The organism is Roseovarius sp. THAF8, assembly GCF_009363735.1.
Taxonomy (GTDB): Bacteria; Pseudomonadota; Alphaproteobacteria; order Rhodobacterales; family Rhodobacteraceae; genus Roseovarius.
Genome location: NZ_CP045410.1, coordinates 732,658 through 788,213 on the forward strand (window position 1 = coordinate 732,658; position 55,556 = coordinate 788,213).

A 55,556-nucleotide genomic window follows, 5' to 3' on the forward strand; every position below is an offset into this window, starting at 1 on the left:
CCCCGCGCGGGCTGAACATGATGTTGTAGTTCAGATCCTGGCTCAGCGTCTCGTACAGGCTGCGCGATTTCTCGTACATCGCCGCCGACGCATCCTGCAGATAGTTCGACCGGATGATCGTCGTGTTCCGCCCGGTGTTGCCACCGCCCAGCCAGCCCTTTTCCAGGATCGCCACGTTCCTGATCCCGTGGTTCTTGCCCAGGTAATAGGCCGTCGCCAGGCCATGACCGCCCGCGCCGATGATGATCGCGTCGTATTTCTTCTTGGGCTCCGGCGAGGCCCAGGCCCGCTCCCATCCCATGTGATATTTCAGCGCTTCTTTCGCGACGGCAAAGGCGGAATAACGTTTCATCAGGCGGGTCTCGCTCATGGCTTGCACAGTGTCGGGCCCGGGGGGATTCGCCCCCGGCCCTCGTCATTGCTCCCGTATGTATCAGACAGGGCGTATCGCCGACACCTCATGCGGCACGAATGGCGTGATTTGCGACACGCCGCCGACGAGCCGCCCCTGCGACACCACGGGCGACCACTTGCCTCTTTCGGTTTGCCCGCCCAATCGTTAAATCACCCTCGAAGACAGGGAGATCACATGACATTCTGGGTGCTCGCCATCGCCTTGGGCCTCGCCTGCGCCGCCATCCTCGGGCTGGTGCTGATCCGTGGCCGCGTCGGCGACGCGCCGCCTGCCGCCTATGACCTGCAGGTCTATCGCGACCAGCTACGGGAGGTCGACCGCGACCTCGCCCGCGGCGTCATCACCCCCGAGGACGCCGAGCGCACCCGCTCGGAGGTCTCCCGCCGCATCCTCGCCGCCGATGCCCAGCTTCAGGCCACAGGCCAAACCGGCGCCCAGCCCGCGCTTGCGGGCAAAGCCTTTGCCGCCCTCGCCCTTCTCGGCCTCGTCGGCGGGGCCGGCTGGCTCTACACGCAGATGGGCGCGCCCGGCTACACCGACCTGCCCCGCACCGCCCGCCTGGCCGCCTCCGACGCGGCCCGCGCCAACCGCCTGCCCCAGGCCGAGGCCGAAGCGCGCTTCAACGCGTCCCAGCCCGTCACCCCGGACATGGGCGAGGCCGACCCGCAGTATCTCGAACTCATGGACCGCCTGCGCGAGGCCGTCGAGAGCCGCCCGGACGAGCTTCAGGGCTACATCCTGCTCGCCCGGAACGAGGCCGCGCTCGGCAATCTCTCCGCCGCCGCCAAGGCCAAGACCCGCGTGATCGAGCTCAAGGGCAATGCCGCCACCGCCGCCGACTATGCCGAGCTTTCCGACATGATGGTCTCCGCCGCCGGCGGCTATGTCTCGGACGAGGCCGCCGAGGCCATCCGAGCCGCCCTCGCCCGCGACCCCAAGGAGCCGCGCGCGCGCTACTACATGGGGCTCTACATGATCCAGGTCGACCGTCCCGACATCGCCTTCCGCACCTGGGACGGCCTCCTGCGCGAAAGCGCCCCCGACGCGCCCTGGACCGCCCTCATCCGCCCCCGGATCGAGGAACTGGCCTGGCGCGCCGGCGTCAACCGCTACGAGCCGCCCGCCCAGAACGCCGCCCCCGGCCCCTCGCAGGGTGACATCGACGCCGCCGGCGACATGAGCGCCGAGGACCGCGCCACCATGATCCGCGGCATGGTCGACCGCCTCGCCACCCGCATCGACGAGACCGGCGGCACCGCCGACGAATGGGTGCGGCTGTCGAACGCCTACGCCGTCCTGGGCGATTTCGACGCCGTGCGCGACCTCATCGCCCGCGCGCAGGAGCGCTTCGACGATCCCACCGTGATCGACACCATCACCAACGCCGCCAAGCAGGCCGGTTACTCCGAATGATCGTCGAGGACTTCGCCGAATTCGCCGCCGCCCTGCCCGGCTTCCGCGCGCTCCTGGGCCTCGATCTGGGCACCAAGACCATCGGCGTCGCGTCCTCCGACGCGCTGCTGTCCTCCGCCAACCCGGTCGAGACCGTCAAGCGCACCAAGTTCACCGCCGATGCCGACCGCCTTCTGGCCATCGCCGCCGACCGCACCGCCGCCGGGATCATCCTGGGCCTGCCCCGCAACATGGACGGCTCCGAGGGCCCGCGCTGTCAATCGACCCGCGCCTTCGCCCGCAACCTCGCCGCGCGCACCGATCTGCCCATCGGCTTCTGGGACGAGCGCCTCTCCACCGTTGCGGCAGAAAGAGCACTGATCGAGGCCGATTTGACCCGAAAGCGTCGCGCAGAGGTGATCGACGCCGTGGCCGCGGCGTATATCCTGCAAGGAGCGCTGGACCGAATCCGCCACCTGAAAGCCGAGCCATGAACGACAGCCCCGTCTGGAAACGCGACGAAATCGAAAGCCCCTGCGTGCGCATCTGCGTCGTCCACCCCGAGGCGCGGATCTGCACGGGCTGTTATCGCACCATCGACGAGATCGGCCGCTGGTCCAGGATGACGCCCCAGGAACGCCGCGCGGTCATGGCCGACCTTCCCGACCGCGCCGCCACCCTGACCAAGCGCCGCGGGGGACGCGCCGCCCGTCTGAAGCGCGGCTGAAACCGCCCGCGCGGACTGTCTCCCTCGGCGCACCGAAAAATTGCAATTTTTCGGCCCGGAATTTTTGCAAAATTCCGCTCGCTGAAGCGCTACGACACCCACGGCCTGTCTGGATAATGCGCCGACGATTGCACCGGGACAAACACTGCGCGCGGTCCTTTCATCCCGGAAAACGGCGATACGCGCACTGTCGCAATACCACTTGAATACCGACGCGATACCGACGTGCCGATTTCGCCGTCTCATCCCGAATTAACCTTTGAGTCGCGTCCCTTACGGCGCGGTCAGCCACTGATCCCCCAGGATCGTCCATTCGGGCCGGAAATAGACGATCATCCGCCCCTCCTCCGGCGCCTCCGCGCCGTCCTCCCACGGCGCCACGCCATGCAAGGCCAGCCGGTGCACGACATAAGCCTCCCCCGGTTTCGCCGGCAGCAGAACCCGCTCGCAAGTGTCGAAAACCTCGCGACGCGCGGCCTTGTAGATATCCGTCAGGTCGACCCTGTCCCAGGCCTCGGGCGACACGCCCTCCAGCGCCTCGGCAAAGGCCGCGCGCATCACTTTATGACTGCCTTCCCAGACACTTAACGGGCTGGCCCCGGCACCGCATTCGGTCAGCGGAAGCCCCAGGATATAGGCATGCCGCTCCTTCAGAAACCGCCGCCTGTCCGGCCCTTCCAACAGCAATCCATCCACATGCGCCGCATCCCGCCGCAGCCTGTAACCAAAGGCCGCGTCCCCCTCGCCATCCTTGGGCCGGGGATAGTCCGGATACATCACCGACACCTGCCCCCTATGCAGCGGCAAGCGGCCATAAAGCTCAGTAACAGCCTCCCATGCGTCCCCTGTCAGCGGCCCGGCCTCTCCCACGGCTCCGTCGGGCGCGTTCGGCAGCGTATCGACCCCCACGAACCACGTGCCTTCGCAATACATCCAGCGTTGCTCTTCGGGCGCCTTAACCCTTTCTTTCGCAACGGAAAACGCCGCCTCAGCCCACGCCACCAAAGACGGCTCAAACGCGAACCGAGCCCATCCCCTCTCAAGGAAATCCTTCACGCCGCAATTCCCGTCACCTGCGCCAGCGCTTCCTCGACCAGTGCCGTTCCGGCCCCCGGTTTCGTCGCGCCTTCCGACAACACCCGCCGCCACGCCCGCGCGCCCGGCTGACCGGCGAACAATCCCAGCATATGACGCGTCACCTGGTGCAGCTTACCGCCTGATATCAAATGATTTTCGATGTATGGCAGCATGGCATGCACCGCGTCCTCGCCCGTCCGGTCCGGTCCGGTCTCGCCGAACACTCGCCGATCCGCCGCACCCAGAATCTCCGCCGGCCGATGGTAAGCCGCCCGCCCCAGCATCACGCCCTCGAACCCGGCCTCCAGGTGACCCACCGCCTCGTCCAGCGTCTCCACCCCGCCGTTGAGCGAGATGTGCAGGTCCGGAAACCGATCCTTCATCCGGGCAACCAAGGCATAGTCCAGGGGCGGTATGTCCCTGTTTTCCTTGGGGCTCAGCCCTTGCAACCACGCCTTGCGTGCATGGATGGTGAACCGTCGGACGCCCACCGCGCTGACCCGCTCGAGGAAGTCCGGCAACACCGTCTCGACATCCTGGTCATCCACGCCGATCCGGCATTTCACCGTCACCTCGGTGTCCACCGCCCCGATCATCGCCGCGCAGGACTCCGCCACCAGACCTGGCTGCTTCATCAGCACCGCCCCGAAGGTCCCCGACTGCACCCGGTCGCTGGGGCATCCGACGTTGAGGTTGATCTCGTCATACCCCGCCCCGGCCCCCAGCGCCGCCGCCTGCGCCAGTTCGCCCGGTTCCGATCCGCCCAGTTGCAGCGCAACCGGATGCTCCTCCGCGGTATGGTCCAGCAGGTGCAGCGCCCCCCCTCGCACCAATGCCGGCGCGGTCACCATCTCGGTGTACAGCAAGGCGTTCCGCGACAATTGCCGATGCAGGAACCGGCAATGACGATCGGTCCAATCCATCATCGGTGCAACGGACAGACGGGAAGCATCAGTCATGCTGCGAATCCCTTGTTTCACTGGCTGGCCCTCCGTCGATGGCGGCTACGATTTGCGATCATTCGCGACTATTCGCGACGATTTGGACAGCTGGTGCTACAATTGTAGCACTCGGAGAACATCTTGTAGCACCGGTGCCAGCGGACGTCACGCACCCGCCTGCGGGAACGCTACAAGGATTTTTTGCTCCCCAATTTCCGGGCAAAATCACTCGAACCCATCGTCCTTCCCACAAGGAAAGGGCTGGAAATGGCAACTATCACGAAACGAAACAGAACGAACGGTAAACCGAGCTTCACCGCCCAGGTGCGCATCAAGAAGAGCGGGAAGGTGATCTTCTCGAAGTCAGAAACCTTTTCACAGCGCAAGTTGGCGGAGAAGTGGGCCGCCCGGACGGAGAAAGCTTGGCATGAGGGCACTTTCTCGCTCCCGACTCCAGACTGCACCTTCGCCGAGTTGATCAAGCGCTACCGGCTGGACATCGAAAAGGAAGTCGGAAAAACGATGATATAGTGCCTGCGGACCCTTGAGGGCATGGATGAGACTTATGTTGGCTGCCACGAGGTTGATCCAACATTTCTCATTGATCTTGCACGCGCTTTGAAAAAAGAGGGCCGGTCCGCCGCAACCGTCAACAATTACATGCAGCATTTATATGGCCTCTTCACCGTTGCAGAAACGGCCTACAAGATCCCTCTAAAATACGAGGATATGCAGAACGCGATGAGGACGCTTCGCAAACTCAAGATCGTCGGGAAGGCCAATAAGCGCGATAGACGGCCGACGCTCGGAGAATTGAACGTCCTGATGGAAGAGGCCATCGCTCGATCCTCGCGAAGTAATGCCGCTCCGCTACACAAGATCATTGCTTTCGCAATTGCGTCCTCGCGCCGGCTTTCGGAAATTACAAGAATTCGATGGGCCGATATTAACTACGAAGATAAGAAAATCCTTGTCCGTGATATGAAACATCCCGGTCAGAAGAAAGGCAATGACGTCTGGGTGCTGCTCAGCGACGAAGCGCTCCAAGTCATCAAGTCAATGCCGAAGGTCGACGAAAAAATCTTTCCGTATGCATCTGATAGTCTGTCAACCGCATTTACTCGTCTTGTTGGACTCTTCGAAGGTATTGAAGATCTACACTTTCATGATCTTCGACACGAAGCGATATCTCGAGCCTTCGAAATGGGCTGGTTGGACTTGCCCGGTTTTGGTGGAGAGCGTTTAGCTCACTTCGCGGGCCTTTCGCTCGAATGCTATCGGGCTTTGGAAGCCGAGCGATGAATGGCGTCTGACGGGATTGTAGAATCCGTCGATGTATCTGGCGATGGCGTTTTCGGCCTGTTGGCGGGATTTCCAGGCGACCGGCCAGATCAGCTCCGACTTGATGGTTTTGAAGAACGTTTCCACCATTGAGTTGTCATAGCAGTTCCCGCGCCCGCTCATCGAGATCAAGATGCCACGTTTGCGGAGCCGCGCCTGATAGTCCACCGAGCAGTATTGCGATCCGCGGTCGGAATGGTGAACCAGTCCTGGCTCAGGGTTGCGAGCGGCCAGAGCATGGCGCAGGGCTGCGATGGCGAGGTCACGCTTCAGACGATCACTCGTGGTCCAACCGACGACGCGGCGCGAGAAGAGGTCCAAGACAATGGCAAGGTAAAGCCAGCCCTCTGCCGTCCAGATGTAGGAGATGTCCGCCCCCCACTTCCTGTCCGGACAGTCCGCCGCGAAATCTTGTGCCACGAGGTTGGGCGCCACAGGCCAGGCATGTTCACTGTCCGTCGTCCGTTTAAAGCGCCGCTTTTGCCGCGCGATCAACTGGTTCTCGCGCATCAGTCGTGCCGTGCGGTGCCGCCCTATCTTGAGCCCCTCATCGACGAGGTCGCGGTGCATGCGGGGACTGCCGTAGGTCCCGTTCGACAGCTCAAAGGCCGTTCGAATGTGGGCAAGATGGATCATGTCCTGCTGCTGGCGATGACAGGCAGGGCGGTCCCGCCAAGCGAAGAACCCGCTCTGGCTGACACCGAGAACATGACACATTCGCCGGATCGGGAAGCTGGCCTTCTCCGCCTCTATGAAAGCGAAGCTCATCGACTTGCGTCTTTCGCGAAGAAGGCTGCGGCCTTTTTTAAGATGTCGCGCTCCTGCTTCAGAACCGCGTTCTCGCGTCGCAACCGCTTCAGCTCCGCGTGCAGATCGACCGATGCCTCGACCGGCCCACCAGCGTCCCGCTCGCGACTGAGCCATCGCGTCAGTGTCGAAAGCCCGATCCCCAGATCTTCCGCGATCTCCCGTCGCGTCCGGACGCTGGTCAGCGCCAGCCGCACCGCTTCACGCCGGAACTCCGGCGTCGGTCTGTTTCCGTTTCCCATAGAACACCTCCTGGTTCCTCAGTTGGTGCTCTCCACTTTTCCAGGGCAAGTCCATCCCCCCATGGCTATTCGCTGCGTCCCTCAGAGGCTGCGGCGCTCAATCGGGCAGATGCGGTCTTCTGGATCGGTGAGCCGCTTGAGCCCTGGCTGGAAGGCTCCATCGAGGCACTGGCGGGCGACGCTCAAGTCATCGAGCTGATGGAAACGGAGGGCACCACCGAACTGGAGTTCCGCGAAGGTGCGACATTCGAAGCGCACAGCCATGATCATGGCCAGCATGATCACGACGCTCACGACCATGACCATGAAGAAGCGAACGATCACGACAGCGAGGAACATGCCCACCAAAACCATGACCATGATCATGATCATGCCGAGCACGCACACGAGGGGCACCACCATCACGGCCATGACCCGCACGCCTAGCTCGACCCGGAAAACGCGCGCACTTGGCTTGACGTCATCGCGTCGGAACTGTCTGAGCTCGACCCCGAGAACGCCGACACCTACCGCGCCAATGCGGACGCCGGAAAGGCCGAACTCGAGACCCTGATCGGCGAGATCTCTGCCCAACTTGACCCGGTGCGGGGCCAGAACTTCATCGTGTTCCATGATGCCTACCAGTATTTCGAGAACCGATTCGACTTCCCGGCGAGCGGCTCAATTACCCTCGGCGACGCCTCGGATCCCAGCGCGGCGCGGATCGAAGAAATCCAGCAGAAGGTTGCCGAGCTGGGTGTCAACTGCGCTTTCACCGAACCGCAATTCAATCCCGACCTCGTCACCACGGTTTTCCGGGGCACCGACGCCCAGACAGGCGTGATGGATCCACTGGGCGCAGATCTCGAACCTGGCAAGGACCTCTACCCGCAGCTGCTGCGCAGCCTCGCGTCCAGCTTGACGGACTGCCTCGGCTGACCTCTCGGGCGCCGCGACATGCGGCGCCCTTCTGCCGACGCGGCGTTGCCAAACAGAAGACTCCGCGAGACCGGCACCGGATGCTGGTCACAAACTTTCTCATGGCGCCAATATCCACGGTGACCGGACTTTGATGCGCAAATCGCATGATGACCGCAGGTCCCCTTCCCCGGCACGTGCTCGTGCCAACGCTTTCTTGTTGGATAGCCCTGCTGGAAGACGGCGCCCCAGAGGATCAGGACATTGATCCCGGAATACTGCCTCCCTGTGCTGGCATTTCGTGGCATGGCGAGCAACGCTTGCGCCACCGCCGTCCCCCAGGGCTGAACCCAGGGCACAGGCCTCTCCTCCTGCCCTCAACCCGTCACGGAAAACCCGCCCGCACTTTCACTCTCAGGGGGCGTTGCGGGGTCTCCCGCTGATGGGGGTGTGTCGGTAACGCCAGTGCCGACCAGGGGGAAGCCGTTCCCCCAGACAAGCCTCGCATTCAGCCGAGTCAGGCGCAAAAAAATGCAAAAGCCAACACTCGCGAACCCCTATCCCCGACGTGTTGTAATCCCCAGGATATCTGCGCTTATCTGTGACGCAATCGCGGTGCCTACTTTCTAGCGCCGGACGCCTTCCTTCCCGAAAGCTCGGGATCAAAGCCAACGGGCAATAAAAGAGGACCAAATGACGGATATCGATCTTAACGCCTTGTCGCTCCCCGAGCTGAAGCAGTTGCAAGAGAATGTTGCGAAGGCCATCGCGAGTTTCGAGGCCCGTCGCAAGGCCGAAGCCCGCGCCAAGGTGGACGACTTGGCCCGCGAACTCGGTTTCAGTTTCGACGAGCTTGCGGAAGCCGCTCCCACCCGGAAACGCGCAGCATCTGCGCCGAAGTACCGCCATCTGGAAAACGCCGAAATCACCTGGTCTGGCCGCGGACGCAAACCGGCATGGATCGCGGAGGCCCTAGCTTCGGGAAAATCGCTAGACGATTTTGCGATCTGATCGGGGAGACCTGCCTTGTACAAGCCCGCGAATGCCGTCCGCCTGCATGTCTCTCTGGCGGAGATTGACCCGCCGATCTGGCGGCGACTTGTCGAGCCGTCGGACTGGACGCTCGACAGGCTGCATCTGGTGCTGCAGGCCGCGTTCAGCTGGACCGACAGCCATCTGCATGAGTTCCGGATCGGCGGGTTGCGCTATGGTGACCCCGATCAGCTCGAGGATGGATTCGGGGGCCCGCAGACCTTCGACTACACCGGGGTCAGGCTGGCGAATTTCACCGGCCAGGATCTGACCTTCACCTACCTCTACGACTTTGGGGATGACTGGACCCATGTGATCCGGATCGAGGAGTGGCTATCCCTCGATCCCCTGCCCCGCCACGCAGAATGCACCGAAGGTGCCCGTGCCCGGCCGCCCGAGGACGTCGGCGGCCCCTGGTCCTATGCCGATTTCCTCGACACCATCCGCGATCCGAACCATAAGGACCACAGTTCCAACCTTCGCTGTGCCGGCGGGCATTTCGATCCGGACTGGTTCGACATCGACCTCATCAACAAGGATCTGCGCAACACCTTCCGCAAGAACACCAGCCGACGCCTGCATCAGCCCAAGCCAAAGCCTTCTGGTCGGTGAGCACAGAGGGCTCGGCTGTCCGTCGTCAGATGATTTGGAACACGTTGGCCTGACGGTCAGCGGAGGCTCTGGCTCTTTCATGGTTTAGGCTACGCGGCGGAAGCCCTCGATCATTGGCGTCTCCACAGTGCCGGGGGCAATCGCATTCACCGTCACGCCCTTGCTCGCGAATTCCAGAGCGAGGCTGCGGGTCAGGCTGACCACCCCGCCCTTCGCCGCCGAATAGTTTGACTGGCCATAGCCGCCCAGCCAAGCGCGGGACGAGATATTGACAATCCATCCCGCCCCCTGCCGATCATCACTGGCGCGACGGCACGGCAGGTCAGGAATTGCGACTCGAGGTTGGTGTCGATGACGTCGTCCCAGTCCGCCTCGTTCACGGCGGTGATCTTCTTGTCGCGGACGATGCCCGCGTCATTCACCAGAACGTCGATGGAGCGGAGGGTCCGGTGAACTTCGACCACGGCAGCCGATACCTCGGCGACCGCGGTCACGTTCACTTTCATCGGCAGGATCCGCGCATTCGGAAAGTCGGCTTTGAGCCTGGCCTGCGCCTCCCCCAGAGCCTCCTGATTCAGGTCGAAGATGGCGACGGCGCACCCGGAGGCCGCCAGCGCCTCGGCGATGCCGAGGCCAATGCCCCGCGCGCCGCCTGTCACGATAGCTGTCCTCATCGGATAAGACTCCCAGCAGATGGACGGAGGATGCCGCGTGGTCCACGCCTGCAATGCCGCCGCCTGTGCACTGCTTCAGCCCGATCTTCGCGCCTTCGACCTGACGGTCGGCGGCACGACCCTGCAGCTGCCATGTGATCTCGACCATCTGCGCGACGCCTGTTGCCCCAAGCGGATGCCCCTTGGCTAGCAGTCCGCCGCTTGGGTTTGCCGGAACCCTGCCGCCAAGCGCCGTGTCACCACGGCGCAGCAGACCGGCGCCTTCGGCGGGCGGGGCCAGTTGCAGGGCTTCGTAGTAGAGTATTTCGGCGATGGTGAATGCGTCGTGCAGTTCCACGACATCAACGTCCGCAGGCGGAACGCTGGCCTCCTCATAGGCCTTGCGAGCAGTGCGGGCGGCGATTTCCGCATCGAGAATATCCTCGCAGCCCAGTTCCTGATGACCGGATTGGAAGGCGGAGCCGAGGATGCGAATAGCCTTCTGCCTGCCCTTCGGCTGCTTCGTCGTAAGCACCTCGGCGGCCGCACCATCGACCATCGACGGGCAGCATTGCAGCAGGGTCAGCGGTTTGGCCACGGGGGCGCGAGGTCAGGACCTCCTCCAACGTGACTTCCTTGCGCTGTTGCGCATAGGGGTTGCATATGAGGCGGATAGCAGGTTCACGAAACCGAAATACCCTGCTGCCGGAGTGAGCAAATGTAATTCTGCACCTGGACGCGCGAGCAGGCCTCGGTAAAAAGCGCTCGCTTGAAGCGGCTCCAGTACATGCAGTGTCCGATCATTGCCTGGGTTTCCAACTCCAAAGCGTTTTGTCAGGCCTCACCAGAGTGTCATCGACCGGGAAGTGATCGTTCGAAAGCACCGGCGCCATTTGCGATGCCCCGGAAATACGGCCAGGATCTTACCCGACATGTCCGTTGCAGGCAGCCGGTCGCGGTTTTTCGTTAACACCGTGGGAATGCGCAGTCTCAAGAGCCATTGGGACAACAGGTTCTGGTCTATCTTTGCCTTGAACGCCGGTCGGATCGGATCGAGTAGAAGATCTGCAGAAGGCTGGCCGGATCAGCCGTCACGGCGCGATGGAAGGGCGGCGTTTATTACCGCAGAGACGGTCGAACTCGTCATTCGGCGGGCCCAGAGCATCGTTGATAGACCGCCGACTTCTTCAGGTGTTGCATCGTTCAGACAAGCGCCGCCACGACCGCATCCCCCATTTGAGTTGTTCCAACGAGTTCGCCTTCCAGAGTGAATATGTCTTGTGTTCGCAATCCAGAGTCCAGCACTCTGTCGACAGCTTGCTCAATCCTTGTTGCTTCTTCTTCCAACCTGAAGGACATCCGCAACATCATCGCCGCCGAGAGGATTGCTGCAATAGGATTGGCGACATTTCGTCCCGCAATTTCAGGAGCGGTCCCGTGAACCGTTGCAGCTGCATCGGACAGGATGTCCCCGAAGAGGTTTTCAGTCACCATGACATCGAACTGTTTGGGGTCGCGCAACAATTCCATCGCCGCAGCGTCCACATAAAGTTGGGACAGTGCAACGTCCGGATACTCCCTGGAAACCTAGGAAACCACATCGCGCCAGAGCACCATGGTCTCAAGAACGTTTGCTTTGTCGACTGACGTCAACTTCCCGGTGCGCCGTCTCGCCAACTCGAAACCTGCCCGCGCGATCCGTTCGACCTTCGACTCGGAGTAAGTCAGCGTATTCGTTCCCGCCCGTTCGCCGCCTGGCAAAGCCGAAATTCCTCGCGGAAGCCCGAAATACAGGCCCGAACTGGTCTCGCGGACGACAACAAGATCAAGGTCACGGACAATCTCAGGTTTGAGAGTCAAAGCGCCGATCAGAGCCCATTCCGCTCGTCAAGTTGGGCGATTGTCGTTCTTGTATTGAGTAGCAGAACGCATCTTGGCCCCGACCGAGCTTTCTGCCGGGATAGAGCGAGGAAATGTATCGACTTGCGATCTGAGCACTGTGGGCCTACCCGGAAATGTCCCGGAAAATGGTGTAGGAACTGGCGACCACCTCGCGCCCGCGGGCATGGGCCTGGCGGGATCCGTGGGCATGAAACAGTCTCCTCGGGCCGGACGCCGGCATGGGCCAGCCCGTAGGATTTTTCATATTATTATCCGAGCCAAGCGCCACCTATCGCCCGGCGTGTCCACCTTCAGAACGTTCGGCTGAGCGACACTTTCAGGGTCCGGCCCGGCGCCTTGCGGTTGGGCGAAGACAGGTGCCCCACGTAATCCGCATCGAAGGCATTCTCGATCCCGAAACGCACTTCGCTGCCCTCCAGCCAACGCGTACCGGGTGTCCAGGTGGCGCGCAGGTTATGCACGGTCGTATCCCCCAGATCCGCGCCAAGCGCGTCAAAGCGGTCGGCGGCGTGAATGACCTCCCAGCTGAGATCGAGGTAATCGCCAACCCGTTGACCCACCGTCAGCTGCACCCGGTCTGCCGCAGAGTTGCGCCATGTCCGCGAGGTGCCGTCGGGATTGTACTCGTGCCCCTCGCCCAGATGCCCGGCGAAGTCGACGTAGAAACCCCGGGCGGTCCCGTAGGACGCCTCAAGCTCGACCCCCTCGGTCGTGACACCGTCCAGATCACCTCCCATGGCGCCGGCCACGGTATAGGTCGTGATGTCCCACAGCTTCGTCTGGTACAGGTTTCCGCGCAGCGTGAACGAGTCGCCTTCCCGGAAGATGTCGGTTCCGGTGTAGGCGGCCCCGATCTCGAACGTGTGCGATTTCTCGGTCGTGGCCAGGCGGCGCTGCGCGGTGGCGGTGTCACCCAGATCGTCGATCGGCGGCAGCCCCTCGGTATAGGCCGCGCTGCCGAAGACCGAAACGCCGTTGCCGAAATCATAGGCCACGGCCAAGCCGCCCATCAGCGCGTCACTTGAATAGCTGCGAGACGCGCTCCCGAGCGACCCCGAGCTTTTGATCCGCGATGTCTCGTACCGGATCGCGGGGGTCACGGTCGTCTGGCCGATGGTCATCTCGTTCACCACGAAGGCGGCGAAACGGTCGTCCGTCCCGCCCGGCGCGCTATTGGCATCAAGGCGCTTCTTGTGAATGCCCTCGATCCCTGCCAGCATGTCATGCTCGATCGTGCCGGTCGTGAACATCGCCCGGTTCGACAGGGTCAGCTTGGTCGTCTGGTAGCGGTTGTCTGCACAGATCACGCCAAAGAAAGGGTTGGCGCAGAACACGGCCACCGGCTGTCCGCCTTGAAGGGGCGAGCTTCCGTCGATGTAGGTATTGTCGATCTTCTGATCCGCATAGGACAGGTTCGCGCGCAGGTCGATCAGGTCGTTGGCGGGATTGAAACGGTACTCGACGGTCGTCTGTTTCGTGTCCGTCAGCCGGTCGACCCGGCCAAAACTGCCGGGCGTCGTCTGGAACTGGTCATAGGGCACATCCTTGTCGTCCGCCTCTGTCCGCGAATGGCTGAACATCAGCGAATGCGCATCATCCTGCCCGAATGTGAATCTGGCCTTGGCCAGGAACGACGGCGTCTCGAACGAACTGTTGCCGATCTTGGTGCCGTCCCCGGCCTCCAGCGTGCCTTGGTCGCGCCAGGTATAGTTCAGCAGGAACTCCGCTCCCTTCGCCGGCATCCACGCGAGGTTGGTCGAGCTCACGAACCCGTTGCCATTGGTGCTGAATTCCAGCGTCTGCGATCCGCCAAAACCCAATTCCCCGCCCGTAAAGTCGGAGGCGTCCTTGGTTTCCAGCCGGACGACGCCGCCGACGATCCCCGAGCCGTAGGCAAAGCTGCCGATCGTGCCGCGCAGCACTTCGGCCTCTTTGTACAGGAACGGATCGGTGAAGAGCTGCGTGCCGATGCGGTAAAGCTCTTCCGACCCGACCGACGCGCCGTCGATCTGCACCGCGATCTTCTGATCCGATCCGTAGGTCGTGTTCGCGCCGAAGCCCCGGATGTTTATCCCCGACCCCTGCGGCGTGGTGCCGTTGACCAGCGTGACGCCGGGTACGGAATCGATCAGCTGCGCGACCGTGCTCGCCTGCCGGTCCTTGATCTCCTCCTCGTCGATGACGGTCCGCGACAACGCCGTGCCAAAACTGAGATCCCGTTTTCCGGGTGTCAGGATCAGCGTTCCTAGGAACCCCGGCTCCTCCTGCGCGGTGGCCGTTCCGGCCAGTGACAGACAGATCAGCGCGGTCGTGCCGCGCAACATCATGGTGAGCATGCGCTCGCTCCTTTTGCAAAAGTAGAACCGTTGCTTGCAAAAGGCTGGCGCGGCGTTTTCGCGATTTTTGATGATCCCCATCGCGACGGGTTGCAGCGCTAAACCAATCCGACTAAAACAGTCAAGTAAATTCACGAGCCACGCACCGTTGGAAGACCGGGCGCAGCCATCGGACCTGCACGCTTACCGAAGGATGCCCCATGAGCAACCGCACCTCCCCAACCCCAGACGACATCCGCGCCCACCGGGCGGAAAACCCCAAGCTACGCGCCCGCGACGCGGCACAGGCGCTGACGATTTCCGAGGCAGAACTGGTGGCCGCCGAGGTGGGCCGGGGCGTGACACGGATCGCGGCGCATCCCGACCGGGTGATCCCTGCCGCCGAACAACTGGGCGAGGTCATGGCCCTGACCCGCGTCGAGGCCTGCGTGCACGAAAAGGTCGGTGAGTACGGCAATTATCATCCCGGCGATCATGCCGCGATGACCCTGACCGAGAATATCGACCTGCGGATCTTTCAATCGCACTGGGTACACGGATTCGCGGTCGAAACCGAGACAGAGACGGGACCACGCCGGTCGATCCAGATCTTCGATGCGGCGGGTGACGCCATCCACAAGATCCACCTGCGCGAGTCCTCGCGGCACGATGCCTGGGCCGGGCTGGTTGCGGACCTCGCCGTCGAGGATCAGTCCGACACGCAGGCGGTCGCAGCCCGCCAGCCCACCGAAGCGCCGAAGTCGCGCCTCGACAAGCGCGATATCCTGCGCGACGAGTGGGCCCGTCTGACCGACACGCACCAGTTTCTGCGCCTGTGTTCCAAGCTGAAGATGAATCGCCTCGGCGCTTACCGCATCGCTGGCGCACCCTTCGTGCGCCGGCTTGATCCCAAGGCGGTGGACGACATGCTGCACGCCGTGCGCGATGCCGGGATCGAGATCATGCTGTTCGTCGGCAACCGCGGCTGCATCCAGATCCATTCCGGGCCGATCGCCACGTTGCACCCGATGGGGCCGTGGCAGAACGTGATGGATCCCGGCTTCAACCTGCACCTGCGGCGTGACAAGGTGGCGGAACTCTGGGCTGTCGAAAAGCCCACGCAACGGGGTCCCGCCGTCTCGGTCGAAGCCTTCGATGCCGATGGCGGCCTGATCTTCCAGTGTTTCGGCGTCGGCAAGGAAGGGCGCGATTCCCGCCCGGCCTGGGGCGAAATCGTCTCGAAACTGAATTCGGCCGAAGAGGTGGCGGCATGACGTGCAAATCGGGTGCAAGGGCGGCATTCCTCGCGATCGGCATCTCGATGGTAGGTGCCGTCGCGGCCTTCTCCGTCAGCGGACAGCAGGCAAAGACCTCTGAAAACCCGCATGCCACGGTCCTGTCCATTGGCGGCTCCGTCACCGAAATCGTCGCGGCGCTTGGACAGGAACACAGGCTGAAGGCGCGCGATACGACGTCGACCTATCCGCCGTCCGTCGAAAGCCTACCGGACGTGGGCTATATGCGGGCGCTGTCGCCCGAGGGCATCCTGTCGGTCGGTCCATCGCTCATCCTGTCCGAGGAAGGGGCCGGGCCGCCAGAGGCCCTTGACGTGATCCGCGCGGCAGACGTGACATTCGTCGAGGTTCCCGACGCGCTGACCACCGAAGGCATCCTGCGCAAGATCTCGGTCGTGGGCGATGCGCTCGACGTACCGGACCGGGCGGGCGCCCTGGCCGCCAAGGTCAAGGCCGAGATGCAGGCTGCGATATCGGATGCCGCGCGTCCCGAGGGGGACAAGAAGCGCGTCCTCTTCGTCCTGTCCACCCAAGGCGGCAAGATCAACGCGTCCGGCACCGGCACCGCGGCGGACGCCATCATCCGCATGGCGGGCGGGCTGAACGCGATCTCCGCGTTCGAAGGCTACAAGCAGATCACGGACGAGGCCGTGGGCCAGGCCGCACCGGACGTGATCGTGATGATGAACCGGACCGGCGACCATGCCATCACCGATGACGCGCTCTTCGACATGCCCGCGATCCGCCTGACCCCGGCGGCCCGAGAGCGCGCGGTCGTGCGGATGGACGGGCTTTTGATGCTGGGGTTCGGCCCTCGCACCGCCGAGGGTATCCGCCACCTGAATGCCGCGCTTTACGAACAGGGCATCTAGGCGATGGCGGCGATCACAGATGTGCATAGCCGTCCGCGCGACCGGGTGGCACGCGCTTACAGGCTGCATTGGCTTCTGTTGGGGATGCTGCTGGTTGCCTGTCTTGCCGGCCTTCAGGTCGGCGCCACGGATGTGCGCCTGTCCGATGTCTCGGCCCGGATACTCCAAGGCCAGCCCCTCAGCCAGATGGAACGCGTGGTCCTGTGGGACATCCGTTTGCCGCGCCTTGTCATGGGCGTGCTGGTCGGCGCGGCGCTTGCCGTCTCGGGGGCGGTCATGCAGGGGCTGTTTCGCAATCCCCTGGCGGATCCGGGCATCGTGGGTGTCAGCGCCGGGGCCGGGCTGGGCGCGATCCTGGCGATCGTGCTGGGCGCTCAGGCACCGGCCTGGCTGGCAGGCGCGGTCGGCGCGCACGCGGTGCCGCTCGCAGCCTTTCTCGGCGGTTGGGGATCGACCCTTCTGCTTTATCGTGTCGCCACGCGTCGCGGACACACCTCCGTCGCCACGATGCTGCTGGCCGGCATCGCGCTCGGGGCCCTGGCCGCCGCGCTTTCGGGGGTGCTTGTCTACATGGCCGATGACCAGCAACTGCGCGACCTCACGTTCTGGGGGCTCGGATCGCTTGCCGGGGCCAACTGGGCCAAGGTGCTGGCAGCAGGTCCCATGATCCTTCTTGCGACAGGCGCGTCCCTGACTCTCGCCCGTGGTCTCAACGGCCTGGCCCTGGGTGAGGCCACAGCCGCGCATATCGGCATACAGGTGCAGCGCGTGAAATTCCTGGCCATCCTCGCGGTCGCCGCAGCGACAGGGGCCGCCGTATCGGTATCGGGCGGGATCGGCTTTGTAGGCATCGTCGTGCCGCACCTGCTACGCTTGGCGTCGGGACCGGATCACCGCGCGCTGCTTCTGAACGCGGCGCTGCTCGGCGCGATCCTGCTGGTCTTTGCCGACGTAATCGCGCGGGTCGTCATCGCTCCCGCGGAATTGCCCATCGGCATCGTCACCGCCGTCCTTGGCGCGCCCGTATTCCTGTGGATCCTTCTCAAGCGACGGGGGCTCGTGGACCTGTGAGTCTCGTGGCAACGGACATTCATGTCTCTTACGGACGCCGCCCCGCGGTGCGCGGTGTCACCCTCGACGCCGCTCCGGGCGAGGTCACGGCGATCGTCGGGCCCAACGGCTCGGGCAAATCAACGTTGCTCGGTGCGATGACGGCCGCGGCCGCCTATCGCGGCACCGTCAGCCTCAACGGTCGGGACATCGCGGGGATGAAACCGTGGGAATTGGCCGCGCAACGTGCCGTGCTTCCGCAAGCGTCACGGCTTGCCTTTCCCTTCACCGTGATCGAGGTGGTACGCCTCGGGCAGCAGGCCGGCACCGCCGGACAACACGCCGAGGTCGCCCTGGCGGCGCTGACGCGCGTCGGTCTGGCGGACTATGCCGACCGGACGTTCCAGGAACTCTCGGGCGGCGAAGCGCAGCGCGTGATGCTGGCCCGCGTACTGGCCCAGGTCTGGACCCCGGTCGAGAACGGCCAACCGCGCTGGCTCTTGCTGGACGAACCTGTCAGCAGCCTTGATATCGCGCACCAGTTGCAGGTCATGGAAATCGCCCGGGATTTTGCCAGGGCGGGCGGTGGCGTCATCGCGGTCATGCACGATCTGAACCTCACCGCGCTCTACGCCCACCGGGTTGCCGTGCTTTCCGAGGGGCGGCGGCTGGCCTTCGGCACGCCTGCCGGGGTCTTGACCGACAGCATCCTGTCGCAGGCCTATGGCTGCAGCTTGAGGGTTTCCGCTCCTCCCCCGTCGGGAGTGCCCTATATTCTGCCGCACGCGGCCTCTGCCTGAAAGGATCGTCCATGCGCCTCGCCACGCTTCTTCTGTGTTTCGCGGCACCCGCGCTGTCCCAGCCGGCCGCCGATATAGTCATCCTCGGCGAAGTCCACGACAACCCGGACGCGCATCTCGGCCAGGCCGCGGTGCTGGAAGAGCTGCAACCGACCGCCGTCGTGTTCGAGATGCTGACCGCCGAAGAGGCAGACAAGGCCGACGCGGACCGGACCCGGATCGAGGCCGCCTGGGAGGCCAGCGGATGGCCCGACTATCCGATCTACGCGCCGCTCTTCGATCCATTGGACGAGGCCCGGATCATCGGGGCGGCAGCGCCGCGTGACAGCGTCAAGACCGTCTATAGCGACGGCGCCGCCACCGTGTTCGGCCCTGACGCCACGCTTTACGGTCTGGACGCCCCGTTGGCGCAAGAGGAACAGGCGACGCGCGAAGCGATGCAGTTCGCGGCCCATTGCGAGGCCATGCCGCTGGACATGATGGGTGGCATGGTCGCCGTGCAACGCTACCGCGACGCAGTCTTCGCCCGCGCCGCGCTTGAGGCGCTGGAGGCATATGGTCCCCCTGTCGCCGTGATCGCCGGCAACGGTCACGCAAGAACCGACTGGGGCATTCCCGCGATGATCGCGCGCGCCGCGCCTCAGGTCACAACCCACGCCATCGGTTTCGTCGAGTCGCAAACCGATATACCGTTTGACGAGACCCGGATCGTTCCGCCAGCCGACCGGGACGATCCTTGCGCGACACTGAACATTCAATGAGGCTTTCGATGTACCTTGCCATGAACCGTTTCACCGTCCCCGAGGAAAACGCCGCCGCGTTCGAAGAGCTTTGGCTGACCCGCGAAAGCAGGCTGAAGGACATGGCCGGCTTCGTGTCGTTTCACATGCTCAGGGGGCCGCAGGAGGAGGGCCGCGTCCTCTATGCGTCGCACACCGTCTGGGAAAGCGAAGAGCATTTCCGCGCCTGGACCACCAGCGCCGAATTCCGTGCCTCCCACGCGCGCGCCGGCGAAAGCCGCAAGCTGCATGAGGGTACACCGAAATTCGAGGGCTTCAGCGCGATCCAGAAGATCGACGCCGACGCACCCGCATGACACCCCGCGTCACCCGCACCGCGCCGGTCTTCCGCAGCTTCGACGAAGGCAAGGCGCGGTCGTTCTACGTGGACTGGCTGGGATTCGAATGGACCGGCGAGGTGCGCATCTTCCCCGACGCGCCGCTCTATGCCTTCCTGCGCCTGGGGGATTTCCACCTTCATCTCAGCGAACATCACGGCGATGCCACGCCCGGCTCGACCGTGATGGTTCATGTCGACAACCTGCGCGACTGGCACGCCACCCTGCCGCCCTACCCCAACATGCGGCCCAAACCCCAGCTTTTGCCCTGGGGCCTCCAGATGGAGGTGATCGACCCCTTCGGCAACCGCCTGCGCTTTCTGGATCAGGCCGCCGGTCGCTGAATGTCCCAAGGCAAGCCCGCGGCGCAGCCCGAGATTTCTTGACTGAAACAATCGGAATATTGTACGCATGACACAAACCCGAGTCGAATAGTCGGGAAATTTCGCGCAGCGATCGTCACCCGTGGTCCGGCCACCGCGAATGGCAGCCCGCATGTCATTGGAAGGAAACATGAATGATGCTCCCCGACCTTGACGTTCACGCCACGGCCCGGGCCGCAGAACAGCTTGGCCGGCGCACAGCGTCAAGCCACGCGGTGAGGCCGTGATGAGTCGGACCAGCACCGTCCCCGAGCCGCGTCAGATCGTGGACCACGACGAAGGCGCCGTCTACGACGCCCGCGACCTGATCGTGAACGGGGTAAAGGCCAATATCGTCCTCGACGGCCAGACCTACACCTTGCGCATCACCCGCGCGGGCAATCTGATCCTGACGAAGTGAGACCCGCCGCCCCGACCACCTGAACCCCATGCCAGACAGTGCTTAAACCATCTTCCAGCGAGGCCCAATGTCAAAAGTCCCAAGTCCCTGTATCGACGTCTGCAAGTTCAAGCGTGACGGCCATTGCATCGGCTGCTCGATGACCAAGGCGCAGAAATCCGCCTTCAAGCAACTGAAGAAGGACAAGCAGCGCGAGGCTTTCGTGGAACTGGTCGTCGCGCAGCAGACCGTCATGGGCCGCTACAAACACTGGGATCAGGCCTACGCGAAGAAGTGCAAGAAAAAGAAAGTGTCCCTGACCGTTCTCGACGGCGGAAAAGCGGCCTGATGCGGCGCAGGTCACACCTGCGCCGATAGCAATTCGAACCCGAGAGACAAACCAAGAGGCTCTTGAATGACATCTGCCCTGCAATGCCGCCACGGATCCGAAAGCGGCTTTGAAACCCAAGCGCTGGCCGGGCCAGGCCCGCTGATCGACCACCTGCGGCACGTCGCTCGCGATGCGCGCTGCAAGAGCTACGTCGATCTTTTCGGGGCCTGCGCCACGCTGTCTGTCAATGGGCATGTGGCCAGATACGCGGCCTCGGAGATCCTCGTGCGCTGCTTGTCCCAGGCTCTGGGCCGGCGCCCGATCCTCTTTCGCGACGGCGAATGTGAAACCTCCTTCGACGAGGACTGGCTGATGTCGCTGGCCCGCAGTATCAAGTCGAACGACCAGGCAAGCACGACGTTCCTGCTGCATTCTCGCGTCCCCAAGCACGCCCACCGCAACCTCGTCTTTCTTCTAGGGACTGTCGCTGACAATTTCGCTCGGATTTAGAAAGATTCTAAACTGGCTTGCCGATCGGGTCATTGAGACCTAATTAGGTTGTGCAAGCCAGCCATTTGCCAGCCAGCACCTTTCCCGGACACCAAATCAGGAGGCACGAATGACCCAGACGGCCCAATCCCTTTCGACCGACGCCAACGCCCAGATCGCCGAGGCACTCAACCAGTGCGTCGCGGAAACCGCCGTCGCGACGATGCTGGCGCAGAATTTCCACTGGAACGTGACCGGCATGGCCTTTGGCCCTCTGCACCAGTTGTTCCAGACAATGTACGAAGACCACTTCGTCGCCCAGGACGACCTGGCCGAACGCATCAAGGCGTTGGACGGGCACGCCGAGGGGATGCTGGCCGGCATGTTGAAGCGCTCGAAAGTGCCCGAGGCCGAGGGGGTCCCCACCGCCGAAGAAATGATCCGCCTTTTGAAGGAAGCGCAGGAAACCCTGGCCGAAACCGTAGCCGGCGCCGGCGAACTTGCCGCCAAGCATGGCGACACGCTGACCGAGGACCTGTGCATCGCACGCGGGCAGACGCACGAGAAATTCGCCTGGATGCTTCGCGCGCACCTCAAGTAAGCGTCGATACCCGATGATCCGGGCGATCTGACCCCAGACACCATTTTGGATGGCGGGCTTGCGCCATCCAAGTCTTTCAGGGTCGACACAAGACCTCAGTTTGCACGCAATACAGTCTGTCTTGGCGTTTCGATCCGATGGTCCGGGCACATGTCCGAGCAGCCCCTCAATTTCCGAGTTTTTAAATCAGGAATTGAGGTATCCGACTATTTTTGTAAGAGTCCCGGCATCAACCGATTCTTACGGCTCAACGCCGCGATCGCTCATCTGACCGAATTGAGGGACTCCAATGCCACGTTTACTTCTCGCCGCAAGCGCGATCACACTGGGTTGTGCCGGCAATGCCCAGGCTCAAAGCGCACCCGAGGTGCTCGAAACCTACGCCGATATCGCACATGCCAACTACTCGGACAGCCTGACCACGGCAGAGGCGCTTGAAGCGGCCGTGGACGCGCTGATCGACACCCCGTCCGCCGACACGATGCACGCCGCCCGCCAGGCATGGCTCGAGGCGCGCGTGCCCTACCAACAGACAGAGGTCTTCCGGTTCGGCAATCCCATCGTCGATGACTGGGAAGGCAAGGTGAACGCCTGGCCGCTGGACGAGGGCCTGATCGACTATGTCGACGGTGCCTATGGCGGACCGACCGATGCCAACCAGTTGGCCGCGCTCAATGTCATCGCCAACCCGACCTTCACCCTGTCGGGCCAAGAGATCGACGCATCGGACATCACGCCCGCCCTGCTGCAAGACCAGTTGCACGAGGCCGACGGCATCGAAGCCAACGTGGCGACCGGATATCACGCCATCGAGTTCCTTCTCTGGGGCCAGGATCTGAACGGCCATGACGACGGCGCCGGCAACCGTCCCTGGACCGACTATGCCCAGGGCGATGACTGCACCAACGGAAATTGCGACCGCCGGGCCGACTATCTCACGGCCGCGACCGAACTTCTGGTGTCGGACCTAGAATGGATGGTGTCTCAATGGGCCGATGGCGGCGCCGCCCGCGAAAACCTGACGCAGGATCCCAAGGCAGGGCTTTCGGCGATCCTGACCGGCATGGGCAGCCTCAGCTATGGCGAGACCGCGGGCGAACGTATGCGTCTGGGCCTGATGCTGAACGATCCCGAAGAAGAGCATTCGTGCTTCTCGGACAACACCCACAATGACCATTTCTACGACGGCGTCGGCATCCGCAACGTCTATCTGGGCGAATACGTGCGCACCGATGGCACGCTGGTCTCCGGTCCTTCCCTGTCGGACCTCGTGGCGCAGGATCATCCCGAGCTTGACCGCGAAATGCGCACCCGCCTCTCCGACGCCGTCCTTGCCCTTGGCCGAATCAAGTCCGCGGCCGAGGCAGGGTTTGCCTATGACGAAATGCTGGCACGCGGCAACGCGGGCGGCGAGGCACTCATCATGGGCGGCGTCGAAGGTCTGATCGAACAGACCCGGTCAATCGAGCGCGTGGTCAGCGCGCTCGAGCTTGGCGGAATCGAGATCGAAGGCTCCGACAGCCTCGATGATCCGTCCGCTGTCTTTCAATAACGCCTGCGGGCGTCATGGGGGTGCGCCCGGCGGCGCGCCCCTTTCCCTTGATGAACGACCCCCGATGACATTCAAGCCTTCCCTGTTGCTGGCATTCGCAGCGGCATCTGTCCTTCCCGCCGTCCCCCTCGCCCAGGAAACGGCCCCGTCCGCATGGGCCAATTTGCAGGACATACATCTCGACGTCATTCCCCGCACCGAGGATGAACGCCGCCGGGTCGCCGCTGTCACCGCGCCTCCAAAGGACTTCTCCGCACCCTGGACCTTTGAGGAAAACTCCGGCGGGGCGCAGACCGTTCGCGCCCGGCAGACGCCCGACGCCTTTTCCCAGCCCGCCGACAACCTGACATTCGAACAGGAGCTCGATTTCCGCGTCGGCAACGGTCTCTTCCGGCGGCTCTGGGTGTCTCCCCCGGCATCGACGATCGCGTCGGACGGCCTCGGCCCGCTGTATAATGCCCGCTCCTGCCAGCGCTGCCATCTGAAAGACGGGCGCGGCCATCCTCCCGAAGGCCCCGGGGACAGCGCGGTTTCCATGTTCCTGCGCGTCTCGGTGCCCGCATCAGCCCCGCAGGACATCGAACGTTTCATAGCCGGGACCCACGCCACCAGCCCCGAGCCGACCTATGGCAGCCAGTTGCAGGATTTCAGCCTGCCCGGCCACGCCCCGGAATACCGACTTCAGGTCACCTACGAAGAGATCGAGATCCCGCTCTCGGGCGGCGAGACGGTCACCCTGCGACAGCCCAGCTATGACGCGGTTGATCTGGGCTACGGTCCGCTGGCCGAGGACGCCATGCTCAGCCCGCGGGTCGCACCGCAGATGATCGGCATGGGCCTGCTGGAGGCAATCCCCACCGCCGACATCCTCAGCCGCGCCGATCCGGACGACAGCGACGGGGACGGCATTTCAGGACGACCCCAGGTGGTCTGGTCCGACGTCCATGATCAACCCATGCTGGGCCGTTTCGGGCTCAAGGCCGGCAATCCTACCGTGCTCGAGCAGAGCGCCAGCGCCTTCGCCGGCGATATCGGCATTTCGAACCCGATCCATCGCGCTGGCGCGGGTGAGTGCACCGATGCGCAGACCGACTGTACCGCCGCCCGGCACGGCGGCGACCCCGAACAGGGCGGGCTCGAGATCGACCAGACCGGGCTCGACCTCGTTGCCTTCTACAGCCGGACGCTGGGCGTTCCGGCACGGCGCGACGTGGACGACCCAAAGGTTCTGCGCGGGCGCAAGGTCTTTTTCGATGCGGGATGCGCATCCTGCCACCAGCCCAATTTCGTCACGCATCGTCTGGACGGCGAAAACCCGGCCAGTTTTCAGTTGATCTGGCCCTACACGGACTTGCTTTTGCATGATATGGGTCCCGGGCTGGCCGATGATCGTCCCGAAGGCCGCGCCGACGGCCAGGAATGGCGCACCGCGCCGCTCTGGGGGATCGGCCTGACCGAGACTGTTTCCGGCCGCAGCACGTTCCTGCATGACGGGCGGGCACGGTCGCTGCTGGAAGCCGTTCTGTGGCATGACGGCGAGGCGCGCGCCGCCCGTGACAAGGTGGCGGAAATGCCGCCCCGGGATCGCGCGGCCCTGATCCGCTTTCTGGAGAGCCTATGAAATACCTGTCCGCCCTGATCCTCAGCTTCGGTCTTGTGGCCGCACCGGCCCATGCCGGGGTTGATGACGCCCTCGAACAGCACATCCTGCGGGGACTGGAACGATTTACCGAGGCGTCGGAGCAACTCGTCGAAACGGCCGAAAACGATTGCCGGGCGGATGCATTGCGTCCCGTTTTCCAGGACACGTTCGACGCGTGGATGCCGATTTCGGATCTCCGCATCGGGCCGTCCGAAACGGGCGCCCTGTCGGTCGGGTTCTGGCCCGATCCACGCGGCTTCACCCAGCGCGCCCTCAATGGTCTGATCACCGACGAGGATCCGGTCGCGCACGACCCGGACGCCTATGCCGATGTCTCGATCGCGGCACGCGGATTGTTCGCGCTGGACATGCTGCTCTACGATCCGGACTTCTCGGACTACGCCGCACAGAGCTACACATGCGCCCTCGTGACCACGATCTCCGCCGATCTCGGCAGGCAGGCCGAGGCGCTTCAGTCCGCCTGGGAAACGGAGTTTGCCCCGGTACTGCGCACGGCAGGAGAGGCCGGCAACACGACCTACATGACCGACGCCGAGGCGAAGCGGGCGATCTTCACCCAAGTCCTGTCATCGTTGGAGTTCACGTCCGGAAAACGACTGAGTCTGCCAATGGGCGATTTCGACCGGCCGCGCCCCGCGCAGGCTGAGGCGCGGCGCTCGGGGCGGTCCCTGCGCAACGTTCGGCTTGCGGTTGGCGGTGCCGTCGATCTTGCCCGCGCCCTGGCCGACCGGGATCTGCCCCGCACCGAAGACGCCCATGCGCATTTCAGAAAAATCGCGGATCGCATCGAAGACCCCGCCTTGGGCGATGTCGCGACACCGCAGGGCCGGCTGCGGGTCGAGGTGCTTCAGCAGGCCGTGAAAGCGCTGCACGACACCATTGCAAGCGAGGTCGGTGAACCGCTGGGCATCGCGCCCGGCTTCAATGCCCACGACGGAGACTGACCATGCCGACCACCCGCCGAGGTTTCCTTGCAAGCCTGCTGGCCGCCGGCAGCGTCCCCCATCTTGGCTGGGCCGCGGCCGGCAATCCGCATTTCCTGGCAGCAGCCCGGCAACCCGATGGCCAATTCGCGCTCTACGGATTGACCGATGACGCCGAAGTTGCGTTCCGCATCCCCCTGCCCGCCCGCGGACATGCCGGGGCCGGACATCCGCACCGGGCCGAGGCCGTCGCCTTCGCCCGCCGGCCCGGCAGCTTCGCCCTGGTGATCGACTGCGCGCGCGGCATTGTCGTCCACCGGCTGACCCCGCCCGAGAGGCGCCAGTTCAATGGCCACGGCGTTTTCGCCGAAGGCGGCGCGCTGCTCTTCACCAGTGAACAAGCCAGCGACACGAGCCAAGGCTACATCGGCATCTGGGACGCCAGCGCGGAATACCATCGCATCGGTGAATTTCCGACCGGCGGCACAGGCCCGCATGACCTGCGCCTCATGCCGGATGGCGCCACTCTGGTGATCGCCAATGGCGGGATCGCCACCGATCCCACCGACCGGACCAAGCTGAACCTCGACACGATGCGGCCCAATCTGAGCTACCTGTCACTCGATGGCGCGTTGCTCGAACAGGTCGCACTTTCAGACGACCTGCACCAGAATTCGATCCGTCACCTTGCCATTCGCGCCGACGGGCTGGTGGGCTTCGCGATGCAGTGGGAAGGCCTGCCCGACAGCGCCACGCCGCTTCTCGGCCTGCATCGGCGCGGCAGCACTCCGGTCCTCGCGTCCGCCCCGCTTGCGGATGAGTTGGCCATGCAAGGATACGCCGGCAGTATCGCGTTTCGCGGCGACGAAAAGGAAATTGCCATCACCTCGCCGCGGGGCGGCAGGCTGCATCGTTTCACCGACGACGGAGACTTCCGCGGCGCCCTGTCCCGCGCCGATATCTGCGGGCTCGCGACCCGTGGCGCGGGCTATCTCGCCAGCGACGGGCTGGGCGGTCTGATCGGCATCGGCGCGGACGGCCCGCGTGCGCTCGACCGGATCGACTGCGCCTGGGACAACCATATCGTGGCGCTCTGACGCGCGCCTCAGAACATCACTCTCGGCAGCCATGTCGCCAGTGACGGCCAAATCCAGACAACCGCCACACCCACGGCCTGCAATCCGATAAACGGCATCACCCCGCGATAGATATGGCCCGTCGTGATCTCCGGCGGCGCCGCGCCGCGCAGATAGAACAGCGAAAAGCCGAAAGGCGGGGTCAGGAACGAGGTCTGAAGGTTGATCGCCAGGATGATCCCCAGCCAGATCGGATCGTGCCCTAGCAGGATGAGCGACGGCGTCACCAGCGGCAGCACGATCACCGAGATTTCCACGAAATCCAGGAAGAAGCCCATGAAGAAGACGATGATCATCGTCACGATCAGCGCCCCCGTCGCCCCGCCAGGCAGGTTCGCCAGCCAGTAGGCCACCCGGTCCTCTCCGCCCAGCCCGATAAACACCAGTGAAAACATGCCCGCGGCCAGTATCGTGGCAAAGATCATCGCCGTCATGGTCATGGTCGAGGTGACGGCATCATGCGCCACCCGCTCCGCCAGCACGTTGCGCAGCGCGGCCAGCACGCCGATCAGCCCCAGCACCGCCAGCGCAATGTACATCCCGCCCGCCACATACGATCCTGCGCCCAGATCCCCCCGCTGCAACCGCACCGGAAAGACGCCCGCCGCGATCGCCAGCGCGATCAGCGCCACGGCCGAGATCAGGATCAGGCCGCGCATCCGGCCCAGCCGCGCACCGGACATCAAAAGCGCCCCCACGGCGCCCACCGCCGCGGCCTCGGTCGGCGTCGCCAATCCGCCCAGGATCGAGCCTAGAACGGCAAAGATCAGCAGCACGGGCGGCACGATGGCCTCCAGCACTTCGCGCCCGCTCGGCTTGGACATGGTCGCATCCGCCGGCGGCATGTCCTGCGGGCGCAGGGCGCCCCGGACCAGCACGTAGATCAGGTAGAGCGAAACCAGAACAAACCCGGGGATCAATGCGGCGGCAAAGAACTGTCCCACCGACAAGGCCTCGACCGAGAACTTGCCCTGCTCGTACTGCGCCTGCTGATAGGCGTTCGACATCACGTCGGCGAGGATGATCAGCAGGGTCGAGGGCGGAATGATCTGCCCCAAGGTTCCGGCGGTACACACGATCCCCGCCGACACGCTCGGATTGTATCCCGATCGCAGCATCGTCGGCAGCGCGATCATTCCCATCGCCACCACTGTCGCCCCCACGATCCCGGTCGACGCCGCCAAGAGCGCCCCCACCAGGATCACGGAGATGCCAAGCCCGCCGCGCAACGACCCGCAGGCGCGGCCCATCGTGTCCAGAAGTTCCTCGGCGATGCGGCTTTTCTCCAGCAATGCCCCCATCAGCACGAAAAGCGGTATGGCGATCAGCACCTGGTTCGAGATCAGCCCGAACACCCGTTGCCCGAACGCGCCCAGCAGCGAGATATCCATCGCGCCCAGGCCCCACCCCAGATAGGCGAACAGCACCGCGATCCCGGCGATGCTGAAGGCCACCGGAAAGCCCGACAGGATCGCCACCACCAAGGCCGCAAACATCAGAAGGTCGAGATACTCGGTCACGCCGGCTCCTCCCCGGCGACAAGCCGCAGCAGGATCGCGAGGGATTGCAGAGCGACCAGCACGCAGAACACGGGGATCAGCGATTTCAGCAGGAACACCGCCTCGATCCCGCCCACAGATATGGGCCCTTCAAGTATCTTCCACGAATTGCGCACCGATGGCCAGGTCCACCAGAGCAACGCCGCCATGGACGGCAGCAACAAAAACAGGTGCCCGGCCATGTCGATCCACCGCCGCGTGGCTGGGGCGGCCTTGGCATAAAAGATGTCGACCCGCACATGCTTGTCGACCAAGAGGGTGTATCCGGCGGCCAGCATGAACAGCGTCGCGTGCAGGTACAGCACGCTTTCCTGCACCCAGATCGAATTGACGCCGAAGACATAGCGCCCCACCACGATGCCGAACTGCACCAGCACCATCAACAGCGCGAACCACCGCAAAACGCTGGCGATACCGCGATTGATCGCGTCGATCATCCCTGCAAGTGCCAGCATGTCGCGGCCTTCCCTGCCCCTTGGGTCATGACGCGCGAGGGTGATCCCCGCGCGCCCGATGTCTCAGTAGCCCATCACCGCGGCACGGGCATTCATCTGACCGTTATCGGCATAGGTCATGTAGGCCCCGATGCTGTCGCGATAGGCGACGAAACTTTCGGTGATCCGCTTGACCAGTTCGTCGCTGTCCTCGCGCAGCTCGGCGATCACCTCCTTGGCGGCCTCGCCCATGGCGTCGATCACTTCCTGCGGGAACTTGCGGACCTGAACACCGTCTTCCTCGACCAGTTTCTTGAGCGAGGCCGCGTGCTTGGTGGTGTATTCCGTCCAGACCGGGTTGTAGAGGCTTTCGCAGGCCACCGACACCGCTTCTTTCAGGTCATCGGGTAGCGCGCCGAACACCTCGGCATTCACACCGCATTCCTCGGCCGAGGACGGCTCGCCCACGCCCGGCCAGTAATAGTTCTTGGCCACCTGTTGATAGCCCAGCGCGCTGTCGGTCCACGGCCCGATGAACTCGCCCGCGTCCAACGCGCCGGTCTGCAACGCCTGGAACATGTCCGGCCCGCCCATGGCCTCGGCCGCCATCCCCAGCTTGGCGCACATCTCGGACGCAAGGCCGGTGGTGCGGAACTTCAGCCCTTTCAGATCCTCGACCGAGTTGATCTCGTCGCGGAACCAACCGCCCCATTGCGGGCCGGAGTTGCCGCACAGGAACGGCTTGATGCCGAACTGGCCGTACATCTCATCGTACAGCTCTTGCCCGCCACCGTGGTACAGCCAGCCCACCTGCTCATCCGCGCGCAGCCCGAAAGGCTGCGAGCCGAACAAAAGGATGCCCTTGGATTTCGACCCCCAGTAGGCCGGAACCGCGTGGTACAATTCTGCCGTGCCTTCGCTGACCGCGTCGAACACGCCGCGCCCGGGCACCAGTTCGCCAGCGGCGAACAGTTTCACCTCGATCCGCCCGCCCGACAGCGTGGTGATCCGGTCGGCCAGCATCTGCGCCGCCACACCGGGGCCAGGCAGGTTCTTGGGCCATGCCGTGACCATCTTCCATTGCTGCACGTCCTGCGCGATGGCCGGAGTGGCCAGCGGCGCGGCGGCAGTGCCCACGGCGGCGGTCGTCAAAAATTTGCGTCTGTCCATTACGTCTCTCCTTGTTGGTCAGTGGGTTATCGTTTGTGTCGAAAGCCTAGGCCTTGCCTTCCAGCCCGTCCTCGGCCGCGTCCGACGCATTCGGAATGCGCATCTCGAAGACGTCCTTGATGCAAGTGTAGTCGTAGTACCCCATCCGCGCGATCGGCTGAATTTTCGCAATGTTCAGCTTGCCCTCGGGCGTCAGAACCGCGTCGTCGACATGAATTCGGGCAACCTGCCCAAAAACTACATCGACCCAGCCTGCGTTGCTGTCGCCGCGCAGGCGATGCGTCGAAAGATAGCGGCACTCGAAATGCGCCGGGCTTTCGGCCACGCGCATCCCCGGCGCGTCGATGCAGGCCGCGCGGGTGACACCCGCCGCATCGAACTCCTCCTCTTCCGGCGGCACGGCCATGGCCGAGATGTTGACCGCCTCGCGCAACTCAAATGTCGCCATGTTCCACACGAACCAGCCGGTCTCTTCCGCGTTGATCACCGTGTCCTTGCGCCGCCCGTCGGGGTACTGGTTGGCCGCGAACATCACCATCGGCGGATCGAAGGTCAGGTTCTGCCACTGGCTGTAGGGCGCCAGATTGTGCACGCCGTCCACGCTGACCGTCGATAGCCAGCCGATAGGCCGCGGCACCGTACAGCTTTTGAAAGGCGAAAACGGCAGCGGGCAGTCTTCCTGTCCGGGAGCGTAGTGCATTCCTCAATTCCCCAGAATACCCGGCAAGCGCAGCCCGTGATCCTTCGCGCAGTCGATCGCGGTCTCATATCCCGCATCCGCATGACGCCACACGCCCGAGGCCGGATCGTTCCACAGCACACGCTCCAGACGTTTCGCGGCCTCCGGCGTGCCGTCCGCCACGATCACGACACCCGCGTGCTGGCTGAAGCCCATGCCGACGCCGCCGCCGTGATGCAGGCTGACCCAGGTCGCGCCGCTCGCGGTATTCACCAGCGCGTTCAGCAGCGGCCAGTCGCTTACCGCGTCCGAGCCGTCCTTCATCGCTTCCGTCTCGCGGTTCGGGCTGGCCACCGAGCCACTATCGAGGTGGTCGCGCCCGATCACGATGGGTGCCTTCAACTCGCCGCTGGCCACCATCTCGTTGAACTTCAGCCCGGCGCGATGCCGGTCGCCCAACCCGATCCAGCAAATCCGCGCGGGCAACCCCTGAAAGGAAATCCGCTCACGCGCCATGTCCAGCCACGTGTGCAGCTTCTCGTTCTCGGGAAACAATTCCTTCATCGCCTGGTCGGTCTTGTAGATGTCCTCGGGATCGCCCGACAGCGCACACCAGCGGAACGGCCCAATCCCCTTGCAGAACAAGGGCCGGATGTAGGCGGGCACGAAACCCGGGAAGGCAAAGGCATTCTCCAGCCCCTCCTCCTGCGCGACCTGCCGGATGTTGTTGCCGTAATCCAGCGTCGGCACCCCGTCGTTCCAGAAATCCACCATCGCCTTCACATGCACCTTCATCGACGCGCGCGAGGCTTTTTCGACCGCCTTGGGATCGCTCTCGCGCTTCTCGCGCCACTCGGCCATGCCCCAGCCCCGCGGCAGGTAGCCGTTCACCGGGTCATGCGCGCTGGTCTGGTCGGTCACGATATCAGGCCGCACGCCGCGCTTGTGAATCTCGGGAAAGATATCCGCCGCATTGCCCAGCAGCGCCACCGACTTGGCCTCGCCCGCCTTGGTCCAGCGGTCTATCATCTCCAGCGCCTCGTCGAGGCTGTCCGTCTTCTCATCGACATACCGCGTGCGCAGGCGGAAATCTATGCTGTCCGGGTTGCACTCCACCGCCAGACAGCACGCACCCGCCATCACCGCGGCCAAGGGCTGTGCCCCACCCATGCCGCCCAAGCCGCCGGTCAGTATCCACTTGCCGGTCAGGTCTCCGTCGTAATGCTGACGCCCGGCTTCGGCAAAGGTCTCGTATGTGCCCTGCACGATACCTTGCGACCCGATATAGATCCACGACCCGGCCGTCATCTGGCCGTACATCATCAGGCCCTTCTTATCGAGTTCGTTGAAATGGTCCCAGTTGGCCCAATGCGGCACGATATTGGAATTGGCGATCAGAACGCGCGGCGCATCCGCATGGGTCTTGACGATAGCCACCGGCTTGCCCGACTGCACCACCAAGGTCTCGTCGGCTTCCAGATCCTTCAGCCCGGCAACGATCCGGTCGAAATCATCCCATGTCCGAGCGGCGCGCCCGATTCCGCCATAGACCACCAGTTCATGCGGGTTTTCTGCCACGTCCGGGTGGAGGTTGTTCATCAGCATCCGCATCGCCGCCTCGGCCTGCCAGCTTTTCGCGGTGATCTCGGTGCCGGTGGGCGGGTAGATGTCACGCAGGTTATGGCGGGGATTGGTCATTCGGGCCTCCAACGGATCAGGTCGTCTAGAATAGTTTTCAGATGCGGGCGCAGGCGGTCCGAGCGGTCGGGCGCATAGTCCCAGGGCGGGCTTTCCTGCATGTAGGTGGACTGGGCCAGCTCCATCTGGATGGCGTGCAGGCCCTCGCCGGGCCGCCCGTAATGCCGCGTCGTCCAGCCGCCCTTGAAGCGACCGTTCAGGATGGCGGTGTACCCTTGTGCCGCCTCGCACCTACGATACACGCTATCCTGGATCGACGTCGCGCAGGTCCGGCCCTCGTCGGTGCCCACGTTGAAATCGGGCAGAACACCCTCGAACAGAAACGGAATCTCCGACCGGATCGAGTGGCAGTCATAGAGCACCACAAACCCGTGAATATTCAGCACCCGCTCCAGCTCCGCCGCCAGCGCCGCGTGATAGGGCGCGTGATACGCCTCGCGCCGCCGCGCGATCTCGGCCTCGTCGGGCTCCGCGCCCTCGCGCCAAATGGGCTGCCCGTCGAAATCGGTTACAGGGCACAGCGACGTGGTGTTCTGGCCGGGATAAAGGCTCGCGCCCTCCGGGTCGCGGTTCACGTCGATGACATAGCGGTGGATGGTCGTGCGCACCGTGGTCACGTCGCCCATCAACCCGGCATAAAGCCGATGGATATGCCAGTCTGTGTCGGCCAACGCCTGCCCGGTCTCGTTCAATCCTTCGGCCACGTCTTGCGGCACATCCGTTCCCGTATGGGGCAGGCCCAGCACCAGCGGGCTCTGCCCGCGCGTCATCTCAAGAAAACTCACAGTGAGACCTCCACGCCCGTCTCGCGTGCCAGCGCGTCCTCGCGGACCAGCGCCGCCGCCCGCTCCATGTCCGGCGCCATCATCCGGTCTTCTTCCAGCCGCGGCACCTCCGCCCGGATCGTCGCAATCGCGCGCTGCAACGCGTCCGATGTCACCAGCGGCGCCCGCGCCTCGATCCCCTGCGCGGCGCACAGCGCCTCGACGCCCAAGATCATCGACAGGTTCGCGTTCATCCGGCGCAGACGCCGCGCCCCGTGGGCCGCCATGCTCACATGGTCCTCCTGATTGGCAGAGGTCGGCGTGCTGTCGGTCGAACACGGGTTCGCCAGGTGCTTGTTCTCGCTCATCAGCGCCGCCGTCGTCACCTCGGCGATCATGAAGCCCGAATTCAGACCCGGCGCGGGCGTCAGAAACGGCGGCAGGTCATGGCTCAATGCAGGGTCCACCATCAGCGCCACGCGCCGCTGCGCGATGGCTCCGATTTCCGACAGCGCCAGCGCGATCTGGTCGGCGGCAAAGGCCACCGGCTCGGCATGGAAATTCCCGCCCGAGACGATCCCGGCCTCGATCACCAGCGGATTGTCCGTGACGGCATTCGCCTCGATCTCCAGCGTTGTCGCGGCAAAGCGCAGCAGGTCCAGCGCCGCACCCGCCACCTGCGGCTGGCAGCGGATGCAATACGGGTCCTGCACCCGGCTGTCGCCTTCGCGGTGGCTTTCGCGGATCTCGCTGCCCGCCATCAGGGCCGACATCGCGGTGGCCACGTCGATCTGCCCTTTGTGGCCGCGCAAGCTGTGGATCTCGGGCTGCAATGGCTGGGTCGAGCCCATGATCGCATCCGTCGACAGCGCGGACGTCACGATCGACGCCCTCAGCGCGCGCACACCGTCGAACAGCGCCGCCAATGCGCAGGCGGTCGAGAACTGCGTGCCGTTGATCAGCGCCAGCCCTTCCTTCGGGCCCAGCACCACGGGTGTCAGCCCGGCCCGCTCCAACGCCTCGCCCGCCGGCATCCGCACGCCGTCCAGCAGCGCGTCGCCCTCGCCGATCATTGCAGCAGCCATATGCGCCAGCGGCGCCAGATCGCCCGATGCACCCACCGACCCCTGCGACGGGATCACCGGCACGACGCCCCGCGCCAGCATCCCCTCGATCAGCGCGCAGATCTCCCACCTCACGCCCGAGGCGCCCCGCCCCAGCGACAAGAGCTTCAGCGCCATCATCAGGCGCGTGGTCTCGGCCTCCAGCACTTCGCCCACGCCGCAGCAATGGCTGAGGATCAGGTTGCGCTGCAACGTCTCGACATCCTCGGGCGGAATGCGCACCGAGGCCAGCTTGCCAAAGCCCGTATTCACCCCGTAAACCGGCACGTCCCCACGCGCCGCCGCAGCGACCTGCCCAGCCGCAGCCTGGATCCCCGGACGCGCCTCCGGCGTCAGCACCGCCGCCATACCGTCGCGCCACAGCCGCTCCAGCGTCTCCAGCCGGGTCTCTCCCGGCACCAGCGTCAGGGTCATGCCCGCCCTCCGAAGATCCGTTTATGCAGCGGGTTCACCCCGATGCGATAGCTCAGCTCCGCCGGCTCCTCGACATCCCAGATGGCCAGGTCCGCCCGCATCCCCGGCGCGATCTCGCCCCGGTCATAAAGCCCGAGCGCCTGGGCCGCATGGTGCGTCGTGCCCGCCAGTGCCTCGGCCGGTGTCAGGCCAAAGAGCGTGCAAGCCATGTTCATCGCCAGCAGGACGGACCCCATCGGCGACGATCCGGGGTTCCAGTCCGTCGCCACCGCCATCGGCACGCCGTGCGCGCGGAACGCCGCGACCGGCGGCTTCTGCGTCTCGTGCAGCGTGTAGAACGCCCCGGGCAACAGCACCGCCACGCTGCCCGCTTCGGCCAACGCCTTGGCGTCGGCCTCATTCGCATATTCCACATGATCCGCCGACAGCGCGCCGCGCTCCGCCGCAAGCTTTGTCCCGCCGATATTGCTCAGCTGCTCGGCATGCAGCTTGACCGGCAGGCCCAGCGCCGCGGCCTTGTCGAATACCCGCGCGATCTGGGCAGCGTCGAACGCGATCCCCTCGCAAAAGCCGTCCACCGCATCGACCAGCCCCTCGGCATGGGCCGCCTCCAGCGCGGGCAGGCAGACCTCGTCGATATAGGTGTCCGCATCCGCGCCCTTGGGCACCGCGTGCGCACCCAAAAACGAGGTCACCACCCGTACCGGACGCGCCTCGCCCACCGCGCGCGCCACCCGCAACATCTTCAGTTCCGTTTCGATATCAAGGCCATAACCCGACTTGATCTCGATCGTCGTGACCCCTTCCGCGATCAGCGCATCCGCGCGGCGCAACGCCTGCGCAAGCAGCAGGCTTTCATCCGCTTCCCGCGTCGCCGTCACGGTTGAAACGATCCCGCCCCCGGCGCGCGCCACCTCTTCATAGCTCGCCCCTTCGAGGCGCATCTCGAACTCCAGCGCGCGATTGCCGCCATGCACAATGTGGGTGTGACAATCGATCAGACCAGGCGTCAGAAGCCGCCCTCCGGCGTCGATCACCTGCGCCTCCGCAGACGTGTCGCCCAGATCCGCCATCGGCCCGACCCAGTCGATCCGCTCGCCCTGCACCCGGAGCGCCGCATCCCGCATCAGGCCGTACCCGCCTTCGGAGCCGTCCATGCAGGCGATGGTGGCATTGGTGATCGTCAGATGATCGGTCATTCTTCCCTCCTTGCCACACGGCCTACGGAACGTTAATATGTAGGTACATATTTTGTCAATGGAGATCGCCCGTGCAGGAAATCCAGTCTCGTCAGACCCTTACTCCAGACGGCTGGGTCAGCGACCTTTGCCTGACCATCGACCAAGGGCGCATCACGCGAATCTCCCGCACGCCGTCGCCCGGCGCGCACACCGTCGACCTGTTGTTGCCCGCGCCGGTCAACCTGCACAGCCATGCATTCCAGCGCGCCATGGCCGGGCTGACCGAAACCCGAGGCCCCGATCCCAACGACAGTTTCTGGACCTGGCGCAAGCTGATGTACCGCTTTCTCGACCGGCTGACACCGGACCACGTGCAGGCCATCGCCGAACTGGTGTTCATGGAGATGCTCGAGGCCGGCTACGGCGCGGTGGCCGAGTTTCACTACCTGCACCACGATATCGGCGGCAAACCCTATGCCGAGTTGGCCGAAATGGCCGGGCGGATCACCACGGCCGCGACGAATACCGGCATCGGCCTCACCCTGCTGCCGGTGCACTACATGCAAGGCGGCTGCGACGGGCGCGCGCTGGAAGGCGGCCAGCGCCGGTTCGGCAGCGACCCGGAGCTGTTCGCCCGCCTGCACGTCGATAGCGCGAGGCTCATTGCCGAAGCCCCGGACGACTTTGCCATAGGCATCGCGCCCCATTCCCTTCGTGCCGTGCCACCTGACGCGCTGGACCAAGCCCGCCAAATCTGTCCCCGAGGCCCCATCCATATGCACCTCGCCGAGCAGGTCGCGGAGGTTCAGGAGGTCGAGGCCCACCTCGGCGCCCGCCCTGTCGAGTGGCTTCTGGACAATGCCGATGTGACGGCGGACTGGTGCCTGATCCACTGCACGCAAATGACGGACGCAGAGACCCGTGCGCTGGCCGGCACGGGCGCTGTCGCCGGCCTCTGCCCGATCACGGAATCGAGCCTGGGCGACGGTATTTTCAACGGGATCACCTACCGCGACGCCGGTGGACGGTTCGGCGTCGGCTCGGATTCCAATATCCACATCGCGCTCTGGGAAGAGCTTGCCACGCTCGACTACTCCCAGCGCCTGCGCGACCGCAGCCGCGCGGCGATGGCAACGGCGGACTGCTCAACGGGCCGGGTGCTCTTTGACGCCGCGGCGCAGGCCGGAGCACAGGCCGCGGGCCGAGCTTCGGGGAAGATTGCCGAAGGTCGGCTTGCCGATCTCATCGCCGTGTCCACCGACAACGAGTTCCTGTGCAATCGCTCCGGCGACACCGCGCTCGACAGTCTTGTCTTCACGGGCCGTGGCCGCAGTTGCGTCACCGATGTCTGGAGCGCGGGGCGCCACATGGTCCAAAACGGTCGCCACGTCGCGCGTGACCGGATCACCAACGCGTTCCTGGCTGTCACCGCGCAACTGGGACAGGCGATATGACCGCGCCGCCTCGCCTGTCGTGGAGAGATGTCCGCGACCGGATCCACGACCAGATCCTGACTGGGCAATACGGCCCCGGCGATCGCCTGCCGCGGGATGCCGACATTGCCGAAGACCTGAATTGCGCGCGCTCCACCGTACAGCGCGCCATGCAGGATCTTTCCGACAGCGGTCTGGTGGAGCGTCGGCGCAAGGGCGGAACACGGGTGCGGCCCGACCCGGTCACCCGCGCCACGCTCGACATCCCGATCACCCGCCGCGAGGTGGAACAGCGCGGCGGGCGCTATGGCTATCACCTGATCCGCCGCAGTGAAGCCAATGCGCCACGCGCGGTGCTCTCGGCCTTCGAACTCGACACGCCGCGCCCAATGGTGCGCGTCGAGGCCCTGCACCTCAGCGACAGCCGGCCCTACATCCTCGAAGACCGCTGGATCTGCCCCCGGACCTCGCCCGAAATTCGCGATCTCGATTTCACCGAGCAGAGCGCGAACGAGTGGCTTGTCCACAACAAGCCCTATACAAGGCTCGATCTGCGCTTTTATGCCATCTCGGCCGGCGAAGAGATCGCCGGCCTTCTCGAGACACCTGTCGGGGCCGCTCTTATGGTGATCGAACGCACGACCTGGATCGACGGCGCACCCATCACCTCGGTCAAGGCTATCACCCGGCCCGGCTATCAGATCCAGACCGGCAGTTGAGGCCTAAAGACACTCCGCCAAGGTAGTCGCAAGATTGCGCAGCAGCTGCGGATAAAGCGCGCGTCCCGGCTCCAGGTCCGAGCCAAGCGGATCCAGCACATCCGTTCGCGCTTGCGCATCCTCCATCACCGCGTCGACGATTCCGGGGGCGAACTGGGGTTCCGAAAGCACGCAGGTCACACCCTCATCACGCACCCGTGCCTGAATTTCGGCAATCCGCGCCGGGCTGGGGTCGGCCGCGTCCGAGACCGAGATCGCCCCGGCAGCAGGCATGTTCAAGGCATCCTCGAAATACTGGTAGGCATCGTGGAACACGATGAAATTGCCGCCGCGCACCGGCTCGAGGATCGCGTCGAGCTCGGATTTCAACGCGGCAATTTCGTCGGCACCGGCAGCGGCGTTTTCGCGATAGGCGTCGGCGTTCGCGGGGTCGGCTTCCGACAGCGTGGCAGCGATCGCGGTCAGCCACGTGGCGGCATTGTCGGGCGACAGCCACGCATGCGGGTCCAGCCCGCCATGGCCGTGATCGTGCGCGGCATGGCCCTCCTTGCTTTCGCCGTGCTCGGCGCCTGTCTCGTGGTCGTGCTCATGATCGTGGTCGTGCTCATGCTCCGACTCCGCGTGAGCATGTTTCTTCTCATCACCTTCGTGATCGGAATGGTCGTCGTCATGCGCATGGTCATCGTGCCCGCCCGATCCATGAGCATGGTCATGCGCTTCGAACAAGGCACTTTCACGGACCGGCAGGGTTACCGTGCCATCGACCTGCAACAACTCGACCACATCGGCCTGTCCTGCTAGCGTGTCCAGCGCATCCTCCAGCCAGGGCGTAAGGTCAGGCCCGAGCCAGAAAACCACGTCGGCCTCCTGCAACGCCCCCGCGTCGGAAGGTCGCAAGCTGTATTCGTGCGGGCTTGCCCCCGGCGCCACGATCAACGCGGGCTGGCCCACGCCGTCCATGACGCGGGCAACCAGCGAATGGATCGGCGCGATATCCACGGCGACTTGTGGCGTTTCGGCACCGGCAGTGCCTGCAACGAACGCCATCGTGGCGGACAGGGAAAGAAGGGTTCTGGACATCACGGCCTCTTGTAATTACATAACATTGCATGTCGCATATACAAAACGTTATAATATGACAAGTACCGACAAATCAGGGCCCGCTGGCCCGAGCGAACCGCTCGGTTTCGAGACGCACGATCACGCCAATTGCATCTCTGCCGCGATCTCCGAGGCCGAGGCGCATTGCGCCCGTGAAGGGCTGCGCTTTACGCCCGTGCGCCGCAAGGCACTGGAAATCCTGCTGCAGGAGCACCGTGCGCTTGGCGCCTATGACATGCTCGACCGCCTGCGCGAGGCCGGATTCGGCTCCCAGCCCCCGGTGGCCTATCGCGCGCTCGAATTCCTCGTCGCCAACGGGTTCGCGCACAAGATCGAACGGCTGAACGCGTTCGTGGCCTGCTCTCACCCCGGCGCCAACCACTCGCCCGCCTTCATGATCTGCCGCCAATGCGACTCGGTGGCAGAGGCGCAGGCGACACCCGCAAGCGGCGAATTGGGCGAGACGGCCCGCGCGGCCGGGTTCCGGATCGAAAGAACCGTGGTCGAGGCCGAGGGCCTGTGCCCCGCCTGTTCCGACAAGGCCGACACATGAGCCTCGTCTCCGTCGAGAATATCAGCGTCGGCTACGGCGCCGTCCGGGTGTTGCGCGAAGTCTCGCTTTCCGTCGAACCGGGCGAGATCATCACGATCGTGGGGCCGAACGGATCGGGCAAGACCACGCTTTTGCGCGCGCTCATCGGCGCCGTTGCGCCCCTGTCCGGTAAGATCGTGCGCAGCGCCGGCCTGCGTATCGGCTATGTGCCGCAGAAACTCCACATCGACCCAACGCTGCCGCTGACCGTGAAACGGTTTTTGCGGCTGCCTTCCGGCGCGTCCCGGGCCGCGATCGAGCAGGCACTGGACCGATCCGGGGTCCCGGATCTTTCGGACCGGCAGATGGCCGGCCTCTCCGGCGGCCAGATGCAGCGCGTCCTGCTGGCACGGGCGCTGATCGGACGTCCGAACCTTCTGCTGCTCGATGAAGCGACCCAAGGGCTCGACCAGCCCGGCTCTGCCGCGTTCTACCGCCAGATCGAGGACGTGCGCCGCGAGACCGGCTGTGCCATCGTGATGATCAGTCACGAACTGCATGTCGTCATGAGCGCCTCGGACCGCGTGATCTGCCTCAACGGGCACGTTTGCTGCCAGGGCACGCCCGAAACCGTCTCGGCCGCGCCCGAATACCAGGCCCTGTTCGGGTCGGGCACCGGCGGCGCGCTGGCGCTTTACCGGCACGATCATGACCACGCCCATGACGAGACCTGCGCGCACGACCACGTGCACGACCATCCGTCGAACAGCACCGAGACCGAGGCCGCCGAATAATGCTCGATGATTTCATGACCCGCGCCGCCCTGGCCGGTATCGGTGTCGCCTGCGCGGCAGCCCCGCTCGGCAGTTTCGTCGTGTGGCGGCGGATGGCCTATTTCGGTGACGCCACTGCCCACGCGGCAATCCTGGGCGTGGCGCTGTCTCTCGCGCTGCAGATCTCGGTCTTCGCGGGCGCCGTGGCCGTTTCGCTTGCCATGGCGTTGACCGTCAACGGGCTGTCGGGACGGGGCTATGCCATGGACACGCTTCTTGGTGTGCTGGCGCATTCTGCCTTGGCTTTCGGGCTGGTGGCGGTGTCGTTTCTGTCCGGGATACGTATCGACCTGATGGCCTATCTGTTCGGCGACATCCTAGCGGTGTCCCGTGGCGACCTGATCGTGATCTGGGGCGGCGCCGCGCTGGTGGTGGCGTTGATCGGCTGGCGCTGGTCCGCCCTTCTGGCCTCGACGCTCAGCGACGAACTGGCCTATGCCAGCGGCATCGACCCCCGGCGCGAACGGCTGATCCTCACGCTGGCGCTTGCCATCACCGTCGCCGTGGCGATCAAGGTCGTCGGCGCGCTTCTGATTGCGGCAATGCTGATCATTCCCGCAGCCGCCGCACGACCCCTGTCGCGCAGCCCCGAAGAGATGGCGGTTGCCGCTGCCGCCATCGGCGCGGTCTCGGCGGTCGCGGGCCTGCAATCTGCGTATCTGCTAGACACCCCGACGGGTCCTTCCATCGTCTGCGTCGCCGCTGTTCTCTTCGTGGTGACCAGCGCGCTGCGCGGTGTACGCGGCTGAACGTGCGAGGGGCCGACCGTCTAAAGCGCGGGGGCGTAACGGACGCGGTGGCACAACGTGGACGGGTCCTCGAGGATCGCGCCGTAATCCTGGGCAATCTGATCGAAAGGTGACTCGCCCGACACCAGGACATCCAGCGCCGGGTCCGCAAGAAGATCCAACGCCTTTTCCAGCCGCCTGCGATAACTCCACCTGACGCGCCTGTCCGCGGGCACCTGTCCGACCTGGCTACTGACGATCTGAAGACGGCGCTGATGGAACGCACCCCCCAGGGGCACCTCGGGCGTCTTGGTGCCGAACCAGCTTGCCTCGACAACCCGTGCCTCCATGCCCGCCAGCGCAATGGCCGTTGCCAGACCCTCCGCCGTCGCCGACGCGTGGATGACCACGTCCCTGTCGCCTGCCGCCTCTGCCGGCTGCGAGAAACCGCAGCCCATCGCGTCGGCCAGTGCCGCCTTGCGCGGATCGACATCCACCATCGTCACCTCGGTTCCCGGGATCCGCGCGCAGACATAACCCGTCAACAGACCCACCACGCCGGCACCGATCACGCTGACCCTGTCGCCCGGCGCCACACACGCGTCCCACGTGATGTTCAGCGCCGTTTCCATGTTGGCGGCAAGCACCGCGCGCGCCGCCGGCACCGTGTCGGGCACCGGGCACGCGGCCTCGGACGGCACGGCGAACTGCGTCTGGTGCGGATGCAGCACGAAAACGGTCTCGCCCGCCCGTTCGCCCCCCTGCACGGTGCCCACCGCGGCGTACCCGTATTTCACCGGAAAGCTGAACCCACCCTGCTGAAACGGGGCTCGCATGGTTTCGTGCTCGCTGGCCGGTACACCCCCGCTCCAGACAAGCCGCTCGGTGCCGCGGCTGATCCCGCTGAAGAGGGTCTCGATCACAACATCCTCCGGTCCCGCACGGACATCGACCGCCCGCAGCTCGACCGTCTGCCTGTCAACGATCCACAATGCCCGGGCGTCGTCAGTACTCAAAGTGCGTGCCCGGATTTCAGCGCTTTCACAGATAGATAGCCGCTGTTGTGAATGTTCTTTCCGACCCGCAGCGGCAGTTGCTCCACGACCTCGATCCCCTGTGCCCGGAAGGTCCGCACCTTGGCCGGATTGTTAGTCAAAAGACGCACCTTCCCGACGCCAAGCTGCCGCAGGATGACAGCGGCCACGCGGAAATCGCGCTCGTCGTCCTCAAACCCCAGCGTATGATTGGCATCCACGGTATCGAGGCCCTGCGCCTGCAAATCATAGACCCGCATCTTGTTGGCCAGCCCGATTCCGCGCCCTTCCTGATTGAGGTAGAGCAGAAGGCCGGCGCCTTCCTCGCCCATCCGCAGCATCGCGGCGCGCAGCTGCGGGCCGCAATCGCATTTCAGACTGCCCAGCACGTCCCCCGTAAAGCAGGCCGAGTGCAGTCGGGCCAGCACCGGCCCCGCCGGATCCGGCGTTCCGATTTCGAACGCGTAATGCTCGGTCCGCCCGTCCGGGTCGCGAAAAACGTGCAACCGGCCTGCGTCATGCGCCTCGACCGGCAGGCCGGCCGCCGCGACGTGCGACAGCACCGGCGCCTTTTCCAGATGTCCGAGCGTCTCTGCCACGTCCACGTGCGTCATGGCCAGCTCCACGGGCAAATCGGCGGTCCGCGCCACGTCGAACACCAACGCCGCCGGCAGCAGCTCTGCCGATTTCACCAGGCTCAGCGCCACGCCATGCAGGCGCGACTCCTCAGATCGCACGCGATGCAGCGGTGCGACAGGCCCCGCCGCCGCATCTTGTCCGGCATCCGCCAGGCGCATGAACCAGCCGATATCGGCCTGTTTCGGCGGGTGGATACGCACCGGGCCATCGGTCACATCGGCGCTTTGCACAGGTGCCATGGCCGCGCGCGCCCGGTTCCCGGTCAGGACAAGCTCGGGCACGCCGAACATCTCGCGCAGCGCATCCAGACGCTCCTGGGTCAGCGGTTCGATCGCCACCACGACCGCCCGCGCCCCCGCGTCGGCCACAAGGCATGGCAGACCAAGGCGCAGATCGGCGCTCGCCCGGCTCAGGCGTTCCGCGATACTGGGTCGAAGACTTTCAGGTACTGGCGACATGGAACACACTCTCAGATTATCAGGGGCGGATAGGGACATTCGAAAAGCAATTTCAGTGCCGCAAAGCCGGGCGGTCGCTCAGGCGATGCGGCCACAGCATTTCGGCAGGCGGCTCGGGCGCCAGCGCACAGTCGAAAAGAACGTCGGAGCCAAGGCTGTAGACCTCGGTCTTGGGACGCAACGCCTCGGCCAGGCAGGGCACCGGCGAGGTCTTGAGGCCCGCGGGCCCCGCCCCGATCAGCAGCGGTGCCACGGCCACGTGCAGCCGGGTCAGCAGACCGGCCTCGAGGAACTGCGCGATCGTGATCCCCCCGCCCTCGACCAGAACATGGTAAAGGCCTAGGCCGCGCAGGGCCGCCAGGATCTGCGCCGGCGATATCCAGGCGCCGCGCGGCAGACGGATCACCTCGACGTCGGCGGGACGCGGCGTGTCCACCGCCTGGATGACGATGCGCCGCGCGCTCGTATCCGTCAGCAAGCCGGCGTCATTGGGCAGCCGTCCGTTCGGGTCGATCACCACGCGGGCCGGATTGCGCCCCTTGGCCAGCCTGACGGTCAGGCGCGGATTGTCGTGCAGCGCGGTCTTCACGCCGATCACCACCGCATCCGCCAGCGCCCGAAGGCGATGCAGATGCGCCAGCCCGTCCTTGCCGGAAATATCCTGCGCATCACCCGACTCGGTCGCGACGCGCCCGTCCAGCGACTGGCCGATCTGTGCCACCACGCTTTGGCCGCTCAATGTCCGCGTCAGCCCCCCGTAAAGCGTCAATGCGGCGCGCTCGCCGGAACTCCAGTCGCCGCAGCACAAGCACGCTTCGTCGTTCCGCGCGGCGAGGATACGGGCCCAGACCCTTGGTGTGACATCCAGTGCGTCCATGCTCATCTCCGGGGTTCCCGCAATGTCTCCGCAGGCGGTCCATCCGGGATCGCCAACAGGTCGCGGTGCCCTACCACGAGGGCTGTGTGATTGACTGTTCTGCGTCTCGCTTCGGCCCAGCTTTCGGCCTGCGTTTCCCCGGCCTCGGCGGCCGCAACCGCGACGCCGGCCACGAACTCTGCCTGCAAGGCCGCATCGTCCGGGCCAAGATGCCACGCGCTGTCCGCAAGCCTGACTTCGAAACCGTTTGCCTCAAAGGCCTGCGCCGTCTGCACGGCGGCGTCCGGCCCCATCGCGACCTGCCCCCCCTTGGCGCCGCGCTGATGCCGGTTGAACGCTTGCACGATGTCGGAATCCGCCGGCAAGCCCGGGTCCCACTCCATTCGGCCATCGAAGCTGAGTGCCGCGTAAAACGGGATGGATGCCGCCGCCAACCGTTTCGCCAACGCGTCCGCCCAAGCGGCGCTCATCAGGTCCAGAAGCGCGGACGTGGTGACAAACCCCGCATCCTCGAGCGGAAGCGCCTGCACATCCTCCACGCTGCACATCGCGCAGTCGGCCGCCGGATGCCGCGCCTTGGCCACCTGCAAGTGGCTTTCATCCGTGTCCAGAAAGCGCCAACTCATCGTCTCGAACCCTGCGGCGGCAAACGCGCGTGCCGTCGATCCGGTGCCGCTGCCAAGATCCACGACCCGCGTTCCGGGCGCCATCAATGACACGGCCTCGCGCAGCAATTCGGGGGCCCGCGCCGCGTGGTCCGCCGGTTCGCGCAGGCTCAGCCAGTCGGGCTGGAATTGCGTGTCAGATATCCGATTCATACCACCCACGCGCCACGTGACTTTCATGAAGCTGGACCCGGATGCGCCTGACACGTCCGTCATCGCCCAGGCCCTTCGATTTGACCGTATCCCGAAGCTGCGTCCATATGTGGTGGCACAGGAACTCGGTCGTGGTGATCTTGCCGTCGAATTCCGGCTTGTCGTCGAGATTGCCGTATTTCAGCGGCTCCAGCGCCGCGTTCAGGGCTTCGGTCGCAAGGCCGATGTCGACCACCAGGCCATTCGGGTCCAGGTCCTCTGTATAGAACGCTGCGTCGACGACGAAGGTCGCGCCGTGCAGGCCTTGGGCCGGGCCGAAGACGGGGGATGGCAAGGAATGTGCGATCATGATGTGATCGCGGACTTCAACTGCAAACATGGAACTTCCATTTTTCGGGGTGATGCGGAACGAGCGCCGCGCATTTTCGAAAGAGTAACAGGCTCATGACCCAATCCGTTCCAGAACGTCCGCGAAAACACGCGCCGTATGTGTCCAGTCGGGCAGCGACGCCGCCCGGTCTCGCGCGGCGCAGGCATAGCTTCGGGCGGTTTCCGGCGATGTCAGCAAGGTTCTGATTGCCTCAGCCAGCGCCAGGGGCTCGTCCGGCTCCACCAGCAGCGCCGCCTCGCCTACGGTTTCGGGAACCGCGCCCACACGGGTCGAGACGACCGGCAAACCGTTCTGCATCGCCTCGCTCAACACCATGCCGTAGCCCTCGTAGCGGGTCGCAAGGGCAAACACGCTTGCGCGGCCATAGGCGCGTCGCAACGCGTCTTCGCTCACCTCCCCGGCGAACCGCACGCGATCCGAAAGCCCCAGCGCCGCCGCTTCGGCGCGCAGCTTCTCGGCGGTCTCGGCCTCATGCGCCTTGCCGACGATTTCTGCATGCCAGTCCAGGTCGGTCAGTTGGGCGAGCGCTTTGAGAAGAACATCATGCCCCTTCCTCGGCGTCAAAAGACCCACCGAAAGGATCAACGGTGGCATCGCCTTGGCAGGCTCCGTCCGGGTGTCCTCGTCCAGTTGCTCGAACCCCGGCGGCGCCACGGTCAAGCGGTCCCGCGCGACCCCAAGCTCCCGCTCCACGGTGTCCGCGATGTGCTGGCTCGGCACGATCACATGTGCCACGTGACGCAGCACCTCCGCCTCGTTGTCCAGAAGGCGTCGGGCGCGGTCTGCGGGCAGACCGCTTTCCAGACCCAGCGGGTGATGCACCATCCCGACGATCGGCGCGGCGACACGGCACAGTCCTGCCGGATCCAACGCGCCCAGCGCCAGCCCGTCCACGATGGTAGGACAAGAGCGCGGGATCGCCGCCAGGGCATCGAACGTCTTCTGCATGTCCATGGAAGATGGGTCAGGAAAGCTGTCCGGCAACTGCACATGCGCGGTATCATACCCCAAAGCGTTCAACCGACGTAGCACGGTCGCGTCATAGATGTACCCTCCGGTGCGCTGCTCCTTGTCTCCGGGAATGGCGAAAACGGCGCGGGTCATTGCGATGCGGCCTCCCCTGCCGCGGATGCGCTCGCACTCGGCGCCCAAAGAAGTACCAGCGCCGGCAAGGTCGCGATCAGCATCATCGCGCCATAGCAGATGCCCATGGCCACACCCGCATCGGACGTGAGGCCGATCAGCGGGAACAGCGCCGCTGCTGCCCCTTCGCGCCATCCCCAGCCGGCAATCGAAAGCGGCACAAGCATCGCGCAGAAGACCAGCGGCAGAACCGTCAACAGGCCGGCGGCCGGTATGACCGACCCGGTGGCCAGCGCGCAGGCGTAGAGTGCAAAAACCAACAGCCCCGCGCCGAAAAATGCATGCAGAACGATCCTGCGGTGCCCGAGCAGCCGCCGGATCAGCCCCGGAAACGACCTGGTTGCGGGAAATTGCCGTGCCACCCACAGGGCCACGCCGCACAAAAGAGGCATGATCAGCAAAAGGGTCCAGACACCGCCCGGCCACACCGTGCCGCCCGGCACGATCACGGCACCGACCAGACCAAGGCTCAGCAGGGTGAACATTGCCACCTGCCCCATCAGTCGCTCGGCGGCAACCGACTGTCCGGCACGCGCCCAATCGGCTTGACGGCGTACCCGCACAGCACGGCCCACATCTCCCAGAACGCCGCCGGGCAGGACCGAATTGATCAACTGCGCCAGGTAATACTCCCGCAACGCGACGCCAAATCCGATCCGGATATCCAGCGCGCGCGCGGTCAGTTGCCAGCGGCGGGCCATGGAAACGGTCGCAAGCGTCAAGGCCCCGAGACTTGCCGCCAGCCATGTCCAATCCGCCTTGGCCAGGCGTCCGGCCACTTCTTCCGTGTCCGTCCACCATAGCATCGCCGCCATCAATCCCGCCGACGCCAGCAGTTTCAGTGCCCAGGCTCTCATTCCCTGACACCTGCAATCTGTTCCATCGACGTGAACGCCCGGATGAAATCGTCGCGAAAGCTGTCCATCCGGCGCACCGGCGCGGCGGCGGACGGGATCAGGCCATCGCTCCAGCCCCACGCCTCGACGAACCCCAAGACCTCCGGCGGCGCGATCATGTGTACCGGCACGTCCTTGTTGTCGCTGCCCGCCACGAACCCCGCCGCTTGATGGTCGCCGGCGACAATGACCAGCGGTGCGGCCTCCCCCAGACGCGCCACGTGGGAAAAGACCGCCTGCAGCGCGTAATCCACCGATCTTCGATACGCATCGCGCACCGCGTCGCGATCCTTCCACAGCTCTCGCGGGGACGGACCCTGCCCCGCCATGTCGCTGAACTCGGACCCGTCGCCGATGGCCTCCCAGGGCAGCATCCGCGGCACCGGCGTCCACGGCGCATGAGACGAAATCAACGCGATCTGCACGAAATCGGGGCGCGGGTCTTCGGCCAGAAGGTCGCCATAGGCGGCCAGCGTGAACTGGTCGGGCATCGTGACCCAGTTGAACGGCGCGCCCTCGTAGGGGATGTCCTCGGCCTCGAAGACAAGGTCGAACCCCATGGCCGCGCTTTCCGGCCAGGCCATCGTGATCGCGGGCATGACCGCGGCGGTGCGATATCCCGCCGCCTGCGCGAAGTGAAACAGCCATTTCTGCCCGCTGGCGATCATCGCGCTGTACCGCGCATTGTCCGACGTCCACAATCCGCTGTGCAGCGCGCCATGGGCAAGCCAGCTCTGACCACCCGCCGTGGGCGAGGTAAGCCAGCCGCTCTTCATCGCCAGACCTGCCTCGCGCAGGTCCGCTTCAGCGGCGCGCAGCGTCGCGCTGTGCGTGCCTGCGTACTCCGGATTGTCGAAACTCGCGCGCCCATAGCTCTCGATCCAGATCAACAACACGTCCCGCCCCTGCAGCTGATCGAAAACGCCCGCGATGTCGCGCATCGGATCGTCCTGCGCCGCCCGTTTGAACCGCGCCAGTTCCGCCACGGTTTCCCGCGCATCGCCGATCCGCGCAACGGCAACCCGGGTCGTCCGGGCCGACCCCGGCGGACTTTGAGCGAACGACCAGTAGCCCAGGTGGTGCCCGGTATCGGCGACCGCCCAACCGCTCGTCGCCAGGACTCCAACCAATGCCAGCGCTCTCGCCGGCGCCGGAAGCGCCAGCCGTTGCCACGCCTTCAGACCGCCACGCAACAGCGTGAACAGGATCGCCGTCGCCATGAAGGCGCCCAGAACAAGCAGCAAGGTGCGCATCGGCCCTATGCTGTCCCTCAGCAGGCTCAATCCGGCCTCCACCAGAAAGAGGTCCGACACCGGATTGAAGCCGCGGTTGTAGGCCGCAAAACTCGCCATATCCGCCAGCTTCAGCGCCGTCACCGCGACCAGCGCCAAGGCTGTCGCCGTGGCCAGGCCACGCACCTGACCCGCCGCCAGCATGGCGAACAGCAGAACCGACAACTCGATCGGCCAATAGGCCACGCCCGACAATGACATCTGCCCGGGATGGTTGGGCAACGCCAGCACGCACAGCATCAGCCCCGCCGAGGAGATCAGGATCAGCGCCCGCCTCATTTGCGGTGTCGCACCAACCAGATCGTGTCCACCGCGAATGACATCGCCAGCACGGCCGCTGCCGCCACCGCGATCGGTGTCACGAGGCCCGCCGGCAGCAGGGGAAACACCAACGCAATCAGAGCCGCGATCTGCACCACGCAGATGGTCTTGCGGCGCATCGATTCCGGCAAGTCCGCGCGCAGCGCGGGCCAGAACATACCTGCCAGCACGAAGCCATAGCGCATGAATCCCAGGACCAGGATCTCGGCTCCGGTCTTGCCTGAAATCAGCAACCATAGCGCAAGCAAGGCCCCCAGCGCCGCGTCCGTTTCCATGTCGAACCGGGCTCCGAAGGCAGACTTCAACCGCGAGCGGCGCGCCAGCCAGCCATCGACACCGTCGAGCGCGAGGATCACCAGTGCCAGCCAGAAGACCACCCAGGCCGACACCGCATTCACCTCGAACAACGCGCCGAACAGCACGGAAAGAAGCGCGGCCCGGCCCAGCGTCACGGTATTGCACAGGCCGAAAACCGTGTGGGGATATCCGCCGCGCAAGCCCACCGAGACCAGTCCGACGCAAATCCCGAAGGCCATGATGGACCACAGCGGCGTCGACAACACCGTGCTGGAGAGCACCAGCAGCCCCAGCCCCATCAGCGCCACTGTCGCGGCAAACTCCGCCATCGGCGGACGAACACTTATCCCGGGACCATTCTGTTGTGGGGTTACGTCGACCATGCTTTATCCTTGCCACTGGTGGGTTTACATAGAACGTGCAACACTCGCGGCCAGATCACATTTTGGTCACCACCGACCGATCATTTCGGCGCGTCCAGGTGCACGATACCCCGGATCGGCAAATGATCCGAGGCAAGCCGAAGTTGCGGCGTACGCACCGTTTCGACCTCCCTCACAGCGCCGGCCCGGTCCGTCAGGATCCGGTCGAGCGGCAACACCGGGCGTCCCGACGGAAAGCTGCGCCTTGCAGGTCCGCGAAACCCGCGTCCAAGCAGCCGGGAATTGAACATCAGCCCGCCCCAGGGGCGCCATTCATTGAAATCGCCCAGCAGGATGGTCTGCATCTCGGGGCGGCGATACAGGTATTGCCCAAGGATCCGCATCTGCACGACCCGCAGGGGCTGAAACAACGAAAGATGCATCGACATCACTCGAAATGCCGTTCCGTCGGCCTCGGCCTCGACAACGACCGCACCGCGATGACAATGCCCGGGCAGGTCGACGACGTCTCTATACAAGACGTCGAAGCGTGGATGCAGGAACATGATCGTCCCCAGGAACCCGTCGCTGGACGGTCCCCAGCGCAGTGCCGCGCTGTCGTGCTGGTACTCCAGCCCGGTATCCGCCGCGATCCCCGCCACATCGAGGATCCGGCCATGCGGACGGCATTCTTCGTCTGCCTCCTGCAACGCCAGCATGTCTGGCGTCCACGGCGCCAAGTCCGTCCGTATTGCTTCGCACACACGCGCCGGGTCGACCCGTCCATCCGTGCCTTTCGCACGGTGCACGTTCCAACTCACACAGCGCAGACTGGTACCAGGCCTATCCGTTTTCACCGTTGCAGGAGCCACGTGCCGCTCTACCTTTCCATTAACCGTCATTCCCCGGATGCCACAGATAGGAGACAACATGCGAATTCAAATGCTGGCCGCAGCCTTGGCCGCCCTGCCCGCCGCCGCCCAGGCCGAGATGGCCCGGTACGAACTCGACCCCAGTCACACCTCGGTCTATTTCACAATTGACCATGTCGGCTATGCCAAGACCCTCGGCATCTTCCCCGGGATCGAAGGCAGTTTTCAATACGACAGCGAAACGCAGGAACTGGGCGAGGTCACCGTGACCATTGACGCCACAAGCGTCGACACGTTTCACGATGCCCGCAACGAACATGTGCGCAAGGCGGATTTCCTCGACGTGTCCAATCATCCTGAAATCACCTTTACTGCGAATGGCGGCGCACCAACGTCCGACACCGAAGGCACGGTCGAGGGTGAACTGACCATCCTCGGCCAGACACAGCCGGTCACATTGAATGTCACGTTGAACAAGGCGGAGGCATACCCTTTTGGTCACGAACGCTTCGTGCTCGGGCTGTCGATGGATGCCAGCATCCAGCGTAGCGATTTCGGCATGACCTACGGCGTCGAGAACGGATTGGTGGGAGACACGGTCGACATCAACATCGAGACCGAAGCAATGCGCATGGACTAGCCGGCACATGAGCCTCCCGGCTCGGCAAATGCAGTTGATCGCACCTTGGCCATTCGTCCTCGGTATGGCAGTTACGCGCACAGGAGTCATGTTCAATTCGAAAAAGAAACCGTGATCAATGTCTGACGTCTCTGGCAAACCCTGCATCCTGTGCTGCGCGATCACCGGCTCCGTGCCCCGCACGTCCGACAATCCGGCGGTGCCGATCACCGTCACCCAACAGGTCGAAAGCAGCCACGCGGCGGTCGAAGCCGGCGCCACGATCATCCACGCCCATGTGCGCAACGACGACGAGTCGCCCTCCTCCGACCCCGAGAGGTTCGCGGCTCTCAAGGAGGGGCTGGAAAAGCACTGCCCCGGCGTCGTGATCCAGTTCTCGACCGGCGGGCGCTCGGGCGCGGGCAAGGCACGGGGCGGGATGCTGTCCTTGCGGCCCGACATGGTCTCGCTCTCGGTCGGCTCCAACAATTTTCCCAGCCGCGTCTACGAAAACCCGCCCGATCTCGTGGACTGGCTCGCGGTCGAGATGACGACATACGGCATCACCCCCGAGGTCGAGGCCTTCGACCTCTCGCATATCCTGCAGGCGATTGCCAAGCACGACGCGGGTGTCCTGCCCGGCCAGCTCTATGTCCAGTTCGTCATGGGCGTGAAGAACGCCATGCCCGCCGACAAGGCGGTGTTCGACTTCTACGTGAACACAATGCAGGAGCGTGTGCCAAACGCCAATTGGTGCGCCGCGGGGATCGGCGCAAATCAGATCGTCGTCAACGAATGGGCCATAGCCGCGGGCGGCCACACTCGTGCAGGGCTGGAAGACAACATACGCCTCGACCGCGACACGCTGGCACCGTCGAACGCGGCGCTGATCGCGCGTGCCGCCGACCTCTGTGCGAAATACGACCGGCCCGTCGCCACAATCGCCCAGACGCGCGAAACCCTCGGCCTGCGTCCGGCGTAAAATTCCTGTAATTCAGAATGTTGTGGCAATTCCTTAAGGCGTTGCCTCAGGCGGATCTGGCGAATTCGGCGGTCTCATCCAGCATCTCGGGATACCACCGTTCCAGCACCGGCGCGAATTCTTCGCGGATCCGCCCCACCTGCGCCGGCGTCAGATCGTCCTTCCACCCGCCTGCTTTGCCCTTGGCGAAAAAGCTTTTCATCCCCGCGGGCCGTTCGGTGAACCCGTGTTTTTCTTCCTGCTTCTTCATCGCCGCGAAACTGGTGGCCTTGATCGCTTTGGCCAGTTTCGGTCGGTCGGGCTTGATGCTCAGAAAGTCCAGCAACCGCTCCATCGTCTTGGCCGGCCGGTCAAGCATGTCCTCATACCGGATCAGGTGTCGCGGCATTCCAGGCACCGTAGCCCACCGGGTGACATGGTCGTCCCACCGCCCCAGAGCATCCAGAATACCCGTTTGCGTACCCATCACGTTTTCCGGGTCGCACATCTTGGTGATCGCGGCATCCATCGGGACAGATGTATGTCTCGCAAAGGACGGCGCGACATCGAAGGGATTGCGCATGATGTAAAGCGCCCCCGCCGTGACCTCTGGCGGAATCAGGTCCACCGGGCCCACCCGGACGGGCGTGCAATGCGTCTTGACGAAATGCTTGCCCGGCTTGGATCCCGCGATCATGTGCAGCGCCTTGGTGCGCACCTTCAGCCAGTCTTCCACGCTTTTGCCCCGGAACGGCGCGCCATTGGCGGCGTCAAAGAAATCCTGCCGGATATCGGCGGTGGTGAACTGGCGCAAGTTATTGATATCTGGCGCTATTCCGGGCGGCATGAAGTAATGCGCCAGAAGGCTGCGCAGCCAAGTGTTGCCCGATTTCGGAAACGAAGCCAGCCAGATGATACGCCGCAGGTCAGACACTGTAATATCCGTGTTTCTTCATCATGCGTTTATGCTCCCGCCGCACCTTCGTCACCAGCGCGGGGTCGAGGTCGTCCTTCCACTGGCCCGCCTGTCCCTTGGCGAAGAACCGCTCCGAATTCGGGGATTTTTCCTGGAAGCCCGATTGCTCTTCCTGCTTCTTCAGTTCATCGAAGCTTGCAAAGCGGATGGCCCGCTCGAGGCGATCAGGCACGACCGGCACACCCAGGAACTCGAGCGTCTTGGCGAAATGGGTCTGGGGCTCATCCAGCAGGTCCTCATAGCGCAGCGATAAGACCGGGAACGCACCGCCTTGCGTCCAATCCTTGACGTGATCGCTCCAACTGCCCAGGAACTGCCAGGTGGTTGTGGCGTCTGCCTGATTGGCACTGTCTGTCCGGCCGATAAATTCAACGGTCTGCTCATGTGTCATGCCGTAATGCCGGGCGTATGACAAAACCATATCCAGAGGATTGCGCAGGATGTAGATCGCCTGTCTGGTATATCGCGCCGGAATAAGTTCATGACCGAATGCCTGATTCCGACAATTGTGCGTTTTTACGAAGTTCACGTCCGCGTTGTTTGCCACGATACCCTGCAACACCCGGTCACGCACCTGAAGCGTTGCTTCAGGATCGTTTATGTCGATCCTTCTGCCGGCCGCAGCCATGTAACGATCTGGTTTCGAGTCTCCAAACCCAAATCGCTGGATCTGGTTGATATTAAGAGGTTCTTTCGAATCGGACAGGTAATTGGCCAGAAAAATCCGCATCCATGTATTGCCGGATTTCGGGTAAGAGGCCAACCAAACAATACTTCGTTTCATGTCCATCCTTTGTGGCACATCAAAAAGGGAACGGTTGCCCGTTCCCTAAAAGAAAACGGCGGGAGAGTACACTCCCCCGCCGTTCAATCTCGTTCAAGCTAAGCTTAGAAGCTCAGGTTGATCGCGGTACCGATTGCGGTGCCGTCGATGTCGCCGTTCACGACCGAGTCGTTACGGGTCTCACCGTACAGCAGGTAGGTCGTCCAGCTGACGCCCGGTCCCAGGTCACGGTTTGCAGCGAGTTTGTAGTACTCGTAGTGGTCGTCGAGACCGCCGCCATCATTGATTTCACCGATGTAGGCTTCGAGGCCAAAGGTCCAGGGACCAGCCGCGTCGTAAGCCACACCAACGCTGTAACCTTCTTGGTCGGTTGCGCCACCGGCAAGGCCGTTGTCGTTCTCAGCATATGCTGCACCGAAGGTGAAGCCGCTGAAGCCGACTTGGAAGCCAACGCCCCAGGTTTCCGGATCGGAAACACCAGCTGCCTGTGCGTCACCGGTGCCCCAACGAGCGGCCAGGGTGATGTCGGTGGTGCCGAAGGACTGGCTGTAGTTCACACCGAGGTCGAAGATGTCGACCAGGCCGGCGTTGCGGTTGACCGGTGCGGCGTTTGCAGCGTTACCAGCAGCCGACGGCGCGTAGGAGATACCAGCCGTGAAGCCCGAGAAGCTCGGCGTGTAGTATGTGATACGCGCGACGTCGTTGTTGCCTGCGACCTCAGTGTAGGACGACAGACCGGCTTGACGGAACTGACCACCTGCGAACCCGGTGAACGGGATGAAGGCCGAGGCGGACGGCGAGTTGATCGCCATGGAGCCGACTTGCGGTGCGCCAACCATCATCTTGTAACCGGCCGAGTTTTCGTAACCGGCGTCGATGCGGCCGAACGTGTCGCTCGAGATCGACATGTACGCTTCGTCGATACCGTCTGCACCACCACCGCTGTTCAGAGCTTCCATCTGAACGTTGATGCCGAAGGTCATGCCGTTGTCCAGCGTGATGTTCGGGGTGAAGATGATTTCGGCGTTCGTGAACATCTGGATGCCGTCGAAGTCAGGCGCGCCGACACCACCGGGGACGCTCACATCGGCATACGCGATGTGCTGTTGGAAGAAACCACCCCAATCCAGGTTCCAGTCCTGGGCCGAGGCAGGGGCAGCAGCGACGCCGAGGGCGATTGCGCTGGTGCAGAGAAGTTGCTTTTTCAAGGTTATCCCTCCTTAAAGCAGGAAAGTTTCAAGTTCCACCGCCCCCGATCCAGGACACGGCTTGGGAGGATGAATGCTGTAAATGCCCCCTCGCTGTCAACGAACCGCCCCCGGTGCGCCGTGTTGTTGGACGCTCTGTGACGTATTTCACACACAGATCTTTGCGGCACTTCGCAAAACCCGCTGAAAACTTCGATTTGCTACGTTTTTTAAGGGTTTCCCGCAACCTTCGGCTGCACCAGGCGGGGTGCGGGTTCGGCTTTCCGGGGCCGCGCGGCGACTCGCCGGACCGGGT

Annotated in this window: 57 protein-coding genes and 5 pseudogenes (1 of these 62 running past the window's edge); 31 read left to right on the forward strand and 31 right to left on the reverse strand. The window is 64.3% G+C overall.

Annotated elements, in window-relative coordinates; genetic code table 11:
• Positions 1–352 carry the start of a sarcosine oxidase subunit beta family protein gene (locus tag FIU85_RS03540; RefSeq protein ID WP_152495872.1) on the reverse strand. The gene continues 893 nt to the left of window position 1, outside the view, so 352 of the gene's 1,245 nt are visible here — the first part of the coding sequence; its start codon is at positions 350–352; its stop codon lies off the left edge, out of view.
• A gap of 237 nt (positions 353–589) precedes the next feature.
• Here FIU85_RS03540 and ccmI point away from each other — a divergent pair, with 237 nt between their 5' ends.
• From ccmI to FIU85_RS03555, 3 genes are read left to right on the forward strand one after another with little or no spacing between them, the layout of a single operon-like run.
• Entirely contained in the window at positions 590–1,828 is a 1,239-nt protein-coding gene (ccmI, locus tag FIU85_RS03545) for a c-type cytochrome biogenesis protein CcmI (protein WP_152495873.1), read from the forward strand.
• Positions 1,825–2,301, forward strand: coding sequence for a Holliday junction resolvase RuvX (gene ruvX, locus FIU85_RS03550; RefSeq protein WP_152495874.1), 477 nt, complete (start codon positions 1,825–1,827; stop codon positions 2,299–2,301). Before ccmI ends, ruvX begins: the two co-directional genes overlap by 4 nt.
• Positions 2,298–2,534 (forward strand): DUF1289 domain-containing protein, encoded by a 237-nt coding sequence (locus FIU85_RS03555; protein WP_152495875.1) that lies wholly within the window; start codon positions 2,298–2,300, stop codon positions 2,532–2,534. The genes ruvX and FIU85_RS03555 overlap by 4 nt, the downstream gene beginning before the upstream one ends.
• Before the next feature lie 273 nt (positions 2,535–2,807).
• On the opposite strand, the gene FIU85_RS03560 is transcribed toward FIU85_RS03555, so the two are convergent.
• Both FIU85_RS03560 and dusA read right to left on the reverse strand, forming a co-directional pair.
• Positions 2,808–3,467, reverse strand: coding sequence for a hypothetical protein (locus FIU85_RS03560; protein ID WP_254702996.1), 660 nt, complete (start codon positions 3,465–3,467; stop codon positions 2,808–2,810).
• A 119-nt stretch (positions 3,468–3,586) separates the two neighbouring features.
• A complete protein-coding gene (gene dusA / locus FIU85_RS03565; protein ID WP_152495877.1) occupies positions 3,587–4,570 on the reverse strand; it encodes a tRNA dihydrouridine(20/20a) synthase DusA in 984 nt (327 codons plus the stop codon).
• Between the two features lie 249 nt (positions 4,571–4,819).
• On the opposite strand from dusA, the gene FIU85_RS03570 reads away from it, so the two are divergent.
• Positions 4,820–5,083 carry a hypothetical protein gene (locus tag FIU85_RS03570; protein WP_152495878.1) on the forward strand — a complete coding sequence of 88 codons (264 nt, stop codon included), beginning with the start codon at positions 4,820–4,822 and terminating at the stop codon, positions 5,081–5,083.
• 21 nt (positions 5,084–5,104) lie between these two features.
• Positions 5,105–5,854: a tyrosine-type recombinase/integrase gene (locus tag FIU85_RS03575; protein ID WP_152495879.1), complete on the forward strand. Its 750-nt coding sequence runs from the start codon at positions 5,105–5,107 to the stop codon at positions 5,852–5,854.
• Here FIU85_RS03575 and FIU85_RS03580 read toward each other — a convergent pair.
• A protein-coding gene (locus FIU85_RS03580) for an IS3 family transposase (RefSeq protein ID WP_152495880.1) occupies positions 5,795–6,942 on the reverse strand; the annotation gives its coding sequence in 2 pieces (ribosomal slippage) (positions 5,795–6,669 and positions 6,669–6,942; 1,149 coding nt in all). The two genes, FIU85_RS03575 and FIU85_RS03580, sit on opposite strands and share 60 nt — an antisense overlap.
• Before the next feature lie 72 nt (positions 6,943–7,014).
• On the opposite strand from FIU85_RS03580, the pseudogene FIU85_RS03585 reads away from it, so the two are divergent.
• Positions 7,015–7,860: pseudogene (locus FIU85_RS03585) on the forward strand (zinc ABC transporter substrate-binding protein).
• 200 nt (positions 7,861–8,060) lie between these two features.
• Here the strand turns inward: FIU85_RS03585 and FIU85_RS03590 are convergent.
• Positions 8,061–8,198: pseudogene (locus tag FIU85_RS03590) on the reverse strand (ArdC-like ssDNA-binding domain-containing protein); the annotation flags it as partial.
• 334 nt (positions 8,199–8,532) lie between these two features.
• Between FIU85_RS03590 and FIU85_RS03595 the strand changes: the two are divergent.
• Positions 8,533–8,850 carry an H-NS family nucleoid-associated regulatory protein gene (locus tag FIU85_RS03595; protein ID WP_152495881.1) on the forward strand — a complete coding sequence of 106 codons (318 nt, stop codon included), beginning with the start codon at positions 8,533–8,535 and terminating at the stop codon, positions 8,848–8,850.
• 15 nt (positions 8,851–8,865) lie between these two features.
• Positions 8,866–9,483: a plasmid pRiA4b ORF-3 family protein gene (locus FIU85_RS03600; protein WP_152495882.1), complete on the forward strand. Its 618-nt coding sequence runs from the start codon at positions 8,866–8,868 to the stop codon at positions 9,481–9,483.
• Positions 9,484–9,567: 84 nt separating this feature from the next.
• On the opposite strand, the pseudogene FIU85_RS22195 reads toward FIU85_RS03600, so the two are convergent.
• Positions 9,568–10,157, reverse strand: a pseudogene (locus FIU85_RS22195) (SDR family oxidoreductase).
• 19 nt (positions 10,158–10,176) lie between these two features.
• On the opposite strand from FIU85_RS22195, the gene FIU85_RS22200 reads away from it, so the two are divergent.
• Positions 10,177–10,347 (forward strand): hypothetical protein, encoded by a 171-nt coding sequence (locus tag FIU85_RS22200; protein ID WP_216647097.1) that lies wholly within the window; start codon positions 10,177–10,179, stop codon positions 10,345–10,347.
• Here FIU85_RS22200 and FIU85_RS22585 read toward each other — a convergent pair.
• From FIU85_RS22585 to FIU85_RS03625, 3 genes and pseudogenes are all read right to left on the reverse strand, one after another.
• Positions 10,294–10,695, reverse strand: a pseudogene (locus FIU85_RS22585) (thiolase family protein); the annotation flags it as partial. The gene FIU85_RS22200 and the pseudogene FIU85_RS22585 overlap by 54 nt on opposite strands.
• Positions 10,696–11,339: 644 nt before the next feature.
• Positions 11,340–11,996: pseudogene (locus tag FIU85_RS22275) on the reverse strand (isocitrate/isopropylmalate family dehydrogenase).
• A 332-nt stretch (positions 11,997–12,328) separates the two neighbouring features.
• Positions 12,329–14,374, reverse strand: a complete 2,046-nt coding sequence (locus tag FIU85_RS03625) for a TonB-dependent receptor (RefSeq protein WP_152495884.1) — start codon at positions 14,372–14,374, stop codon at positions 12,329–12,331.
• Positions 14,375–14,574: 200 nt separating this feature from the next.
• Here FIU85_RS03625 and FIU85_RS03630 point away from each other — a divergent pair, with 200 nt between their 5' ends.
• The 15 genes from FIU85_RS03630 (at position 14,575) to FIU85_RS03700 (ending at position 26,905) form a co-directional block, all read left to right on the forward strand.
• Positions 14,575–15,627 carry a hemin-degrading factor gene (locus tag FIU85_RS03630; RefSeq protein ID WP_152495885.1) on the forward strand — a complete coding sequence of 351 codons (1,053 nt, stop codon included), beginning with the start codon at positions 14,575–14,577 and terminating at the stop codon, positions 15,625–15,627.
• Positions 15,624–16,520 carry a hemin ABC transporter substrate-binding protein gene (locus tag FIU85_RS03635; protein ID WP_254702997.1) on the forward strand — a complete coding sequence of 299 codons (897 nt, stop codon included), beginning with the start codon at positions 15,624–15,626 and terminating at the stop codon, positions 16,518–16,520. The genes FIU85_RS03630 and FIU85_RS03635 overlap by 4 nt, the downstream gene beginning before the upstream one ends.
• Positions 16,521–16,523: 3 nt before the next feature.
• Positions 16,524–17,591 (forward strand): iron ABC transporter permease, encoded by a 1,068-nt coding sequence (locus FIU85_RS03640; protein ID WP_152495886.1) that lies wholly within the window; start codon positions 16,524–16,526, stop codon positions 17,589–17,591.
• Positions 17,588–18,370 (forward strand): heme ABC transporter ATP-binding protein, encoded by a 783-nt coding sequence (locus FIU85_RS03645; protein WP_152495887.1) that lies wholly within the window; start codon positions 17,588–17,590, stop codon positions 18,368–18,370. Before FIU85_RS03640 ends, FIU85_RS03645 begins: the two co-directional genes overlap by 4 nt.
• A gap of 11 nt (positions 18,371–18,381) precedes the next feature.
• Entirely contained in the window at positions 18,382–19,131 is a 750-nt protein-coding gene (locus FIU85_RS03650) for a ChaN family lipoprotein (RefSeq protein WP_152495888.1), read from the forward strand.
• Between the two features lie 8 nt (positions 19,132–19,139).
• Positions 19,140–19,466, forward strand: a complete 327-nt coding sequence (locus FIU85_RS03655; protein ID WP_152494438.1) for an antibiotic biosynthesis monooxygenase — start codon at positions 19,140–19,142, stop codon at positions 19,464–19,466.
• Complete coding sequence (locus tag FIU85_RS03660) at positions 19,463–19,831, forward strand: glyoxalase superfamily protein (protein ID WP_152492033.1); 369 nt, start codon at positions 19,463–19,465, stop codon at positions 19,829–19,831. The genes FIU85_RS03655 and FIU85_RS03660 overlap by 4 nt, the downstream gene beginning before the upstream one ends.
• A 265-nt stretch (positions 19,832–20,096) precedes the next feature.
• Positions 20,097–20,270 carry a hemin uptake protein HemP gene (hemP, locus tag FIU85_RS03665; RefSeq protein WP_152492032.1) on the forward strand — a complete coding sequence of 58 codons (174 nt, stop codon included), beginning with the start codon at positions 20,097–20,099 and terminating at the stop codon, positions 20,268–20,270.
• Between the two features lie 67 nt (positions 20,271–20,337).
• The gene (locus tag FIU85_RS03670) at positions 20,338–20,598 is read left to right on the forward strand and encodes a DUF1289 domain-containing protein (protein WP_152492031.1); all 261 of its coding nucleotides are present in this window, start codon (positions 20,338–20,340) and stop codon (positions 20,596–20,598) included.
• A gap of 66 nt (positions 20,599–20,664) precedes the next feature.
• A complete protein-coding gene (locus tag FIU85_RS03675; RefSeq protein WP_152492030.1) occupies positions 20,665–21,090 on the forward strand; it encodes a hypothetical protein in 426 nt (141 codons plus the stop codon).
• Between the two features lie 109 nt (positions 21,091–21,199).
• Positions 21,200–21,670, forward strand: coding sequence for a Dps family protein (locus tag FIU85_RS03680; RefSeq protein ID WP_152492029.1), 471 nt, complete (start codon positions 21,200–21,202; stop codon positions 21,668–21,670).
• A gap of 289 nt (positions 21,671–21,959) precedes the next feature.
• Positions 21,960–23,222 (forward strand): imelysin family protein, encoded by a 1,263-nt coding sequence (locus tag FIU85_RS03685; RefSeq protein ID WP_152495889.1) that lies wholly within the window; start codon positions 21,960–21,962, stop codon positions 23,220–23,222.
• A 64-nt stretch (positions 23,223–23,286) separates the two neighbouring features.
• Entirely contained in the window at positions 23,287–24,843 is a 1,557-nt protein-coding gene (locus FIU85_RS03690; protein ID WP_152495890.1) for a di-heme oxidoredictase family protein, read from the forward strand.
• Complete coding sequence (locus FIU85_RS03695) at positions 24,840–25,829, forward strand: imelysin family protein (protein ID WP_152495891.1); 990 nt, start codon at positions 24,840–24,842, stop codon at positions 25,827–25,829. Before FIU85_RS03690 ends, FIU85_RS03695 begins: the two co-directional genes overlap by 4 nt.
• 2 nt (positions 25,830–25,831) lie before the next feature.
• Complete coding sequence (locus FIU85_RS03700) at positions 25,832–26,905, forward strand: DUF1513 domain-containing protein (RefSeq protein WP_152495892.1); 1,074 nt, start codon at positions 25,832–25,834, stop codon at positions 26,903–26,905.
• 8 nt (positions 26,906–26,913) lie between these two features.
• Here FIU85_RS03700 and FIU85_RS03705 read toward each other — a convergent pair whose 3' ends face one another.
• From FIU85_RS03705 to hutI, 8 genes are all read right to left on the reverse strand, one after another.
• The gene (locus tag FIU85_RS03705; RefSeq protein WP_172978786.1) at positions 26,914–28,464 is read right to left on the reverse strand and encodes a TRAP transporter large permease subunit; all 1,551 of its coding nucleotides are present in this window, start codon (positions 28,462–28,464) and stop codon (positions 26,914–26,916) included.
• Complete coding sequence (locus FIU85_RS03710) at positions 28,461–28,958, reverse strand: TRAP transporter small permease subunit (RefSeq protein ID WP_152495893.1); 498 nt, start codon at positions 28,956–28,958, stop codon at positions 28,461–28,463. The genes FIU85_RS03705 and FIU85_RS03710 overlap by 4 nt, the downstream gene beginning before the upstream one ends.
• 63 nt (positions 28,959–29,021) lie before the next feature.
• Positions 29,022–30,107, reverse strand: a complete 1,086-nt coding sequence (locus FIU85_RS03715; protein WP_152495894.1) for a TRAP transporter substrate-binding protein — start codon at positions 30,105–30,107, stop codon at positions 29,022–29,024.
• Positions 30,108–30,153: 46 nt separating this feature from the next.
• Complete coding sequence (locus FIU85_RS03720) at positions 30,154–30,807, reverse strand: flavin reductase family protein (protein WP_152492022.1); 654 nt, start codon at positions 30,805–30,807, stop codon at positions 30,154–30,156.
• A 3-nt stretch (positions 30,808–30,810) separates the two neighbouring features.
• Positions 30,811–32,484, reverse strand: a complete 1,674-nt coding sequence (hutU, locus tag FIU85_RS03725) for a urocanate hydratase (RefSeq protein ID WP_152495895.1) — start codon at positions 32,482–32,484, stop codon at positions 30,811–30,813.
• A complete protein-coding gene (gene hutG / locus FIU85_RS03730; RefSeq protein WP_152498170.1) occupies positions 32,481–33,254 on the reverse strand; it encodes an N-formylglutamate deformylase in 774 nt (257 codons plus the stop codon). The genes hutU and hutG overlap by 4 nt, the downstream gene beginning before the upstream one ends.
• An 11-nt stretch (positions 33,255–33,265) precedes the next feature.
• A complete protein-coding gene (gene hutH, locus FIU85_RS03735) occupies positions 33,266–34,786 on the reverse strand; it encodes a histidine ammonia-lyase (protein WP_152495896.1) in 1,521 nt (506 codons plus the stop codon).
• Positions 34,783–35,943 (reverse strand): imidazolonepropionase, encoded by a 1,161-nt coding sequence (hutI, locus tag FIU85_RS03740; protein ID WP_254701864.1) that lies wholly within the window; start codon positions 35,941–35,943, stop codon positions 34,783–34,785. Before hutI ends, hutH begins: the two co-directional genes overlap by 4 nt.
• A gap of 113 nt (positions 35,944–36,056) precedes the next feature.
• Between hutI and FIU85_RS03745 the strand changes: the two genes are divergently transcribed.
• The gene (locus FIU85_RS03745; protein WP_152495897.1) at positions 36,057–37,421 is read left to right on the forward strand and encodes a formimidoylglutamate deiminase; all 1,365 of its coding nucleotides are present in this window, start codon (positions 36,057–36,059) and stop codon (positions 37,419–37,421) included.
• Positions 37,418–38,119 (forward strand): GntR family transcriptional regulator, encoded by a 702-nt coding sequence (locus FIU85_RS03750; protein ID WP_152495898.1) that lies wholly within the window; start codon positions 37,418–37,420, stop codon positions 38,117–38,119. Before FIU85_RS03745 ends, FIU85_RS03750 begins: the two co-directional genes overlap by 4 nt.
• Positions 38,120–38,122: 3 nt before the next feature.
• Here FIU85_RS03750 and FIU85_RS03755 read toward each other — a convergent pair whose 3' ends face one another.
• Positions 38,123–39,199 carry a zinc ABC transporter substrate-binding protein gene (locus FIU85_RS03755; RefSeq protein WP_152495899.1) on the reverse strand — a complete coding sequence of 359 codons (1,077 nt, stop codon included), beginning with the start codon at positions 39,197–39,199 and terminating at the stop codon, positions 38,123–38,125.
• Between the two features lie 55 nt (positions 39,200–39,254).
• On the opposite strand from FIU85_RS03755, the gene FIU85_RS03760 reads away from it, so the two are divergent.
• Genes FIU85_RS03760 through FIU85_RS03770 form a run of 3 tightly spaced genes read left to right on the forward strand, consistent with a single transcriptional unit; the run spans position 39,255 to position 41,334 of the window.
• The gene (locus tag FIU85_RS03760) at positions 39,255–39,773 is read left to right on the forward strand and encodes a transcriptional repressor (protein WP_152492014.1); all 519 of its coding nucleotides are present in this window, start codon (positions 39,255–39,257) and stop codon (positions 39,771–39,773) included.
• On the forward strand, positions 39,770–40,546 hold the full coding sequence (locus FIU85_RS03765) for an ATP-binding cassette domain-containing protein (protein WP_152495900.1): 777 nt from the start codon (positions 39,770–39,772) through the stop codon (positions 40,544–40,546). Before FIU85_RS03760 ends, FIU85_RS03765 begins: the two co-directional genes overlap by 4 nt.
• Positions 40,546–41,334: a metal ABC transporter permease gene (locus FIU85_RS03770; RefSeq protein WP_152495901.1), complete on the forward strand. Its 789-nt coding sequence runs from the start codon at positions 40,546–40,548 to the stop codon at positions 41,332–41,334. Before FIU85_RS03765 ends, FIU85_RS03770 begins: the two co-directional genes overlap by 1 nt.
• 20 nt (positions 41,335–41,354) lie before the next feature.
• Here FIU85_RS03770 and FIU85_RS03775 read toward each other — a convergent pair whose 3' ends face one another.
• The 10 genes from FIU85_RS03775 to FIU85_RS03820 all read right to left on the reverse strand — a co-directional run bounded on the left by FIU85_RS03775 (position 41,355) and on the right by FIU85_RS03820 (position 50,713).
• On the reverse strand, positions 41,355–42,329 hold the full coding sequence (locus tag FIU85_RS03775; RefSeq protein WP_152495902.1) for a zinc-binding alcohol dehydrogenase: 975 nt from the start codon (positions 42,327–42,329) through the stop codon (positions 41,355–41,357).
• Positions 42,326–43,444: a GTP cyclohydrolase II gene (gene ribA / locus FIU85_RS03780; protein ID WP_152495903.1), complete on the reverse strand. Its 1,119-nt coding sequence runs from the start codon at positions 43,442–43,444 to the stop codon at positions 42,326–42,328. The genes FIU85_RS03775 and ribA overlap by 4 nt, the downstream gene beginning before the upstream one ends.
• Before the next feature lie 52 nt (positions 43,445–43,496).
• The gene (locus tag FIU85_RS03785; RefSeq protein WP_254702998.1) at positions 43,497–44,327 is read right to left on the reverse strand and encodes a RibD family protein; all 831 of its coding nucleotides are present in this window, start codon (positions 44,325–44,327) and stop codon (positions 43,497–43,499) included.
• Entirely contained in the window at positions 44,324–45,139 is an 816-nt protein-coding gene (locus FIU85_RS03790; RefSeq protein ID WP_172978787.1) for a class I SAM-dependent methyltransferase, read from the reverse strand. Before FIU85_RS03790 ends, FIU85_RS03785 begins: the two co-directional genes overlap by 4 nt.
• Positions 45,123–45,518: a 6-carboxytetrahydropterin synthase gene (locus FIU85_RS03795; RefSeq protein ID WP_152495906.1), complete on the reverse strand. Its 396-nt coding sequence runs from the start codon at positions 45,516–45,518 to the stop codon at positions 45,123–45,125. The genes FIU85_RS03790 and FIU85_RS03795 overlap by 17 nt, the downstream gene beginning before the upstream one ends.
• Positions 45,519–45,581: 63 nt before the next feature.
• Positions 45,582–46,634 carry a glycosyltransferase family 4 protein gene (locus tag FIU85_RS03800; RefSeq protein ID WP_152495907.1) on the reverse strand — a complete coding sequence of 351 codons (1,053 nt, stop codon included), beginning with the start codon at positions 46,632–46,634 and terminating at the stop codon, positions 45,582–45,584.
• The gene (locus FIU85_RS03805; RefSeq protein ID WP_152495908.1) at positions 46,631–47,530 is read right to left on the reverse strand and encodes a lysylphosphatidylglycerol synthase transmembrane domain-containing protein; all 900 of its coding nucleotides are present in this window, start codon (positions 47,528–47,530) and stop codon (positions 46,631–46,633) included. The genes FIU85_RS03800 and FIU85_RS03805 overlap by 4 nt, the downstream gene beginning before the upstream one ends.
• The gene (locus FIU85_RS03810; protein ID WP_152495909.1) at positions 47,527–49,140 is read right to left on the reverse strand and encodes a sulfatase-like hydrolase/transferase; all 1,614 of its coding nucleotides are present in this window, start codon (positions 49,138–49,140) and stop codon (positions 47,527–47,529) included. The genes FIU85_RS03805 and FIU85_RS03810 overlap by 4 nt, the downstream gene beginning before the upstream one ends.
• Positions 49,137–49,862: a CDP-alcohol phosphatidyltransferase family protein gene (locus FIU85_RS03815; RefSeq protein ID WP_254701819.1), complete on the reverse strand. Its 726-nt coding sequence runs from the start codon at positions 49,860–49,862 to the stop codon at positions 49,137–49,139. The genes FIU85_RS03810 and FIU85_RS03815 overlap by 4 nt, the downstream gene beginning before the upstream one ends.
• Positions 49,863–49,942: 80 nt before the next feature.
• Positions 49,943–50,713: an endonuclease/exonuclease/phosphatase family protein gene (locus FIU85_RS03820; protein WP_368372975.1), complete on the reverse strand. Its 771-nt coding sequence runs from the start codon at positions 50,711–50,713 to the stop codon at positions 49,943–49,945.
• A gap of 58 nt (positions 50,714–50,771) precedes the next feature.
• On the opposite strand from FIU85_RS03820, the gene FIU85_RS03825 reads away from it, so the two are divergent.
• Together FIU85_RS03825 and FIU85_RS03830 are read left to right on the forward strand one after the other, a co-directional pair.
• On the forward strand, positions 50,772–51,353 hold the full coding sequence (locus FIU85_RS03825) for a YceI family protein (RefSeq protein WP_152495911.1): 582 nt from the start codon (positions 50,772–50,774) through the stop codon (positions 51,351–51,353).
• A gap of 118 nt (positions 51,354–51,471) precedes the next feature.
• Positions 51,472–52,314 (forward strand): 3-keto-5-aminohexanoate cleavage protein, encoded by an 843-nt coding sequence (locus tag FIU85_RS03830; RefSeq protein ID WP_152495912.1) that lies wholly within the window; start codon positions 51,472–51,474, stop codon positions 52,312–52,314.
• Between the two features lie 46 nt (positions 52,315–52,360).
• Here FIU85_RS03830 and FIU85_RS03835 read toward each other — a convergent pair whose 3' ends face one another.
• The 3 genes from FIU85_RS03835 to FIU85_RS03845 form a co-directional block, all read right to left on the reverse strand.
• On the reverse strand, positions 52,361–53,227 hold the full coding sequence (locus FIU85_RS03835) for a sulfotransferase domain-containing protein (RefSeq protein WP_152495913.1): 867 nt from the start codon (positions 53,225–53,227) through the stop codon (positions 52,361–52,363).
• Positions 53,220–54,053, reverse strand: a complete 834-nt coding sequence (locus FIU85_RS03840) for a sulfotransferase domain-containing protein (RefSeq protein WP_152495914.1) — start codon at positions 54,051–54,053, stop codon at positions 53,220–53,222. Before FIU85_RS03840 ends, FIU85_RS03835 begins: the two co-directional genes overlap by 8 nt.
• Before the next feature lie 104 nt (positions 54,054–54,157).
• The gene (locus tag FIU85_RS03845) at positions 54,158–55,261 is read right to left on the reverse strand and encodes a porin (RefSeq protein WP_152495915.1); all 1,104 of its coding nucleotides are present in this window, start codon (positions 55,259–55,261) and stop codon (positions 54,158–54,160) included.
• Between the last annotated feature and the right edge of the window lie 295 nt (positions 55,262–55,556).

Bases quoted from the DNA above. Each gene is read 5' to 3' on its own strand.
- FIU85_RS03680 (WP_152492029.1), top strand. From the start codon at position 21,200: ATGACCCAGACGGCCCAATCCCTTTCGACCGACGCCAACGCCCAGATC.
- hutG (WP_152498170.1), bottom strand. From the start codon at position 33,254: ATGACGCGCGGGCAGAGCCCGCTGGTGCTGGGCCTGCCCCATACGGGA.
- FIU85_RS03815 (WP_254701819.1), bottom strand. From the start codon at position 49,862: ATGGTCGACGTAACCCCACAACAGAATGGTCCCGGGATAAGTGTTCGT.
- FIU85_RS03755 (WP_152495899.1), bottom strand. From the start codon at position 39,199: ATGTCCAGAACCCTTCTTTCCCTGTCCGCCACGATGGCGTTCGTTGCA.
- FIU85_RS03570 (WP_152495878.1), top strand. From the start codon at position 4,820: ATGGCAACTATCACGAAACGAAACAGAACGAACGGTAAACCGAGCTTC.
- ribA (WP_152495903.1), bottom strand. From the start codon at position 43,444: ATGTCGCCAGTACCTGAAAGTCTTCGACCCAGTATCGCGGAACGCCTG.
- FIU85_RS03655 (WP_152494438.1), top strand. From the start codon at position 19,140: ATGTACCTTGCCATGAACCGTTTCACCGTCCCCGAGGAAAACGCCGCC.
- hemP (WP_152492032.1), top strand. From the start codon at position 20,097: ATGAGTCGGACCAGCACCGTCCCCGAGCCGCGTCAGATCGTGGACCAC.
- FIU85_RS22200 (WP_216647097.1), top strand. From the start codon at position 10,177: ATGGACGGAGGATGCCGCGTGGTCCACGCCTGCAATGCCGCCGCCTGT.
- FIU85_RS03800 (WP_152495907.1), bottom strand. From the start codon at position 46,634: ATGACCCGCGCCGTTTTCGCCATTCCCGGAGACAAGGAGCAGCGCACC.
- dusA (WP_152495877.1), bottom strand. From the start codon at position 4,570: ATGACTGATGCTTCCCGTCTGTCCGTTGCACCGATGATGGATTGGACC.
- FIU85_RS03700 (WP_152495892.1), top strand. From the start codon at position 25,832: ATGCCGACCACCCGCCGAGGTTTCCTTGCAAGCCTGCTGGCCGCCGGC.
- FIU85_RS03650 (WP_152495888.1), top strand. From the start codon at position 18,382: ATGCGCCTCGCCACGCTTCTTCTGTGTTTCGCGGCACCCGCGCTGTCC.
- FIU85_RS03795 (WP_152495906.1), bottom strand. From the start codon at position 45,518: ATGTTTGCAGTTGAAGTCCGCGATCACATCATGATCGCACATTCCTTG.
- FIU85_RS03685 (WP_152495889.1), top strand. From the start codon at position 21,960: ATGCCACGTTTACTTCTCGCCGCAAGCGCGATCACACTGGGTTGTGCC.
- FIU85_RS03840 (WP_152495914.1), bottom strand. From the start codon at position 54,053: ATGAAACGAAGTATTGTTTGGTTGGCCTCTTACCCGAAATCCGGCAAT.
- FIU85_RS03625 (WP_152495884.1), bottom strand. From the start codon at position 14,374: ATGCTCACCATGATGTTGCGCGGCACGACCGCGCTGATCTGTCTGTCA.
- FIU85_RS03675 (WP_152492030.1), top strand. From the start codon at position 20,665: ATGACATCTGCCCTGCAATGCCGCCACGGATCCGAAAGCGGCTTTGAA.
- FIU85_RS03825 (WP_152495911.1), top strand. From the start codon at position 50,772: ATGCGAATTCAAATGCTGGCCGCAGCCTTGGCCGCCCTGCCCGCCGCC.
- FIU85_RS03640 (WP_152495886.1), top strand. From the start codon at position 16,524: ATGGCGGCGATCACAGATGTGCATAGCCGTCCGCGCGACCGGGTGGCA.
- hutU (WP_152495895.1), bottom strand. From the start codon at position 32,484: ATGACCAATCCCCGCCATAACCTGCGTGACATCTACCCGCCCACCGGC.
- ccmI (WP_152495873.1), top strand. From the start codon at position 590: ATGACATTCTGGGTGCTCGCCATCGCCTTGGGCCTCGCCTGCGCCGCC.
- FIU85_RS03750 (WP_152495898.1), top strand. From the start codon at position 37,418: ATGACCGCGCCGCCTCGCCTGTCGTGGAGAGATGTCCGCGACCGGATC.
- FIU85_RS03670 (WP_152492031.1), top strand. From the start codon at position 20,338: ATGTCAAAAGTCCCAAGTCCCTGTATCGACGTCTGCAAGTTCAAGCGT.
- FIU85_RS03790 (WP_172978787.1), bottom strand. From the start codon at position 45,139: ATGAATCGGATATCTGACACGCAATTCCAGCCCGACTGGCTGAGCCTG.
- FIU85_RS03770 (WP_152495901.1), top strand. From the start codon at position 40,546: ATGCTCGATGATTTCATGACCCGCGCCGCCCTGGCCGGTATCGGTGTC.
- ruvX (WP_152495874.1), top strand. From the start codon at position 1,825: ATGATCGTCGAGGACTTCGCCGAATTCGCCGCCGCCCTGCCCGGCTTC.
- FIU85_RS03720 (WP_152492022.1), bottom strand. From the start codon at position 30,807: ATGCACTACGCTCCCGGACAGGAAGACTGCCCGCTGCCGTTTTCGCCT.
- FIU85_RS03805 (WP_152495908.1), bottom strand. From the start codon at position 47,530: ATGAGAGCCTGGGCACTGAAACTGCTGGCGTCGGCGGGATTGATGGCG.
- FIU85_RS03690 (WP_152495890.1), top strand. From the start codon at position 23,287: ATGACATTCAAGCCTTCCCTGTTGCTGGCATTCGCAGCGGCATCTGTC.
- FIU85_RS03830 (WP_152495912.1), top strand. From the start codon at position 51,472: ATGTCTGACGTCTCTGGCAAACCCTGCATCCTGTGCTGCGCGATCACC.
- hutI (WP_254701864.1), bottom strand. From the start codon at position 35,943: ATGGACGGCTCCGAAGGCGGGTACGGCCTGATGCGGGATGCGGCGCTC.
- FIU85_RS03710 (WP_152495893.1), bottom strand. From the start codon at position 28,958: ATGCTGGCACTTGCAGGGATGATCGACGCGATCAATCGCGGTATCGCC.
- hutH (WP_152495896.1), bottom strand. From the start codon at position 34,786: ATGACCCTGACGCTGGTGCCGGGAGAGACCCGGCTGGAGACGCTGGAG.
- FIU85_RS03555 (WP_152495875.1), top strand. From the start codon at position 2,298: ATGAACGACAGCCCCGTCTGGAAACGCGACGAAATCGAAAGCCCCTGC.
- FIU85_RS03810 (WP_152495909.1), bottom strand. From the start codon at position 49,140: ATGAGGCGGGCGCTGATCCTGATCTCCTCGGCGGGGCTGATGCTGTGC.
- FIU85_RS03760 (WP_152492014.1), top strand. From the start codon at position 39,255: ATGACAAGTACCGACAAATCAGGGCCCGCTGGCCCGAGCGAACCGCTC.
- FIU85_RS03630 (WP_152495885.1), top strand. From the start codon at position 14,575: ATGAGCAACCGCACCTCCCCAACCCCAGACGACATCCGCGCCCACCGG.
- FIU85_RS03635 (WP_254702997.1), top strand. From the start codon at position 15,624: ATGACGTGCAAATCGGGTGCAAGGGCGGCATTCCTCGCGATCGGCATC.
- FIU85_RS03785 (WP_254702998.1), bottom strand. From the start codon at position 44,327: ATGAGCATGGACGCACTGGATGTCACACCAAGGGTCTGGGCCCGTATC.
- FIU85_RS03715 (WP_152495894.1), bottom strand. From the start codon at position 30,107: ATGGACAGACGCAAATTTTTGACGACCGCCGCCGTGGGCACTGCCGCC.
- FIU85_RS03660 (WP_152492033.1), top strand. From the start codon at position 19,463: ATGACACCCCGCGTCACCCGCACCGCGCCGGTCTTCCGCAGCTTCGAC.
- FIU85_RS03575 (WP_152495879.1), top strand. From the start codon at position 5,105: ATGGATGAGACTTATGTTGGCTGCCACGAGGTTGATCCAACATTTCTC.
- FIU85_RS03560 (WP_254702996.1), bottom strand. From the start codon at position 3,467: ATGTATTGCGAAGGCACGTGGTTCGTGGGGGTCGATACGCTGCCGAAC.
- FIU85_RS03695 (WP_152495891.1), top strand. From the start codon at position 24,840: ATGAAATACCTGTCCGCCCTGATCCTCAGCTTCGGTCTTGTGGCCGCA.
- FIU85_RS03765 (WP_152495900.1), top strand. From the start codon at position 39,770: ATGAGCCTCGTCTCCGTCGAGAATATCAGCGTCGGCTACGGCGCCGTC.
- FIU85_RS03595 (WP_152495881.1), top strand. From the start codon at position 8,533: ATGACGGATATCGATCTTAACGCCTTGTCGCTCCCCGAGCTGAAGCAG.